Annotated in this window: 55 protein-coding genes and 3 tRNA genes (1 of these 58 running past the window's edge); 26 read left to right on the top strand and 32 right to left on the bottom strand. The window is 55.5% G+C overall.

Annotated features, from left to right (window positions below):
* A protein-coding gene (gene ulaA / locus CW267_RS13935) for a PTS ascorbate transporter subunit IIC (protein ID WP_012543107.1) crosses the window boundary here: on the bottom strand, positions 1–74 show its beginning. Its footprint begins 1,327 nt before the window's first position; the window shows 74 of its 1,401 coding nt (coding positions 1–74); the start codon lies at positions 72–74; its stop codon lies off the left edge, out of view.
* Positions 75–440: 366 nt separating this feature from the next.
* Here ulaA and ulaG point away from each other — a divergent pair, with 366 nt between their 5' ends.
* The gene (ulaG, locus tag CW267_RS13930; RefSeq protein ID WP_008807182.1) at positions 441–1,505 is read left to right on the top strand and encodes an L-ascorbate 6-phosphate lactonase; all 1,065 of its coding nucleotides are present in this window, start codon (positions 441–443) and stop codon (positions 1,503–1,505) included.
* 107 nt (positions 1,506–1,612) lie between these two features.
* A complete protein-coding gene (ulaR, locus tag CW267_RS13925; RefSeq protein WP_008807183.1) occupies positions 1,613–2,368 on the top strand; it encodes an HTH-type transcriptional regulator UlaR in 756 nt (251 codons plus the stop codon).
* Here the strand turns inward: ulaR and yjfP are convergent.
* Entirely contained in the window at positions 2,365–3,081 is a 717-nt protein-coding gene (gene yjfP / locus CW267_RS13920; RefSeq protein WP_023296924.1) for an esterase, read from the bottom strand. The genes ulaR and yjfP overlap by 4 nt on opposite strands.
* A 209-nt stretch (positions 3,082–3,290) precedes the next feature.
* Here yjfP and bsmA point away from each other — a divergent pair, with 209 nt between their 5' ends.
* The gene (gene bsmA, locus CW267_RS13915; protein ID WP_008807185.1) at positions 3,291–3,599 is read left to right on the top strand and encodes a biofilm peroxide resistance protein BsmA; all 309 of its coding nucleotides are present in this window, start codon (positions 3,291–3,293) and stop codon (positions 3,597–3,599) included.
* Between the two features lie 137 nt (positions 3,600–3,736).
* Positions 3,737–4,012, top strand: a complete 276-nt coding sequence (gene yjfN / locus CW267_RS13910) for a DUF1471 family protease activator YjfN (RefSeq protein ID WP_008807186.1) — start codon at positions 3,737–3,739, stop codon at positions 4,010–4,012.
* On the opposite strand, the gene CW267_RS13905 is transcribed toward yjfN, so the two are convergent.
* The 6 genes from CW267_RS13905 to CW267_RS13880 form a co-directional block, all read right to left on the bottom strand.
* Positions 4,003–5,640, bottom strand: a complete 1,638-nt coding sequence (locus CW267_RS13905; RefSeq protein WP_100781639.1) for an isovaleryl-CoA dehydrogenase — start codon at positions 5,638–5,640, stop codon at positions 4,003–4,005. The two genes, yjfN and CW267_RS13905, sit on opposite strands and share 10 nt — an antisense overlap.
* Positions 5,641–5,765: 125 nt before the next feature.
* Positions 5,766–6,497 (bottom strand): 23S rRNA (guanosine(2251)-2'-O)-methyltransferase RlmB, encoded by a 732-nt coding sequence (gene rlmB, locus CW267_RS13900; protein WP_008807188.1) that lies wholly within the window; start codon positions 6,495–6,497, stop codon positions 5,766–5,768.
* Positions 6,498–6,579: 82 nt separating this feature from the next.
* Positions 6,580–9,018 (bottom strand): ribonuclease R, encoded by a 2,439-nt coding sequence (gene rnr, locus CW267_RS13895; RefSeq protein ID WP_008807189.1) that lies wholly within the window; start codon positions 9,016–9,018, stop codon positions 6,580–6,582.
* A 36-nt stretch (positions 9,019–9,054) separates the two neighbouring features.
* The gene (gene nsrR / locus CW267_RS13890; RefSeq protein WP_002885667.1) at positions 9,055–9,480 is read right to left on the bottom strand and encodes a nitric oxide-sensing transcriptional repressor NsrR; all 426 of its coding nucleotides are present in this window, start codon (positions 9,478–9,480) and stop codon (positions 9,055–9,057) included.
* A gap of 150 nt (positions 9,481–9,630) precedes the next feature.
* The gene (locus CW267_RS13885; RefSeq protein ID WP_012543110.1) at positions 9,631–10,929 is read right to left on the bottom strand and encodes an adenylosuccinate synthase; all 1,299 of its coding nucleotides are present in this window, start codon (positions 10,927–10,929) and stop codon (positions 9,631–9,633) included.
* Between the two features lie 102 nt (positions 10,930–11,031).
* On the bottom strand, positions 11,032–11,229 hold the full coding sequence (locus CW267_RS13880) for a DUF2065 domain-containing protein (protein WP_002885664.1): 198 nt from the start codon (positions 11,227–11,229) through the stop codon (positions 11,032–11,034).
* 223 nt (positions 11,230–11,452) lie between these two features.
* Between CW267_RS13880 and CW267_RS13870 the strand changes: the two genes are divergently transcribed.
* Positions 11,453–11,743: a hypothetical protein gene (locus CW267_RS13870; RefSeq protein WP_008807192.1), complete on the top strand. Its 291-nt coding sequence runs from the start codon at positions 11,453–11,455 to the stop codon at positions 11,741–11,743.
* Between the two features lie 82 nt (positions 11,744–11,825).
* Here CW267_RS13870 and hflC read toward each other — a convergent pair whose 3' ends face one another.
* The 9 genes from hflC to nnr form a co-directional block, all read right to left on the bottom strand.
* Positions 11,826–12,830, bottom strand: coding sequence for a protease modulator HflC (gene hflC, locus CW267_RS13865; RefSeq protein WP_002885662.1), 1,005 nt, complete (start codon positions 12,828–12,830; stop codon positions 11,826–11,828).
* A gap of 2 nt (positions 12,831–12,832) precedes the next feature.
* A complete protein-coding gene (gene hflK, locus CW267_RS13860) occupies positions 12,833–14,095 on the bottom strand; it encodes an FtsH protease activity modulator HflK (RefSeq protein ID WP_012543112.1) in 1,263 nt (420 codons plus the stop codon).
* 65 nt (positions 14,096–14,160) lie between these two features.
* Positions 14,161–15,441, bottom strand: a complete 1,281-nt coding sequence (gene hflX / locus CW267_RS13855; protein ID WP_008807194.1) for a ribosome rescue GTPase HflX — start codon at positions 15,439–15,441, stop codon at positions 14,161–14,163.
* A gap of 75 nt (positions 15,442–15,516) precedes the next feature.
* Positions 15,517–15,825: an RNA chaperone Hfq gene (gene hfq, locus CW267_RS13850; RefSeq protein ID WP_002885659.1), complete on the bottom strand. Its 309-nt coding sequence runs from the start codon at positions 15,823–15,825 to the stop codon at positions 15,517–15,519.
* A 92-nt stretch (positions 15,826–15,917) separates the two neighbouring features.
* The gene (gene miaA / locus CW267_RS13845) at positions 15,918–16,868 is read right to left on the bottom strand and encodes a tRNA (adenosine(37)-N6)-dimethylallyltransferase MiaA (RefSeq protein WP_002885652.1); all 951 of its coding nucleotides are present in this window, start codon (positions 16,866–16,868) and stop codon (positions 15,918–15,920) included.
* The gene (gene mutL / locus CW267_RS13840; RefSeq protein WP_008807195.1) at positions 16,861–18,720 is read right to left on the bottom strand and encodes a DNA mismatch repair endonuclease MutL; all 1,860 of its coding nucleotides are present in this window, start codon (positions 18,718–18,720) and stop codon (positions 16,861–16,863) included. Before mutL ends, miaA begins: the two co-directional genes overlap by 8 nt.
* A gap of 10 nt (positions 18,721–18,730) precedes the next feature.
* Positions 18,731–20,086, bottom strand: coding sequence for an N-acetylmuramoyl-L-alanine amidase AmiB (amiB, locus tag CW267_RS13835; RefSeq protein ID WP_008807196.1), 1,356 nt, complete (start codon positions 20,084–20,086; stop codon positions 18,731–18,733).
* A gap of 16 nt (positions 20,087–20,102) precedes the next feature.
* The gene (gene tsaE / locus CW267_RS13830) at positions 20,103–20,564 is read right to left on the bottom strand and encodes a tRNA (adenosine(37)-N6)-threonylcarbamoyltransferase complex ATPase subunit type 1 TsaE (RefSeq protein WP_012543113.1); all 462 of its coding nucleotides are present in this window, start codon (positions 20,562–20,564) and stop codon (positions 20,103–20,105) included.
* Positions 20,557–22,068, bottom strand: a complete 1,512-nt coding sequence (gene nnr, locus CW267_RS13825) for a bifunctional ADP-dependent NAD(P)H-hydrate dehydratase/NAD(P)H-hydrate epimerase (RefSeq protein ID WP_023323501.1) — start codon at positions 22,066–22,068, stop codon at positions 20,557–20,559. Before nnr ends, tsaE begins: the two co-directional genes overlap by 8 nt.
* Before the next feature lie 13 nt (positions 22,069–22,081).
* On the opposite strand from nnr, the gene queG reads away from it, so the two are divergent.
* Entirely contained in the window at positions 22,082–23,221 is a 1,140-nt protein-coding gene (queG, locus tag CW267_RS13820) for a tRNA epoxyqueuosine(34) reductase QueG (RefSeq protein ID WP_008807198.1), read from the top strand.
* A 270-nt stretch (positions 23,222–23,491) separates the two neighbouring features.
* Here the strand turns inward: queG and CW267_RS13815 are convergent.
* From CW267_RS13815 to CW267_RS13805, 3 genes are all read right to left on the bottom strand, one after another.
* Positions 23,492–23,567, bottom strand: a tRNA-Gly gene (locus CW267_RS13815).
* Positions 23,568–23,639: 72 nt separating this feature from the next.
* Positions 23,640–23,715 (bottom strand) — tRNA-Gly (locus tag CW267_RS13810).
* A gap of 68 nt (positions 23,716–23,783) precedes the next feature.
* Positions 23,784–23,859: transfer RNA gene (locus CW267_RS13805), tRNA-Gly, on the bottom strand.
* 294 nt (positions 23,860–24,153) lie between these two features.
* Here CW267_RS13805 and CW267_RS13795 point away from each other — a divergent pair.
* Entirely contained in the window at positions 24,154–24,885 is a 732-nt protein-coding gene (locus tag CW267_RS13795; RefSeq protein WP_032731766.1) for a transporter substrate-binding domain-containing protein, read from the top strand.
* Between the two features lie 40 nt (positions 24,886–24,925).
* Here the strand turns inward: CW267_RS13795 and orn are convergent, their stop codons facing one another.
* On the bottom strand, positions 24,926–25,471 hold the full coding sequence (orn, locus tag CW267_RS13790) for an oligoribonuclease (RefSeq protein WP_004206435.1): 546 nt from the start codon (positions 25,469–25,471) through the stop codon (positions 24,926–24,928).
* A gap of 94 nt (positions 25,472–25,565) precedes the next feature.
* On the opposite strand from orn, the gene rsgA reads away from it, so the two are divergent.
* The 3 genes from rsgA to mscM all read left to right on the top strand — a co-directional run bounded on the left by rsgA (position 25,566) and on the right by mscM (position 31,104).
* Positions 25,566–26,627 carry a small ribosomal subunit biogenesis GTPase RsgA gene (gene rsgA / locus CW267_RS13780; RefSeq protein WP_008807202.1) on the top strand — a complete coding sequence of 354 codons (1,062 nt, stop codon included), beginning with the start codon at positions 25,566–25,568 and terminating at the stop codon, positions 26,625–26,627.
* A 160-nt stretch (positions 26,628–26,787) separates the two neighbouring features.
* Complete coding sequence (gene asd, locus CW267_RS13775; protein WP_012969117.1) at positions 26,788–27,750, top strand: archaetidylserine decarboxylase; 963 nt, start codon at positions 26,788–26,790, stop codon at positions 27,748–27,750.
* A gap of 24 nt (positions 27,751–27,774) precedes the next feature.
* A complete protein-coding gene (gene mscM, locus CW267_RS13770; RefSeq protein WP_022064597.1) occupies positions 27,775–31,104 on the top strand; it encodes a miniconductance mechanosensitive channel MscM in 3,330 nt (1,109 codons plus the stop codon).
* A 37-nt stretch (positions 31,105–31,141) separates the two neighbouring features.
* On the opposite strand, the gene yjeM is transcribed toward mscM, so the two are convergent.
* Both yjeM and epmA read right to left on the bottom strand, forming a co-directional pair.
* Complete coding sequence (gene yjeM / locus CW267_RS13765) at positions 31,142–32,644, bottom strand: glutamate/gamma-aminobutyrate family transporter YjeM (RefSeq protein WP_064166252.1); 1,503 nt, start codon at positions 32,642–32,644, stop codon at positions 31,142–31,144.
* A gap of 188 nt (positions 32,645–32,832) precedes the next feature.
* A complete protein-coding gene (gene epmA, locus CW267_RS13760) occupies positions 32,833–33,810 on the bottom strand; it encodes an elongation factor P--(R)-beta-lysine ligase (protein WP_008807206.1) in 978 nt (325 codons plus the stop codon).
* A gap of 275 nt (positions 33,811–34,085) precedes the next feature.
* Here epmA and frdA point away from each other — a divergent pair, with 275 nt between their 5' ends.
* From frdA to CW267_RS13735, 5 genes are all read left to right on the top strand, one after another.
* Positions 34,086–35,876: a fumarate reductase (quinol) flavoprotein subunit gene (gene frdA / locus CW267_RS13755; RefSeq protein WP_094918171.1), complete on the top strand. Its 1,791-nt coding sequence runs from the start codon at positions 34,086–34,088 to the stop codon at positions 35,874–35,876.
* The gene (locus tag CW267_RS13750; RefSeq protein WP_049139942.1) at positions 35,869–36,603 is read left to right on the top strand and encodes a succinate dehydrogenase/fumarate reductase iron-sulfur subunit; all 735 of its coding nucleotides are present in this window, start codon (positions 35,869–35,871) and stop codon (positions 36,601–36,603) included. Before frdA ends, CW267_RS13750 begins: the two co-directional genes overlap by 8 nt.
* A 10-nt stretch (positions 36,604–36,613) precedes the next feature.
* Positions 36,614–37,009: a fumarate reductase subunit FrdC gene (gene frdC / locus CW267_RS13745; protein WP_002885530.1), complete on the top strand. Its 396-nt coding sequence runs from the start codon at positions 36,614–36,616 to the stop codon at positions 37,007–37,009.
* Between the two features lie 10 nt (positions 37,010–37,019).
* On the top strand, positions 37,020–37,379 hold the full coding sequence (gene frdD, locus CW267_RS13740) for a fumarate reductase subunit FrdD (protein WP_002885526.1): 360 nt from the start codon (positions 37,020–37,022) through the stop codon (positions 37,377–37,379).
* A gap of 113 nt (positions 37,380–37,492) precedes the next feature.
* Positions 37,493–38,026 carry a lipocalin family protein gene (locus CW267_RS13735; RefSeq protein ID WP_043875919.1) on the top strand — a complete coding sequence of 178 codons (534 nt, stop codon included), beginning with the start codon at positions 37,493–37,495 and terminating at the stop codon, positions 38,024–38,026.
* On the opposite strand, the gene sugE is transcribed toward CW267_RS13735, so the two are convergent.
* From sugE to efp, 4 genes are all read right to left on the bottom strand, one after another.
* The gene (sugE, locus tag CW267_RS13730) at positions 38,023–38,340 is read right to left on the bottom strand and encodes a quaternary ammonium compound efflux SMR transporter SugE (protein WP_008807209.1); all 318 of its coding nucleotides are present in this window, start codon (positions 38,338–38,340) and stop codon (positions 38,023–38,025) included. The two genes, CW267_RS13735 and sugE, sit on opposite strands and share 4 nt — an antisense overlap.
* A 142-nt stretch (positions 38,341–38,482) precedes the next feature.
* A complete protein-coding gene (gene ecnB, locus CW267_RS13725) occupies positions 38,483–38,629 on the bottom strand; it encodes a lipoprotein toxin entericidin B (protein WP_004206423.1) in 147 nt (48 codons plus the stop codon).
* A 158-nt stretch (positions 38,630–38,787) separates the two neighbouring features.
* On the bottom strand, positions 38,788–38,919 hold the full coding sequence (locus CW267_RS13720) for an entericidin A/B family lipoprotein (RefSeq protein WP_002885511.1): 132 nt from the start codon (positions 38,917–38,919) through the stop codon (positions 38,788–38,790).
* Positions 38,920–38,992: 73 nt separating this feature from the next.
* The gene (efp, locus tag CW267_RS13715) at positions 38,993–39,559 is read right to left on the bottom strand and encodes an elongation factor P (RefSeq protein WP_002885506.1); all 567 of its coding nucleotides are present in this window, start codon (positions 39,557–39,559) and stop codon (positions 38,993–38,995) included.
* Positions 39,560–39,600: 41 nt separating this feature from the next.
* On the opposite strand from efp, the gene epmB reads away from it, so the two are divergent.
* Positions 39,601–40,629, top strand: coding sequence for an EF-P beta-lysylation protein EpmB (epmB, locus tag CW267_RS13710; protein ID WP_040088040.1), 1,029 nt, complete (start codon positions 39,601–39,603; stop codon positions 40,627–40,629).
* Positions 40,630–40,761: 132 nt separating this feature from the next.
* On the opposite strand, the gene CW267_RS13705 is transcribed toward epmB, so the two are convergent.
* Positions 40,762–41,406 (bottom strand): winged helix-turn-helix domain-containing protein, encoded by a 645-nt coding sequence (locus CW267_RS13705; protein WP_100781631.1) that lies wholly within the window; start codon positions 41,404–41,406, stop codon positions 40,762–40,764.
* A 477-nt stretch (positions 41,407–41,883) separates the two neighbouring features.
* Between CW267_RS13705 and CW267_RS13700 the strand changes: the two genes are divergently transcribed.
* The 8 genes from CW267_RS13700 to yjeJ all read left to right on the top strand — a co-directional run bounded on the left by CW267_RS13700 (position 41,884) and on the right by yjeJ (position 51,888).
* Positions 41,884–42,447, top strand: a complete 564-nt coding sequence (locus CW267_RS13700; RefSeq protein ID WP_032734054.1) for a fimbrial protein — start codon at positions 41,884–41,886, stop codon at positions 42,445–42,447.
* Between the two features lie 58 nt (positions 42,448–42,505).
* Entirely contained in the window at positions 42,506–43,192 is a 687-nt protein-coding gene (locus CW267_RS13695) for a molecular chaperone (protein ID WP_100781630.1), read from the top strand.
* Positions 43,193–43,227: 35 nt separating this feature from the next.
* Complete coding sequence (locus CW267_RS13690; RefSeq protein WP_100781629.1) at positions 43,228–45,771, top strand: fimbria/pilus outer membrane usher protein; 2,544 nt, start codon at positions 43,228–43,230, stop codon at positions 45,769–45,771.
* A 22-nt stretch (positions 45,772–45,793) separates the two neighbouring features.
* Positions 45,794–46,825, top strand: a complete 1,032-nt coding sequence (locus tag CW267_RS13685) for a fimbrial protein (protein ID WP_100781628.1) — start codon at positions 45,794–45,796, stop codon at positions 46,823–46,825.
* Positions 46,826–47,137: 312 nt separating this feature from the next.
* Complete coding sequence (locus CW267_RS13680; RefSeq protein ID WP_017900068.1) at positions 47,138–47,503, top strand: hypothetical protein; 366 nt, start codon at positions 47,138–47,140, stop codon at positions 47,501–47,503.
* A gap of 102 nt (positions 47,504–47,605) precedes the next feature.
* Positions 47,606–48,895, top strand: coding sequence for an HlyD family secretion protein (locus tag CW267_RS13675; protein ID WP_065802834.1), 1,290 nt, complete (start codon positions 47,606–47,608; stop codon positions 48,893–48,895).
* A complete protein-coding gene (locus tag CW267_RS13670) occupies positions 48,888–51,011 on the top strand; it encodes a peptidase domain-containing ABC transporter (protein WP_100781627.1) in 2,124 nt (707 codons plus the stop codon). The genes CW267_RS13675 and CW267_RS13670 overlap by 8 nt, the downstream gene beginning before the upstream one ends.
* Before the next feature lie 13 nt (positions 51,012–51,024).
* Complete coding sequence (yjeJ, locus tag CW267_RS13665) at positions 51,025–51,888, top strand: YjeJ family protein (RefSeq protein WP_100781626.1); 864 nt, start codon at positions 51,025–51,027, stop codon at positions 51,886–51,888.
* Positions 51,889–51,942: 54 nt separating this feature from the next.
* Here yjeJ and CW267_RS13660 read toward each other — a convergent pair whose 3' ends face one another.
* The 3 genes from CW267_RS13660 to CW267_RS13650 all read right to left on the bottom strand — a co-directional run bounded on the left by CW267_RS13660 (position 51,943) and on the right by CW267_RS13650 (position 54,534).
* Positions 51,943–52,296, bottom strand: coding sequence for a DUF4156 domain-containing protein (locus CW267_RS13660; RefSeq protein WP_004152419.1), 354 nt, complete (start codon positions 52,294–52,296; stop codon positions 51,943–51,945).
* 260 nt (positions 52,297–52,556) lie between these two features.
* A complete protein-coding gene (groL, locus tag CW267_RS13655) occupies positions 52,557–54,203 on the bottom strand; it encodes a chaperonin GroEL (RefSeq protein ID WP_008807218.1) in 1,647 nt (548 codons plus the stop codon).
* 37 nt (positions 54,204–54,240) lie between these two features.
* Complete coding sequence (locus tag CW267_RS13650) at positions 54,241–54,534, bottom strand: co-chaperone GroES (protein ID WP_003855929.1); 294 nt, start codon at positions 54,532–54,534, stop codon at positions 54,241–54,243.
* Between the two features lie 232 nt (positions 54,535–54,766).
* Between CW267_RS13650 and yjeH the strand changes: the two genes are divergently transcribed.
* Positions 54,767–56,017 carry an L-methionine/branched-chain amino acid transporter gene (yjeH, locus tag CW267_RS13645; RefSeq protein WP_012543132.1) on the top strand — a complete coding sequence of 417 codons (1,251 nt, stop codon included), beginning with the start codon at positions 54,767–54,769 and terminating at the stop codon, positions 56,015–56,017.
* 51 nt (positions 56,018–56,068) lie between these two features.
* On the opposite strand, the gene CW267_RS13640 is transcribed toward yjeH, so the two are convergent.
* Positions 56,069–56,545 carry an FxsA family protein gene (locus CW267_RS13640; protein ID WP_012543133.1) on the bottom strand — a complete coding sequence of 159 codons (477 nt, stop codon included), beginning with the start codon at positions 56,543–56,545 and terminating at the stop codon, positions 56,069–56,071.
* Between the two features lie 337 nt (positions 56,546–56,882).
* Here CW267_RS13640 and CW267_RS13630 point away from each other — a divergent pair.
* A partial coding sequence (locus CW267_RS13630; RefSeq protein ID WP_264755081.1) for a lyase family protein occupies positions 56,883–57,137 on the top strand: 255 nt, incomplete at its 3' end.

The raw sequence follows: 57,137 nt of genomic DNA, 5'->3' as shown, positions 1-57,137 counted from the left end.
ATACCCAGCAGCAGCGGAGCATTGGTCATGACCTGATTAAAGAAGACGGTAAAGATGTTGTAGAGGATCTCCATAACACACTCCAGAAGAGGAAGGCTTTGAACGCGCATGTCGCTCAGCAGTTGTCGTCGCCCTCACTCTAATAATCAAAAATAATCACAACAAGATTGAATTTGATTAAATGTGACGTACGCCGCAATAATCCTCACTTTCACTCTGGTCATTACCAATTATGTACGTAGACACACAAATAAACATTTTTAAATCATATAGATAAAACAACATCTAACGTCAATTTGAGCGGATGGAGCCCGGAAATTATGCGCGACGCCTCGCAAAAATGCAGGAAAACGAGATTGCAATCTTGAAAACACAGTGACAACATAAATCAAAACCAATCAAATACTGATCACTTTTGAAAATGCATGAGGAAGACCGCGATGAGTAAAGTCCAAACCATCACCCGAGAATCATGGATCCTGAACACTTTTCCGGAATGGGGTAGCTGGCTGAATGAAGAGATTGAACAAGAGCAGGTTGCGCCAGGCACCTTCGCCATGTGGTGGCTGGGCTGTACCGGCATCTGGTTAAAATCCGAGGGTGGGGCTAACGTCTGCGTCGATTTCTGGTGCGGCACCGGTAAACAGAGCCACGGCAATCCGCTGATGAAAACCGGCCATCAAATGCAGCGGATGGCGGGGGTGAAGAAACTGCAGCCGAACCTGCGCACCACGCCGTTCGTGCTCGATCCGTTCGCCATTCGCCAGATTGACGCCGTACTGGCGACCCATGATCATAACGATCATATTGACGTCAACGTCGCCGCCGCCGTGATGCAGAACTGCCCGGCCGATGTGCCCTTTATTGGGCCGAAAACCTGTGTCGACCTGTGGATCGGCTGGGGCGTACCGAAAGCGCGCTGTATCGTCATGAAGCCCGGTGATGTGGTGAAGATCAAAGACATTGAGATCCACGCGCTCGACGCGTTCGATCGCACAGCGCTGATCACCCTCCCGGCAGATCAAAAAGCCGCCGGCGTGCTGCCGGACGGCATGGACCAGCGCGCAGTCAACTATCTGTTTAAAACGCCGGGCGGCAATCTCTACCACAGCGGCGATTCCCACTACTCCAACTACTACGCGAAGCACGGCAACGAGCATCAAATTGACGTCGCCCTCGGCTCGTATGGCGAGAACCCGCGCGGCATCACCGACAAAATGACCAGCGCCGATATCCTGCGTATGGCGGAGTCGCTCAACGCTAAAGTGGTGATCCCGTTCCACCATGATATCTGGTCAAACTTTCAGGCCGATCCGCAGGAGATCCGCGTCCTGTGGGAGATGAAAAAGGATCGTCTGAAGTACGGCTTCAAGCCGTTTATCTGGCAGGTCGGCGGCAAATTTACCTGGCCGCTGGATAAAGACAATTTCGAATATCACTACCCGCGCGGCTTCGATGACTGCTTTACCATTGAGCCGGACCTGCCGTTCAAATCCTTCCTGTAAGCCGCCTCCGGCAGGCACTGCCTGCCGGAAATACCCCGTCTCAGGGTTAGTATTTTCACATGATTTCAAATATCATCTTTGCCGTTCACTTTTAATCGGATTCGCTCATGACGGAAGCGCAAAGGCACCAAATTCTGCTGGATCTGCTCGCCCAAACGGGGTTTGTTACCGTAGAGCAGGTGATGTCGCGGCTCGGGATCTCACCCGCAACCGCCCGACGTGATATCAACAAGCTGGATGAAAGCGGCAAACTGAAAAAGGTTCGCAATGGCGCGGAAGCCATTAGTGAGCAGCGCCCCCGCTGGACGCCGATGAATATCCATCAGGCGCAAAACCTGGATGAAAAAGTGCGTATCGCACGCGCCGCTTCGCAGCTGATCGCGCCGGGGGAAAGTATCGTCATTAACTGCGGCTCCACCGCCTTTCTGCTGGGGCGGGAATTGTGCGGTAAACCGGTGCAGATCATCACCAACTATCTGCCGCTGGCTAATTACCTGATCGACCAGGAGCACGACAGCGTGATTATCATGGGTGGACAGTACAACCGTAGCCACGCCATCACGCTCAGCCCCCACGGTAGCGAAAACAGCCTGTATGCCGGACACTGGATGTTCACCAGCGGCAAAGGACTCACCGCCGAAGGGCTCTACAAAACCGATATGCTGACCGCCATGGCCGAGCAGAAAATGCTCAACGTGGTCGGCAAACTGGCGGTGCTGGTCGACAGCAGCAAGGTCGGCGAGCGCGCCGGGATGTTATTCAGCCAGGCCGGGCAAATTGACGTGGTGATCACCGGGAAACAGGCTGATGCCGCAATCCTCAAACAGCTTGAGGATCAGGGCGTCAGCGTGATCCGCGTTTAAAGATGCTGGCGGAAAAAGGCGACCGTCGCGGCCAGCGCCTCTGGCGTAATGCGATGGCGGACGCCCTTTTGCCAGACGCAGGTCAGCCTGGCGGTAAGATCGCCTTGCCGCAGCGCCTGCTCAAGACGGAAGGTCTCTTCCGGCGGCACCACATCGTCAGCGTCCCCATGCCAGAGCAACAGCGGCCGCCGGGCAAGGGACGCCAGCTGATGGCTGACATCCCATTCGCGGAGACTGTCAGCATCAAAGCCAGGCGAGGGAAACAGGGTTTGCGACAGCGAACGAAAATAGCCCGACCCCATCAGACAAGCGACGCTGTTCAGTTCGGGATGGTGCGTCATGATGCCCAGCGCCGTCATCCCTCCCATCGAGGCGCCAGCCACCGCCAGCCGCTCTCCCTCCAGCCATCCCTCGGCGATAATCGCCTCGCGCAACGCGGGAAACTCCCTGAAATTCTGCTGCAGGATCGGCCAGAAGCGCTGCATCCGCCCGGCCTCGTCGCCCTGATAACGCGCCCCATGCTCCGGCGCATCCGGCATGATCACCCGGAAGCCCGCCTCGGCCAACGCCACCGCAAAGTAGCTGTAGACCAGCTTCGAGGAGGTAAAGCCATGATAAAAAACGATACAGGGTAAGGGTTTATTCAGACTCTCCTGCGGGCAGGCATGCAAAATTTCACCGCCGCCGAGGTTGCGCATTTCTAGTGCAATCATTTATCGTCTCCCTTCTCTATCGTGGTAAGGCGTCATGGGAAAATTCATTCACCGGGCAACCCAGTTTGCTACGATTCATAATGTTGAGAACCCGGTTACGCTTTCACAACATTTTCATTCGAAAATCGCGTCAGAGATAACAGTTCGGGAACATTCCCCGGCAATCCTGTTAAGGCTACCACTACACTATCACTATCAGGAAACGAGATATGGTTATGCGCAGGTTTTCACCGTGGTTACTGGCTATCGTCCTCAGCGGGTGTAGTGCCCTGCAGGGAACGCCGGAAGCCCCGCCGCCCGCCACCGACCATCCGCAGGAGATCCAGCGTAACCAGACGGCTGGCCTGCAGAAAATGGCCACGGTGAGTGTGCTGATGTACGGTTCGCCGATGGATGTCGAAGCGGCGCTGAAGGCCAAAGCAGAAGCGGCCAAAGCCGATTACTACGTCATCATCATGATCGATGACACCATGGTACCCGGCCAGTGGTATTCGCAGGCGATCCTCTATCGTCGATGACGAGGCGGCGTCTTTAAATCTGCTTTACACAGCTTTGCGTCCATTCACGTTCTCCTGTGCATAATAACGTTCGGCCAGCCACCTGGCAGGACGTTAGCAACGGACTGCCCTTGGGACTACGTGAAATGGAGCTGACGATGAAACGATCTTTTACCCTACCCAGCCTGCTGTTTACCGCTGCGACGGCCAATACGTCCGCGCAGTCAGCCGAATTCGCCAGCGCGGATTGCGTCACTGGCCTGAATGAAATCGGTCTGATCTCCGTCACTAATCTTTCCGGCAGCCAACAGGATGTGGAGCACGCCATTGCCCGCAAAGCGGACGAGCAAGGCGCCTCCTGGTATCGCATTATTCAGATGTACGAAGAACAACAGCCGGACAGCTGGCGCGTTCAGGCCATTCTCTACGCCTGAGGCGCCTGGCGCCCGCGCCCCATGGCCCGCAGCAGCAGGTCGTCGAGGGTCGGCGCATCAAGACGCATGCCGCCGCGGGTGTCGAGCATCATCCGACACCAGGCTTCAGCCAGCGGCGGCGAAGCGTGGCGCAGCATCTGCGCCCCCGCGCCAAGACGATAGACCAGCCGGGCAATCTCTCTCCCCTGCTCTTCGGCGGGCCGTCTCAGCAGCTGCTGCAGTTGACGCCACGCGCGGTCGAGATGGCGATTCTGTCCTTTCACCTCCGCGCACTCTGCCGCCAGCAGCTCCATCGCCGCCGGCTGCTTGCTGAGCACCCGCATGACATCGAGACACATAATGTTGCCGGAACCTTCCCAGATGCTGTTGACCGGCATCTCACGGTAGAGGCGCGGGAGTTCGCTCTCCTCGCAATAGCCGATGCCGCCGAGCACTTCCATCGCCTCGGCGACAAACGGGATGCCGGCCTTACAGATGGCAAACTTGGCAGCCGGCGTAAACAGGCGCGCCCAGGCGCTTTCCCGGGCATCCTCCCGACGGTCCCAGGCGCGAGCCAGGCGAAACAGAAACGCGGTTTGCCCCTCCAGACGCAGCGCCATTTGCCCCAGCAGCTGGCGCATCATCGGCTGATCGACCAGGTTTTTGCCAAACGCCTGACGCTGTAGCGCGTGATACAGCGCCACCGAGAAGGCGCGACGCATCAGGGCATGGCTGCCCAGCGCGCAGTCAAAGCGGGTCAGGCCGCCCATCCTGAGGATCTGCCGCACGCCGTCGCCCTCTTCGCCCACCAGCCAGCCGCAGGCATCATAAAACTCCACTTCACTGCTGGCGTTGGAGCGGTTGCCGAGCTTCTCTTTTAAGCGTTCAAGACGCACGCCGTTGCGCTGCCCGTCGGGCAGCAGACGCGGCACAAAGAAGCACGACAGTCCCGCGGGGGCCTGGGCCAGCACCAGGTGGGCATCGCTCTGCGGCACTGAGAAGAACCACTTGTGTCCCACCAGCCGGTAAAACCCTTCCGCCGTTTTCTCCGCGCGGGTGGTATTGCTCAGCACATCGGAGCCCCCTTGCTTCTCGGTCATCCCCATGCCGATCAGCAGGCCGCGCTTCTGGCCGCCAGGCGCGAGGTGGGGATCGTAACGGTCGCTCAGCAGCGGCGACAGCCAGTCGCGAAAGGGCGCGGGCAGGGCGTGCTGCAGCAGGGGCGTCGCGGCGAAGGTCATGGTAATCGGGCACAACGTCCCGGCCTCCACCTGGGCATGAAGCAGAAAGCGGGCGGCACGCGCCACAAACGCGCTTTCGCGGGCATCCTCCTGCCAGGCGAGGTTATGCACCCGGTTCGCGCACAGCCCCTGCATCAGCAGGTGCCAGGCGGGATGGAAGCGTACGTCGTCCAGCCGGGCGCCAGTGGCGTCATAGCGCAGCAGCTCCGGAGGGTTACTGTTGGCCAGGCGTCCCAGCTCCAGCGATTCGGCGGTCCCCAGCTGCTGGCCAATGCTGGCGAGCAGATCGCCATCCCAGCCGGCGCCTTCGCGGACCACCGCTTCACGCAAGGCGGTATCGGACAGGAAAAGATTGCTGTTATTCAGCGGAGTCGGTTGATTAAAAATGGTGTGCGTTTGCCAGTGCATCGTGTCTCCCTCCATCAATGGCGATAGCCATAAGTATGGTTTTCCAGGGGGATTCTCGCCCGCGAAAGCGGTCACAAAAAAGCCATCCCGGAGGATGGCTTTTTTGGAATCGTCGACGGTTCAGCTTAGCTGCGCTGGCGTACCGCTTCAAACAGGCAGATGCCGGTGGCCACCGAGACGTTCAGCGAGGAGACGCTACCCGCCATCGGGATGCTGATCAGCTCATCGCAGTGCTCGCGGGTCAGACGACGCATACCTTCACCTTCAGCGCCCATCACCAGCGCCATCGGGCCGGTCATTTTGCTCTGGAACAGCGTATGGTCGGCTTCTCCAGCGGTCCCGACGATCCAGACGTTCGCTTCCTGCAGCAGACGCATGGTACGCGCCAGGTTGGTCACGCGGATCAGCGGGACGTTCTCCGCCGCGCCGCAGGCCACTTTCTTCGCCGTCGCATTCAGCTGAGCGGAACGATCTTTTGGCACGATCACCGCATGCACACCAGCGGCATCAGCGCTACGCAGGCAGGCGCCGAGGTTGTGCGGATCGGTTACGCCGTCGAGGATCAGCAGGAACGGCTGATCGTGCTGCGCCAGCAGATCCGGCAGATCGTTCTCCTGATACTGACGTCCTGGCTTCACGCGGGCAATGATCCCCTGATGCACCGCGCCTTCGCTCTTCTCATCGAGGAACTGGCGGTTGGCCACCTGAATCACCACGCCCTGCGCTTCCAGGGCATGGATCAGCGGCAGCAGGCGCTTATCCTCACGGCCTTTCAGAATATAAACTTCCTGAAAACGCTCAGGTGCGCGTTCCAGCAGTGCCTGCACCGCATGGATGCCGTAAATCATTTCACTCATTGATGTACTCGTTTTAGGTTCTGTTATCCGTCCCCTTCACCCCGTTCTGCGCCAGCAGACTTCTGGAGTGAAGGGACGTCAATCACTCGGCGATTTTCTTCTTTGCCGCGCGCTTGGCTTTGGTCGCGGCGGCGATTTTCTGTGTTTTCGCCGACGGTTTTTTCGCTTTCTTCTCGCCTTTGGGCTTCGCTTTAGCCTGGTCTTTTTCTTTGCGGAACGCGCTATCCGGCTCGAAGTTCACCTGTTTACCCACCTGGCGGCGACGGCCACCCGGTTTGCCAGAGGTGCTCTTTTTCGCTTTCTCACGGGCGGTTTTGCCAACATTACGCGGCGCACGCTCGCTGGAAATCAGGCTGAAATCAATCTTACGCTCATCCATGTTGACGGCTTCCACGCGGACTTCCACGCGGTCGCCCAGACGATAAGTCTGGCCGCCGGACTCGCCGATCAGCCGCTGGCCAACTTGGTCAAAACGGTAATAGTCGTTATCCAGGGAGGAGACATGCACCAGACCATCGATAAACAGATCGTTCAGGCGGACAAAGAAGCCAAAGCCGGTCACGCTGGCGATGACACCGGAGAAGGTGTTGCCCACCTGATCCTGCATGAAGTCGCACTTCAGCCAGTCGGACACTTCACGCGTCGCTTCGTCGGCGCGGCGCTCGGTCATCGAACAGTGCTGGCCCAGCTGGAGCATCTCTTCCATGCTGTAGTGCCAGCCGCCGGTCTCGGTGCTATTCCCTTTATGTCCCTGCTCTTTTGCCAGCAGATACTTGATGGCGCGGTGTAGCGACAGATCCGGGTAGCGGCGAATCGGCGAGGTGAAGTGGGCGTATGACTGCAGCGCCAGGCCAAAGTGGCCACGGTTTTCCGGATCGTAGACCGCCTGCTTCATGGAGCGCAGGAGCATCGTTTGCAGCATTTCGGCATCCGGACGATCGGCAATGGAGGTCAACAGTTCGGCGTAATCGCGCGGCTCCGGCTTGTTGCCGCCCGGCAGCTCCAGTCCCAGCTCAGCCAGCACGGTACGGAACGAGGTAATCGCTTCGGTGCTTGGCTTATCGTGGATACGGAACAGTGCCGGCTCCTGCGCTTTCTCAACGAAACGCGCGGCGGAGATGTTCGCCAGGATCATACACTCTTCAATCAGCTTATGCGCATCGTTACGCTGAGTCTGTTCGATACGCTCAATACGGCGTTCGGCATTGAAGATGAATTTAGCTTCTTCACTTTCAAATGAGATACCGCCGCGCTCTTCGCGGGCGCTCTCCAGCACTTTGTAGAGGTTATGCAGCTCTTCAATATGCTTCACCAGCGGCGCGTAGTGTTCGCGCAGCTCCTGATCGCCCTGCAGCATATGCCACACTTTGGTGTAGGTCAGGCGAGCATGTGAACTCATCACCGCTTCATAGAACTTAAAGCCGGTCAGGCGGCCTTTTGACGAAATCGTCATCTCGCACACCATACACAGGCGATCGACCTGCGGGTTCAGCGAGCACAGGCCGTTCGACAGCACTTCCGGCAGCATCGGTACCACCTGCGACGGGAAGTAGACCGACGTCCCGCGGCTACGCGCTTCGCCGTCCAGCGGCGTACCAGGGCGCACATAGTAGCTCACGTCGGCGATAGCCACCCACAGACGCCAGCCGCCGCCGCGTTTCTTCTCGCAGTACACCGCGTCATCGAAGTCGCGGGCATCTTCGCCATCAATAGTGACCAGCGGCAGAGAGCGCAGATCGACGCGTCCGGCTTTCGCCTCTTCCGGCACCTGCTCTTTGAGGCCGGAAACTTGTTTTTCCACCGCCGGCGGCCAGACGTAAGGAATTTCATGGGTACGCAGCGCCATATCGACGGCCATGCCGGTGCCCATGTTGTCGCCCAGCACTTCGACGATTTTCCCGACCGCTTTGGTGCGGCGGGTTGGGCGCTGGGTCAGTTCGACCACCACCACGTAGCCCATCCGCGCGCCCATAATATCTTCAGGCGGGATCAGGATATCGAAGCTCAGGCGACTGTCGTCCGGGACGACGAAGCCGACACCAGCGTCGGTGAAGTAGCGGCCAACAATCTGGCTGGTTTTCGGTACCAGCACACGAACGATGCGCGCCTCGCGGCGGCCCTTACGGTCCGCACCCAGCGGCTGGGCCAGCACCTGGTCACCGTGAATACAGGTTTTCATCTGCTCTGACGACAGATACAGATCGTCCTTGCGCCCTTCAACGCGCAGGAATCCATAGCCATCACGGTGGCCAATAACGGTACCTTTGAGGAGATCAAGACGCTCCGGCAGCGCATAGCACTGGCGGCGTGTGAAGACCAGCTGACCGTCGCGCTCCATCGCGCGCAGGCGGCGGCGCAGCGCTTCTATTTGTTCTTCGCCCTCAATATTCAACTCGATGGCCAGCTCATCGCGGCTGGCAGGCTTTTCCCGTTTGGTTAAATGTTCGAGGATAAATTCCCGGCTCGGGATGGGATTCGCGTACTTCTCAGCTTCGCGTTCCTGGAATGGATCTTGTGACATATCGGTTCCTCCGTTGTCATCTCCGGCAGAGTGGCGTCACTCCACCAGTAATAATTTATAAAGCGGTTGATTCTTCTCAACCAAATCAGCCAGCGTATAGTTATCCAGCTCCTTGAGAAAACTCTGCGCGGCTTCAGCTAGCGCCTGTTTCAGACGACAGGCTGGTGTAATGTGGCAAAATTCGCTGCTGCAGTTGACCAGCGATAAGGGTTCAAGGTCGCGCACCACGTCGCCCACGCGGATCTGCCCTGCTGGTTTACCGAGGCGAATGCCCCCATTCTTCCCCCGCACGGCAGTCACGTAGCCCATGCGGCTTAACTGATTGATTATTTTAACCATATGATTACGGGAGACGCCATAGACCTCGGTCACTTCCGAGATGCTGGTCATGCGTCCTTCCGGCAGCGACGCCATATAAATCAGCGCGCGTAATCCGTAATCGGTGAAACTCGTTAACTGCACATAAACCTCAGGGAAAAGAAAACAGGGTATGTCGAGCGACATCATTATTATTGATGATAAACCAGCCAGCGCTCAGGCCGCTAATTTATTTGAAATGGGGCGGGCGAACAGCAAAAACAAGGGCGCCCGAACGGCGCCCCTTGAGAGTGATTACGCGTCGAACGGGTCGCGCAGAATCATGGTCTCGGTACGGTCTGGACCAGTAGAAATGATATCCACCGGCACGCCGGTCAGCTCTTCAATACGCTGAATGTAGTTCAGCGCTGCCTGCGGCAGACCGCTGCGCTCTTTCACGCCGAAGGTGGTTTCGGACCAGCCCGGCATGGTTTCGTAGATAGGCTCGATACCTTCCCAGTTGTCGGCAGCCAGCGGAGTGGTGGTCACTTCACGGCCGTCCGGCATACGGTAGCCGACGCAGATTTTCACTTCTTTCAGGCCGTCCAGGACGTCCAGTTTAGTCAGGCAGAAGCCGGACAGCGAGTTAATCTGCACCGCGCGGCGTACTGCAACCGCGTCCAGCCAGCCGGTACGACGACGACGACCGGTGGTGGCGCCGAATTCGTTACCCTGCTTGCAGAGGAACTCGCCAGTTTCATCAAACAGCTCGGTCGGGAACGGACCCGCGCCTACGCGAGTCGAGTAAGCTTTGATGATACCCAGTACGTAATCCACATAACGCGGACCCAGGCCAGAACCGGTCGCCACGCCACCCGCGGTGGTGTTGGAGGAAGTTACGTACGGATAGGTACCGTGGTCGATATCCAGCAGGGTACCCTGCGCGCCTTCGAACATCACGAAGTCGCCGCGCTTACGCGCCTGATCCAGCAGATCGGAAACATCAACGACCATGCCGGTGAGGATGTCGGCAATCGCCATGACATCGTCCAGCACTTTCTGGTAGTCAACCGCTTCTGCTTTGTAGAAGTTCACCAACTGGAAGTTGTGATATTCCATCACTTCTTTCAGTTTGTCAGCGAAGGTGGCTTTATCAAACAGGTCGCCAACGCGCAGACCGCGACGAGCAACTTTATCTTCGTAAGCCGGGCCGATACCGCGACCGGTCGTACCGATAGCTTTCGCACCGCGTGCTTTCTCACGTGCGACGTCCAGCGCCACGTGATAGTCGAGGATAAGCGGGCAGGCTTCGGACAGCAGCAGACGCTCACGAACAGGGATACCACGGTCTTCCAGACCTTTCATCTCTTTCATCAGCGCAGCCGGAGACAGCACAACACCGTTACCGATGATGCTGGTTACATTCTCACGGAGAATACCTGATGGAATAAGATGGAGGACGGTTTTTTCACCGTTGATTACGAGAGTATGGCCTGCGTTATGGCCACCCTGGTAGCGCACAACATATTTAGCCCGTTCTGTCAGGAGATCGACGATCTTCCCTTTACCTTCGTCACCCCATTGGGTGCCCAGTACGACGACGTTGTTACCCATTTTTCAAAATCACCGTTTGCTTAAAAATGGATTCTACCATCGCTTTTTCAGAGTTACAGCACTTTTTGCATCCAAAATAAGGCAAATCCGACCACTTTTTGATCAGCCAATCGATTTCCTCAACATGTAGTAGATCACAATCCCTGCAACCACAAGTCCGCCGCCAAAGCGGCGCAATAAATTATCCGGTAACTGGCTCAGGCTGGCGACCATTTTGCGCCAGGCGCGAGGATAGAGCAGCGGGCCGAGCCCTTCGAGTACTAAAACCAGCGCCAGCGCCAGCCAAATGGTGGAGTTCATTATCAACCCTAATTGAAAAGTATTATCGTCGCCCTCGCGGGCGTCATCGGCCAGCATGGTGAATTCATTCACTCATTTCACATTGTCCCGTATTTCATCTTCATTATGAACTGGCAAGGTGAAACAAAATTCACAACTAATTGTATTGCTGCATATTTTTTAAATTGTAACTATGCCGTCGCGTACTACAACCCGGTACGTCTACATAATCAGGAAGATTATCATGAGAGAATTAACCGCGTTTGAAATCGAAAATGTGAGCGGCGCAGGCTGGTTACAGGATGGCCTGGCTTCCTTAGGCAGCAAGGTCGGCGCCGCCGCATGGACGATGGGTACCGATGCCCTGAGCATCAACCTGCCGCTGATTGGCACCCTCAATCTGGCCGACCTGGCGCCAGACCTGGGCAAAACCCTGGGCGAAAGCGTTGGGTCGACTATCGGTGGCACCATCGAAAGTGCGCTGGCGAGCCTGCCGGTGATCGGTGGCCTGCTGAACAAACTGCTCGGCAACTAATTCACGCCCCCGCAGTATGAAAAAAGGCGCCTGAAACAGGCGCCTTTTCGCGTTAGCACTTCAGGCTTACACCCTCTGCGGCTTATTTACGCGCCGAATCCGGTGAACGCATATAGCGGAAGAAATCGCTGTCCGGGCTCAGGACCATCACATCCTGGTTGCTCTGGAAGCTCTTCTCATAGGCGCGCAGGCTACGGATAAAGGAGTAGAAGCCTGGATCCTGGCTGAACGCGTCGGCAAACAGTTTTGCCGATTCCGCATCACCTTCACCACGCAGGATACGACCCTGGCGCTCGGCTTCCGCCAGCGTCTTGGTGACTTCGTAGTCTGCGGTCGCGCGCAGTTTCTCAGCTTCTTCCTGACCCTGTGAACGGTGGCGACGAGCAACCGCTTCACGCTCCGCGCGCATACGGTTATAAATCGCTTCCGACACTTCTGCCGGCAGGTTGATCTGTTTGATACGCACGTCGACAACTTCGATACCCAGCGCCGCCATACTGTTCGGGTTGATCACCTGCACTTTGCCGTTGGTTTCCGCTTCCACCCGCTCAGCGGCTTTGGCGATAGCGTCATCAGCCGCCGGGGTGCTGACCTCGTCTTCCGTGCCAGCAGAACCCGAGTTAAGCGCATCGCGCACTTCCAGCGTCAGGCGGCCACGGGAGTCGGTGACGATGTCTTTCACATCCAGACGACCAATTTCAGAACGCAGACGGTCAGAGAATTTACGCTTCAGCAGCACCTCGGCCTGGGAGACGTCGCCGCCGCCGGTTGCCAGGTAGTAACGGCTGAAGTCACTGATGCGCCACTTGATATAGGAGTCGACGATCAGGTCTTTTTTCTCTTTGGTCACAAAACGGTCAGCCTGGTTGTCCATGGTCTGGATACGCGCATCCAGCATCTTCACCGATTCGATAAACGGGATCTTGAAGTGCAGGCCCGGCGCATACACCAGCGGCTTGTTTTCGTCGTCGCGCAGAACTTTACCGAAACGCAGCGTAATCCCGCGCTCGCCTTCCTTTACGACAAAGACTGACATGTAGAGCACTACCAGCACGATGACAATGATCGCGATAACAGATTTACGCATCGTTATTCCCCCTGACGCTGGTAGTCGTTACGCTGCGCGTTAGCGCGGCGTTGGTCCATAATGCTACCCCCGGTTGAGCTCGAGGTTGATGAGGTGCTGGCGCTGCCTGTGCTGGATGCAGGTGGCAGACGCAGCAGATCGCTGGCGTCACTGCTATCGCTCTTTGCTGCCGGCGCAGCGGCGCCTTTCAGCATCTGGTCAAGCGGCAGAACCATCAGATTGCCGTTTTTGCTGTCATTGACCAGCACTTTGCGGGTGTGGCTCAGCACTTTTTCCATGGTTTCGATATACAGACGCTCGCGGGTAATTTCCGGCGCGGCTTTGTATTCCGGCAGGAGCTTAGCAAAGCGAGCCACTTCACCCTGGGCTTCCAGGACGGTCTGGGTCTTGTAGGCACGCGCCTCTTCAAGGATACGCTGCGCCTGGCCATTCGCCCGCGGCTGTACTTCGTTGGTATAAGCTTCCGCTTCACGGATGTACTGCTGCTCGTTCTCACGCGCGGCAATGGCATCGTCAAACGCCGCCTTCACCTCTTCCGGCGGACGTGCCGTCTGGAAGTTGACGTCAAGCAGGGTGATCCCCATGTTGTACGGGCGGATAGTCTCTTCCAGCTCGCGCTGGGTATCGCTACGGATCACAGTACGACCTTCGGTCAGAATGCGATCCATAGTGTATTTGCCGATCACGCCGCGCAGCGCGCTGTCAGTCGCCTGACGCAGACTGTCATCCGCGCTGGTAACGCTAAACAGATAGCGTTCCGGATCGGTGACGCGGTACTGCACGTTCATCTCAACGCGCACGACGTTTTCGTCAGAGGTCAGCATGACGCCGGAAGCGGCCAGTTCACGTACCGACTCCACGTTCACCGCCTGAACGTTATCGATAAAGGTCGGTTTCCAGTTCAGGCCTGGCTCAACCAGATGGCTGAACTTACCAAAACGGGTCACGACGCCGCGTTCGGCTTCTTTAATGGTATAAAAACCGCTGGCCGCCCAGATAATCACTGCCGCCGCGGCAACGATGCCGACAATACGCCCGCCCATCGGTCCGCGAGGGGTCTGCGCGTTATTACCACCGCCCAGTCCGCCCTTGCCGCCGCCGAGCCCGCCAAGTTTTTTACTTAACTTGCGGAAGATATCATCCAGATCCGGCGGCCCCTGCTCGCGACCACCTTTGTTGCCATTTCCCTCAGAGTTGCCGCCAGGTTTGCTGCTCCCCCACGGGTCGCGGTCCTGTCCGTTATTACCGGGCTGATTCCACGCCATGTATATGCTCCATATTTGTTTTTGATATCCCCACAGGGGTCAATATCTTCAGGCAAGCTGCAAGGTTAAACCACATAGTCAACAAGCGTTGGCTCTTGCTTGCAGAGGCGCCGCCAGTCAACGATCGGCATGCGCACCTGCAGACTCACGCTGCCGTCATCCTCCATCCACTCTTTTTCTATCGCCTGAAGCTGATAGAAACGGCTTCTCAGTCGCCCTTCTTTCGGCGGTAAGCGCAGCGTATGCTGGGCCACTTCACCGGAAAGACGTTCCGTTAATGCCTGAAAAAGCAGTGGTACGCCAACCCCGGTCTGGGCTGAAAGCCAGACCCGAATCGGTTTATTTTCATCGTCGCGATCGATGCGCGGTTCAAAATCGTCAAGCATGTCGATTTTGTTCATCACCATCAGCGCGGGGATCTCATCGGCTTCAATCTCAGCGAGAACCGTATTTACCGCATCAATGTTTTCCTGCACACGGACATCCGCCGCGTCAATCACATGCAGCAGCAGCGTCGCCTGACGCGTCTCCTGCAACGTCGCTTTAAACGCGGCTACCAGATCGTGCGGCAGATGGCGAATAAAGCCGACGGTATCGGCCAGCACCGTTTCGCCGACGTCAGGGACGTCAATGCGGCGCAGCGTCGGGTCCAGGGTGGCGAACAGCTGGTTCGCGGCATAGACCTCGGCAGCGGTGATCTGGTTAAAGAGCGTTGATTTTCCGGCGTTGGTGTAGCCCACCAGCGACACGGTTGGAATATCGGCTTTCGCGCGCGACCGCCGCCCCTGCTCACGCTGTTTCTCAACTTTTTCCAGTCGCGACAGGATCTGCATGATGCGGTTACGCAATAAACGACGGTCGGTTTCGAGCTGGGTTTCACCCGGGCCACGCAAACCAATCCCGCCTTTCTGTCTTTCAAGGTGGGTCCAGCCGCGGACGAGGCGGGTTGCCATATGGCGCAACTGCGCCAGCTCAACCTGCAGTTTCCCTTCATGGGTGCGCGCGCGCTGGGCGAAAATATCTAAAATAAGACCGGTGCGATCGATAACCCGGCATTCGCACAGACGTTCCAGGTTGCGTTCTTGCGCCGGACTCAGGGCATGATCGAAGAGCACGACCGACGCGCCGGTCGCTTTAACGGCTTCCGCAATTTCGACTGCCTTACCTTCACCAACAAAATACTTCGGGTGCGGTGCTTTACGGCTACCGGTAATCACCTGCATTGCTTCGACACCGGCGGAAGAGGCCAGAGTTTCAAACTCCTGGAGATCTTCCATATCTTTGTCTTGCGAAAAATAGATGTGTACCAGTACCGCCTGCTCACCGGCGTCATAACGGTCAAACAAGCGTAAACCCCTTATAAAATACCAGCGGGGAACACAGAAAACCTGGCTCCCCGGCGTGGAAAAACAGCACTGGCCTTATTCGGCGTCGTCGCTGTCTTGTTGCGGCGCAGAAGAGCCCTGCGCGCTACCACCGTGGTGATAGTTACTGGAACCGCCGCCAGCATTATTGCTGTGGTGAGACACCGGGCGAGACGGGACAACAGTAGAAATTGCGTGCTTATAGACCATCTGGCTGACCGTGTTCTTCAACAGGATCACGAACTGATCGAAAGACTCAATTTGCCCTTGCAGCTTGATACCATTCACCAAATAAATAGAAACCGGAACGCGTTCCCGACGCAAAGCGTTCAGGAACGGATCTTGTAAAGATTGCCCCTTAGCCATTCTCTCTTTTCCTTATATGTATGCTTGTTTTGTACTCAGAACCTTACGATTCTTAAAAAAAATTACGCACGATACCGTTCAATTGTACACGTTCAGTTCTGGCTCGCACCAACAACCTGTAATACTTTGTTGAGCGCTTGTTCAGGTTGTTCACTGTCTAACCAGTGCACACCTTCCCAACCGCGCAGCCAGGTGACCTGACGTTTGGCTAACTGTCTCGTGGCGCAAACACCTCGATAAACCATCTCATCATAAGGGATCTCGCCATTGAGGTATGACCACATCTGGCGGTATCCAACACAACGGATGGAAGGCATATCCGTATGCAAATCTCCGCGGGCAAAAAGCGCCCGTACTTCTGCTTCAAAACCTGAAGCTAACATCTGATGAAAACGCTGTTCTATGCGTTGATGGAGCAGTTCACGGCTCGCCGGGGCGATGGCGAACTGATGCACCTGATATGGCAGAGCGTCTCCTGACGTTTGCGTCAGTTCCGTTAAAGTTTTACCCGAAATGAAAAAAACTTCCAGTGCCCGGGAAAGCCTTTGCGGATCATTTGGATGAATACGCGCAGCAGCCACGGGATCAATTTCCTGTAATTGCTGATGTAACGCGTTCCACCCCTGCTCTGCGGCCTGCTGCTCAATCCGCGCTCTGACCTCTGGGTCAGCCGACGGTAAGGGCGACAATCCTTCCAGCAACGCTTTGAAATACAACATCGTTCCGCCGACTAACAGCGGAATACGCCCGGCGGCGACAATATCGGCCATCGCCGCCAGCGCGTCGCGGCGAAAATCAGCCGCGGAATAGGCTTCTGCGGGATCCAAAATATCCAGCAGCCGGTGCGGCGCAGCGCTAAGCTCCGCGGCATCCGGTTTGGCAGTGCCAATATCCATTCCCCGATAAATGAGGGCGGAATCAACACTAATCAACTCTACTGGCAAAACTTTACGTAAGGCTATCGCCAGCGCGGTTTTACCTGAGGCCGTCGGGCCCATTAAAAAAATTGCCTTGGGCAGGCTCGCCTCGGTTACATCATTCATCTTTCAGGGCATTCATCGCCGAATGGAGATCTACAGGTTGTAACAGGCCACCCGGCGGCGTTTTCACCAGCTGCGGGCAAAGACGTTCGACGTCCGCCAGCAGCGCAATCGCCTGCGCCATATTCCATGACGCCTGTTCGCTCGTCAGATTACGCGCCATCCATTGGGCGATGTTGCCGACGTCGAATGCGTTTTGCTGCGCCAGGTAGCCTATCAGTTCAGGAATCAAGATTTGTAAATTTTGTTGTCTTAAGGGTAAAGGGACCGCGCGCACCGTCACGTGCAGGGCATCGGTATGAAGCTCGATCCCCAACTGCGTCAGCGCCGACTGCGCAGCGGCCAGCGCCCGCTTCTCCCCTTCCGTGACTTTTAACCGCAACGGGATCAGCAGCGGCTGGGCACATACCGCTTCCGTACCCGGCGTCAACTGCGCCTGGCGCAGCCAGCGCTCGGCAACGGTCAACGACAGCAGCGCCAGACTGCCCTCGCGCTCCAGCAGCGCGCAATCGCCGCCGACAATCGTCAGCACTCTGCCAAAACTCTGACTGTGACCAGCCAGTTCCGCCGGGGCGGCGGACGGCTGCGCGGGTCGCGGAGCGGCGGGCGTGTCGAGCAACTGACGATAAAGCGCGCCCTGCTGCTTCTGGTAACCGGGCTGCGCATGCGGCCAGCTCGCGCCGCCAGAACTGCCGCCGGAGGCAGCCGGCTCACGCGACGATGTGATGCTGAATCGGGTTGCCGCTTCACGCGCTTCCGACGGCCGAGCAAACTGGTTGCCGCCTGCGGCGATGCGATTCTCCGGCATCTGGCGCGGCGTCGGCGGGTCGTCTTTTTCCGCCAGCGGCGCATCAAGCTGCTGCTGCAGCACGCTCAGTACGCCCTGGTAGATAAAGTCATGCACCAGGCGAGACTGATGGAAACGCACCTCATGCTTGGCCGGATGGACGTTCACATCCACCTGATGGGGATCGATCTCCAGATACAGCACAAACGCCGGCTGCTGATCGGCGCCCAGCTTGTCTTCACAGGCCTGGCGGATAGCATGATTGATCAGCCGGTCGCGCATCATCCGGCCGTTGACGTAACAGTACTGAATTTCCGCCAGCGCCGGGGTGGTATGGAGCGGATCGGCAACCCAGCCGCGCAGGGTCAGATCGCCATGCTGCCACTCGATCGCCAGCGCATGTTCGAGAAAAGCGGCGCCGCAAATGGTTCCCAGCCGCCGCTCCCGCTGGCCATCCTGCGCCACTGCCCGATACTGTCGTATCACCTTACCGTTATGGTTGAGGTTAATGGTGACGTCGAAGCGCGCCAGCGCAATGCGGCGCACCACCTCGTCAATGTGGCCGAACTCGGTTTTTTCGGTGCGCATAAATTTGCGCCGCGCCGGCGTGTTGTAGAACAGATCGAGGACTTCCAGGGTGGTGCCAACCGGGTGCGCCGCCGGCTTCACCGTTACCGCCTGATCGCGGCCTTCGGCATAAGCCTGCCAGGCTTCCTGCTGCTCCGCCGTGCGCGAAGTCAGCGTTAAGCGCGCCACCGAACTGATACTGGCCAGCGCTTCGCCGCGAAAGCCGAGGCTGATAATCGCCTCCAGATCGTCAAGCGAGGCGATCTTACTGGTCGCATGACGAGCCAGGGCCAACGCCAGCTCGTCTTTTTTGATGCCGCTGCCGTTATCGCGGATGCGAATGAGCTTCGCGCCGCCGCGTTCTATATCAATGTCAATCCGCGTAGCGCCAGCATCAAGACTGTTCTCAACCAGCTCTTTTACCACCGACGCGGGCCGCTCCACCACTTCGCCGGCGGCAATCTGGTTGGCGAGCTGCGGCGGCAGAACCTGAATCGGCATCCCCTGCTCCTTAGTTAATCAACATCCCGCCTGGCGCTGCGGCGCTGGCGGTCTGCGCCGCCTCGCCGCGAGGCGCCGACTGCAGCGGATGCTGCATAAAGTAGTTGCGCAGGCCGTTATAAATCGCCTCCGCAATCTGCTCCTGGTAATCATCGCTCCCCAGCAGCCGCTCTTCACCGTTGTTACTGATAAAGCCCGTTTCCACAAGGATCGACGGGATATCCGGCGAGCGCAATACACCGAGGCTGGCATGCTCCGGGCGGCGTTTGTGCAGGTTGCCAATGCGCTGCAGCTGGCTCAGCACGTTGGTCGCCACATCGTAGCCGACGCGCTGGGAATGACCGAACTGCAGATCCAGCACCGCCTGGCTCAGGTAGGGGTCGGCCTGGCTGTTCGCCAGCACGTCGCCTGCCCCGCCGAGCAGTTCAGACTGCTTCTCATGCTGCTCGAGCCAACCGGCCATTTCGCTGTTGGCGCGACGGTTCGAGAGCACCCACACCGAGGCGCCGGTCGCATCGCGGTTTGGCGCGGCATCAGCATGGATAGAGACGAGGAAGTTGGCGTTTTGCTTACGCGCCACGTCAGAGCGGCCCATCACCGAAATAAAGTAATCTCCGTCGCGGGTCAGCACCGGCTTAAACTGCGGATCGGCGTTCAGTAACGCCCGCAGCTTGCGCGCGATAGCGATAGTGACGTTCTTCTCTTTGGTGCCATTCGGACCAATTGCGCCAGGATCCTGACCGCCGTGTCCGGCATCGATGGCGATAATCACCTTATCATCCGCCGACACCGTACGGGCCGCCGGGCGAGTCACGGTCTGATTGTTGGTCATCGCCGGCTGGGAGGAGGTCATCGCCGTCTGCCGTTCATGACCCGACGAGCTGAACGGGTTACGCCCTGACGTCGCCGTCCGGGAAGGCATCACCGGCGGCGGGTCAGCCCGTTTCACCACCACAGGCGGCGGTGGCGGTGGCGGCGGTGCGTCGGCGTTGATGGTAAAGACCACCGTGTAATTCGCCCCGTTCTGCTGCTTCACCGCTCGCGTTTTACCATCTTCCGTCAGATCCACCAGCAGACGCAGCGTCTGCGTATCCTGCGGCGTACCGGCGCGAATACTCTTCACCAGGTTGCTGCCGCTAAACTGCAGCGGTAGTCCCTGCAATACGCCGGTCTGCTTGATATCCAGCGCGACCAGACGTTTACCCTGTGGGGTAAAGGAGTACTCCGGCTCACCGACAAAGCTTAGGGTAATACGGGCCTGCTGGTCTCCGTTAGAGACCTGGATATCGGATAAACTCGCCGCAGTGGCGTGAAGACTCGACAGCATTAGCGCAGCGGCAAGCCAGGTGGTTATGCGATACTTCATCCCGTCATCCTTCAGGCTAAATGGCTAAACGCGCCAGTAAAGACTCACCCCGTGAGGAGATCGCGGTAATACGCGCCTCACGCCCTTGTGCCTGGTAATCAAGGTGAATTTCAACATCCGGGTCAGGCAGGACACCTGCGCCTTGCTGCGGCCATTCCACCAGGCAGATGGCATCGTCGGCAAAATAATCACGGATCCCCATAAATTCGAGTTCCTCAGGATCCGCCAGTCGGTAGAGATCGAAGTGATATACCATCAGATTCTCGAGGGTATACGGCTCCACCAGGGTATAGGTTGGGCTTTTGACATTGCCGCGGTGACCGAGCGCCTGCAAAAAGCCGCGGCTGAAGGTCGTTTTCCCCGCGCCTAAATCACCATACAGATAAATCACGGTGGCGCCGGTACAGGCCTGCGCGATGCGGTCGCCAAGGGCCAGCGTGGCCTGCTCATCGGGTAAAGGAATCACTCGGTTAATCATGGTCTACGTCAATCACATCCGGGTTAACAACACGCCTGAGCGTGGAAAAGAGATCGGTCGCCAGCATACCGCGGGTGCCCTCGCGAGCGGCCACCCGGTCGGCGGCATCGCCATGAGCGACGCACCCGGCACAGGCTGCATCATACGGCGTCAGGTGCTGTCCTAACAATGCGGCAATAATGCCGGTAAGCACATCGCCCATCCCGCCGCTGGCCATCCCGGCATTGCCGGCATCGATAATGCCCATCGCCCCGCTTTCACTGGCCACCACCGTGCCTGCGCCTTTCAGCACAACCACGCCACCATACCGTTTTACCAGACGCTGCGCAGAAAGTAAGCGATCGCTTTCAATTTCTGCCACGCTAACGTTCAGCAGACGGGCCGCTTCGCCGGGGTGCGGCGTTAACACGCGATTGTGACGTTTATCGGGATTGAATGCCAGCAGGTTCAGCGCGTCAGCGTCCCAGACCATCGGTTTGTTAAAACTTTCCACCGTGCGCAGGGCGCTGCGCCCCCATTCGCGCTGCCCCAGACCCGGGCCAATCGCCACTACATCAGCCCATTCCAGCGCGGCTTTCAGGGTCTGCGGCGTCAGTTCATCTACCATTAATTCCGGCCGCACGGTGACAATGGGTGCCACGTTCTCCGGGTGAGTAAGCACTCGCACCAGCCCTGCACCGCTGCGTAGGGCCGCTTCACCGCACATACGGATAGCGCCTGCTGTGCCGCGATCGCCGCCGACAATCACCAGCTTGCCGTGATCGCCCTTATGGGAGGTGGCCCGCCGCGGCGGCAGCCAGTCGGCGAGGTGGGCGGCGCAAAACCGCGTCAGGGGAGTACTTTGCCCGGCGAGCCAGCGCTCGAGCCCAAGGGCATGATGATGGAGATGCCCGACGACATCCCGCGCCTTGCCGGTCAGCAGCCCGGGTTTGAGGGCGATAAAGGTCAGGGTGTGGTCGGCCTGAACCACTGCACCTGGGGTCGCGCCGGTCTGCGCATTCAGGCCGGAAGGGATATCCAGCGCCACCACCGGCGCCGGGTGGTGGTTCGCCTGGTGGATGAGCGCCGCGACGGGATCGCGCGGCGCACTGCGCAGACCGGTGCCGAGCAGGCCATCAATAATCAGTGAGATATCGTCGGGCCACGGGATAGTCGCCGCATGGATCACGCCGCCGGCGTTAAGCCACGCCTCCCGCGCCGCCTGCGCCTCTTCCGGCAGCGGGCTGTCACTCTCTACCGCCAGCAGCGTCACCCGCCGCCCCGCGGCCTGTGCCAGACGCGCGACAACATATCCGTCGCCGCCGTTGTTGCCATGTCCGCAGAGGATCAGCCAGTGCGCGCTGGCGGGATAAGCGCGGCTGGCCAGCTGAAAGGCCGCCTCGCCCGCGCGCTGCATCAGTTCGAACAGCGTCAGCCCCAGGCTGTCCGCCGCCTCTCGTTCGGCCAGGCGCAGCGCCTCCGCAGGCCAAATGTTGTATGGTATACTGTCAGGGTTTTTCGTCATTGTATGGTCCATCATGTCACAGCCCCTCGATCTCGTTCAGTTAGCGCAACAAATCAAACAGTGGGGCACAGAGCTCGGGTTCCAGCAGGTGGGTATCGCCGATACCGACCTCAGCGCTAGTGAACCCAAACTGCAGGCATGGCTGGATAAACAATACCACGGCGAAATGGAGTGGATGGCCCGTCACGGTATGATGCGCGCCCGTCCCCACGAACTGCTGCCCGGTACGTTACGCGTTATCAGCGTGCGGATGAACTATCTGCCCGCCAACGCCGCCTTTGCCCGCACCCTGAAAGATCCCGCACTGGGTTACGTCAGCCGTTATGCCCTCGGGCGTGATTATCATAAGCTGCTACGTAATCGCCTGAAAAAACTGGGGGAGAAGATTCAGGAACAGTGTGCTTCGCTCAATTTTAGACCTTTTGTCGATTCCGCGCCTATCCTGGAGCGGCCAATCGCAGAAAAAGCGGGCCTTGGCTGGACAGGTAAGCACTCACTTATCTTAAGCCGCGACGCGGGATCATTCTTTTTCCTCGGCGAACTGCTGATCGATCTGCCTCTACCGGTCGACAGCCCGGTTGCGGAGGAGTGCGGACGCTGCGTCGCCTGCATGACCATCTGCCCCACCGGCGCCATCGTTGAGCCCTACACCGTCGACGCCCGGCGCTGCATCTCCTATCTCACCATTGAACTGGAAGGCTCTATCCCGGAGGAGTTCCGTCCGCTTATCGGCAACCGTATTTACGGTTGTGATGATTGTCAGTTGATCTGTCCGTGGAACCGTTTCTCACAGCTCACCGATGAAGAGGATTTCAGTCCACGCAAAGCGTTGCATGCGCCACCGCTGGTGGAGCTGTTCGCCTGGAGCGAAGCGTGGTTTCTGAAGGTAACCGAAGGGTCGGCGATTCGTCGCATTGGCCACCTGCGCTGGCTGCGCAATATCGCCGTCGCGCTGGGCAATGCGCCCTGGGATGAAGCCCATCTTCGCGCGCTGGAGAGTCGCCGGGGTGAGCACCCGCTTCTCGACGAGCACATCGAATGGGCTATCGCTGAGCAAATAAACAAGCGGAACGCCGACGCCGTCGAAGTACAACTGCCGAAAAAATTACGACTGGTCAGGGTGGTAGAGAAAGGCTTGCCGCGCGACGCCTGATTCATTCACAGGCTGTGAATAAAATCTAAAACACATTGCGTTTCAAGGCGCAGACCGAGGTCAAGTGATCGGATTAACATTTCGAAATGAAATTTAATTTTTAAATTTCAATGGCATATAAAGATACTATTTACAAAGCGAAGCATTTACGCCGTCAAAGACGGAACGACAACCTGTGGATAACTCTGTTCACAGTATTTCTGGATATCAAATGAAAATCATCCCCGGCGCTGGATTGCACTGTGGATAAATAAGAGATGGAAGAAAATTTGGAGCGGGAAACGAGACTCGAACTCGCGACCCCGACCTTGGCAAGGTCGTGCTCTACCAACTGAGCTATTCCCGCTTAATCATCGTCATTCAAGCTACCGTGTAGCAACCTGAATACTGCGACTGGTGTGGTATGTCTTTCAAATTTTGGAGCGGGAAACGAGACTCGAACTCGCGACCCCGACCTTGGCAAGGTCGTGCTCTACCAACTGAGCTATTCCCGCTTAATCTTCGGCTTTCGCCTCGCATCTGCGAGTTGAAACCCTGTGATCAGGATGGTGCTTTCAAATTTTGGAGCGGGAAACGAGACTCGAACTCGCGACCCCGACCTTGGCAAGGTCGTGCTCTACCAACTGAGCTATTCCCGCGTTACTGCTTTTTTTGCCATATTTTGATGGCGTCGTAATTTGCATTTCTGCGTCGTTACGGGAGGCGCATTATACGAGAATTCGATGCCCCTGCAACCCCCTGACGATCACTTTTTTGCGTTTTTTGTTTAAATGGACATTTTCTCGCCACCTACGCCGCTGAATTGTATAAATAAGCGTCATAACGGGCAAAATTGCTTTTTCCGCCCGGCTGAATGACGCAAAATCGCTCGCATCATAGTGCGGTGGCGCGACGTATAACGTGGCCACCACGACGCCAAACAGGGAATTAGCATGAGAAAAGTCCTCACCGTCCTGCTGCTGAGCACGCTGGCCATCGGAACCGCGTCAGCCGAGACGCTCCATTTTGGCACTACCACGGCCAATCCGCCGTTTGTCACCGCCAACGGCAAAAATCAGCCCGTCGGCTTCGATATCGATCTCGCTCACGCCCTGTGCCAGCAGATGCAGGCGCAGTGCCAGTTTACGGCGCAGCGTTTCGATACCCTGATCCCGGCATTGCGCTTTAAGAAGTTTGATGCGGTGATTGCCGGTATGGAAGTGATCCCAATGCGCGAGAAGCAGGTCGCCTTTAGCCGCCCCTATCGCCAGGCCCTCTCCGGGGTGGTGATCGTCAATAAAGATGTCGCCCATACCTTTGCCGATCTGAAAGCCAAAAAAATCGGCGTGGTGAAAGGCACGCTGCACCAGCACTATCTGCGCAATAAGCAGAAGGCCGTGCAGGCGATCCCTTACGACGACGTCGCCAGCGCTTTAGCCGCGCTGAAAGCCGGCGAAATAACCGGCGTCATGAGCGACTTCGCCACCCTTGACGCCTGGCAACAAGAGAACCCTGACTACGCCATCATGGATGAGCGGGCCACCGACCCGGCTTATTACGGTAAGCAGTATGCGATTGCGGTGCGCAAAGACGATCCGGAGTTGCTGAATGCCATCAACGATGCCCTGACCGCGGTCATGGCGACGCCTGACTTCCAGCAGATGCAGCAAAAGTGGTTTAAATAATCAGAAAGATGTACCGGGCCGCACCAGGCCCGGTATTGGTTTACAGCTTAATGAAATGCTCGCGATAGTAGGCCAGCTCGGCAACCGACTCGCGGATATCGTCCATCGCCTGATGGGTGCCCTGCTTTTTAAAGCCGTCGAGAATTTCCGGCTTCCAGCGGCGAGCCAGCTCTTTCAGCGTGCTGACGTCCAGATAGCGGTAGTGGAAATAGGCTTCCAGTTGCGGCATGTACTTAAACAGGAAGCGACGATCCTGGCCGATGCTGTTGCCGCAGATCGGCGACTTGCCCGCCGGCACCCACTGCTTAAGAAACTCAATGGTCGCCAGTTCGGCATCGTGCTCGCTGACGGCGCTGGCCTTCACGCGATCCACCAGTCCGCTGCCGGTATGCGTCCGCACATTCCACTCGTCCATTAATGCCAGCTGAGCATCCGACTGATGCACGGCGATGGTCGGCCCTTCAGCCAAAATGTTCAGGTTGGCATCGGTCACCAGGGTGGCGATTTCGATAATGCGATCGCGCTCCGGATCCAGCCCTGTCATCTCAAGATCGATCCAAATGAGGTTGTTTTCATTTGCACTCATGCTATTTTCCACCCTTCTTGCGTGACTATATTCATCTAAAATAGCGTGTATCATAGAGGTTTTGCCCCATCAGGGCGACCAGGAGCCAGTTCGATTGAGTAAAAATAAACTCTCCAAAGGCCAGCAGCGCCGCGTCAACGCCAACCACCAGCGCCGCCTGAAAACCACTGCGGAGAAGGCCGACTACGATGACAACCTGTTTGGCGAAACGTCGGAAGGCATTGTCATCAGTCGCTTTGGTATGCATGCCGACGTCGAATCCGCTGACGGTAGCGTCCATCGCTGCAACATTCGCCGGACAATCCGTTCGCTGGTCACCGGCGACCGCGTGGTCTGGCGGCCGGGTAAAGACGCCGCCGACGGCGTAAACGTCAAAGGGATCGTCGAAGCGGTGCACGAGCGCGCCTCCGTCCTGACGCGTCCGGATTTTTACGACGGCGTGAAGCCTATCGCCGCCAATATCGATCAGATCGTGGTGGTTTCCGCGATCCTGCCTGAACTGTCGCTGAATATTATCGATCGCTATCTGGTGGCCTGCGAGGCGCAGGATATCGAGCCGTTAATCGTTCTGAATAAAATCGATCTGCTGGATGACGATGGCCTGCGCTTCGTCAATGAGCAAATGGACATCTACCGCAATATCGGCTACCGCGTGCTCATGGTCTCCAGCCGGACTCAGGACGGCCTCAAGCCGCTGGAAGCGGCCCTGACCGACCGCATCAGCATTTTCGCCGGGCAGTCCGGGGTCGGTAAATCGAGCCTGCTGAACGCCCTGCTGGGGCTGAATGAGGATCAAATCCTCACCAATGATGTCTCGGACGTTTCCGGCTTAGGCCAGCACACCACCACCGCGGCGCGCCTCTACCACTTCCCGCACGGCGGCGATGTGATTGATTCGCCGGGCGTTCGTGAATTCGGCCTCTGGCATCTGGAAGCGGAACAAATCACCCATGGCTTTGTCGAATTCCATGATTATTTAGGCCATTGCAAATACCGCGACTGTAAACACGATAACGATCCTGGCTGTGCGCTTCGCGAAGCGGTAGAGAACGGCAAGATCGCCGAAAGCCGTTTTGAGAACTACCACCGCATCCTCGAAAGCATGGAGCAGGTACAGGTAAAAACGCGTAAAAACTTTTCCTCGTCCGATGACTGATCATTAAGCTGAGCATCACGTCAGGCTCTGCCAGGACGCGGTCAAACTGCGACTAACGCGGATGCCATTTGGCGAGGTTTACGTATAGAATCGTCCCCTTTTTTCAGGACCCCGCCCGCGGGCGGGGTCAGGAACGACATATCATGGCCTGGAGGCTACTTTGTTAAACGATCTTAAACTTTCACTGCAATACATTCTGCCTAAACTGTGGCTCACCCGCCTCGCAGGCTGGGGTGCGAGCAAACGCGCAGGTTGGTTGACGAAACTGGTCATCGATCTGTTCGTGAAATACTACAAGGTCGATATGAAAGAGGCGCAGAAGCCGGATACCGCGGCTTATCGCACCTTCAACGATTTCTTTGTGCGTCCGCTGCGCGACGACGTTCGCCCGCTGAATACCGATCCCAACGTGCTGGTGATGCCGGCAGACGGCGTGATCAGCCAGCTTGGCGCCATTGAAGACGATAAAATCCTGCAGGCCAAAGGTCATGACTACAGCCTGGAAGCCCTGCTGGCCGGCAACTATCAAATGGCCGACCTGTTCCGTAACGGAAGCTTCGCCACCACCTATCTGTCGCCGCGCGACTATCACCGCGTGCACATGCCGTGCAACGGCATCCTGCGCGAAATGATCTACGTTCCTGGCGACCTGTTCTCGGTTAACCATCTGACGGCGCAGAATGTGCCTAACCTGTTCGCCCGTAACGAGCGCGTCATCTGCCTGTTTGATACTGAGTTTGGCCCAATGGCGCAAATTCTGGTGGGCGCGACTATCGTCGGCAGCATCGAAACCGTGTGGTCCGGCACCGTGACCCCGCCGCGCGAAGGCATTATTAAACGCTGGACCTGGCCCGCGGGTGACAGCGAAGGCTCCGTCGCCCTGCTGAAAGGCCAGGAGATGGGCCGCTTCAAACTGGGTTCCACCGTGATCAACCTGTTTGCCCCGGGCCAGGTGAAGCTGGTCGACTCGCTGCAAAGCCTGTCCGTGACTAAAATCGGCCAACCGCTGGCGACCGCCGTGGAAGCCAGCACCGCTGCTGAACCCGCGCCGTTACCGGAAGAAGAGATCCGCGCCGAACACCGCGCCAGCCCGCTGGTTGACGATACACAAGACCAAGGTTAATTCTTCAGCAAAAAGGGTTATGCCGTGCGCCTGATATACACTTTCCTGTTGGCCTTGAGCCTCAGTTTCGGGGCGTACGCTGCGACAGCCCCGGATGCTAAACAGATAACCCAGGAACTGGAACAGGCGAAGGCGGCAAAGCCCGCCCAGCCTGAAACCGTTGAAGTTCTGCAGTCCGCGCTGAACGCGCTTGAGGAGCAAAAATCGTCCCTCGAGCGCGCCCGTCAGTATCAGGACGTTATCGATAATTTCCCCAAACTGTTTCAAAGCCTGCGCTCCCAGCTCAACAATCTGAGCGAAGAACCGCGCCAGGTGCCAACCGGCCTGACCGCCGATGCGCTGAACCAGGAGATCCTGCAGGTCAGCAGCCAGCTGCTGGAATCGAGCCGCCAGGCGCAGCAGGAGCAGGATCGCGCGCGTGAAATCGCCGACTCCCTGAACCAGCTGCCGCAACAGCAAACCGATGCCCGTCGTCAGCTCAATGAGGTTGAGCGCCGCATCGGCACGCAAACCGGCAACAATGCTCTCGCCCAGGCGCAGAATCTTGCCCTGCAGGCGGAATCGGCGCGCCTGAAGGCGCTGGTGGATGAACTCGACCTCGCCCAGCTTTCCGCCAACAACCGCCAGGAGCTGTCGCGCGCCCGTTCCGAGCTGGCGCAAAAGCAGAGCGAACAACTGGATGCCTATCTGCAGGCGCTGCGCAATTTACAGAACAGCCAGCGCCAGCGGGAGGCGGAAAAGGCGCTGGAGAGCACCGAACTGCTGGCGGAGAACAGTGAAAACCTGCCGCCGGACATCACCGCGCAGTTCAAGGTCAACCGGGAGCTCTCCCAGGCGCTGAACCAGCAGGCGCAGCGCATGGATCTGGTGGCCTCCCAGCAGCGGCAGGCGACGAATCAAACGCTGCAGGTGCGCCAGGCGTTAAACACCCTGCGCGAGCAATCGCAGTGGCTGGGCTCTTCCAACCTGCTGGGTGAAGCCTTACGCGCCCAGGTGGCGCGACTGCCGGAACGCCCTCGCCCACAGCAGCTGGATACGGAAATGGCACAGTTGCGCGTGCAGCGTCTGCGCTTTGAAGATTTACTCAGTAAGCAACCACAGCTGCGGCAGATCCGTCAGGCCGACGGCCAACCGCTGACCAGCGAGCAGAACAAGATCCTGCAGGCGCAGCTGCGCACGCAGAACGAGCTGCTGAACTCGCTGCTGCGCGGCGGCGATACTCTGATGCTGGAGCTCACTAAGCTGAAGGTCGCCAACGGCCAGCTGGAAGACGCGCTGAAAGAGATCAACGAAGCGACCCACCGCTATCTGTTCTGGACTTCGGACGTCAGCCCCATCGGCTTCTCCTGGCCGCTGGAGATTGTCCAGGATCTACGGCGTCTGATCTCCCTGGATACCATCAGCGAGCTGGGCAAAGCCAGCGCGATGATGCTCACCAGCAAAGAGACCTTGCTGCCGCTGTTTGCCGCCCTGCTGCTGGTTGGCTTTAGCATCAGCTCCCGACGCCATTTCACCCGCTTCCTTGAGCGCTCCAGCGCCCGGGTGGGGAAAGTCACCCAGGATCACTTCTGGCTGACGCTGCGCACGGTCTTCTGGTCGATACTGGTGGCCTCGCCGCTGCCGGTGCTGTGGATGACGCTCGGCTATGGCCTGCAGTCCGCCTGGCCCTTCCCGCTGGCGGTGGCGATAGGCGATGGGGTCACGGCGACCGTGCCTTTGCTGTGGGTGGTGATGATCTGCGCCACCTTCGCCCGGCCAAACGGGCTGTTTATCGCCCACTTCGGCTGGCCGCGTAACCGCGTGGCGAAAGCGATGCGCTACTACCTGATGAGCATCGGGCTGATTGTGCCGCTGATTATGGCGCTGATCATGTTTGATAATCTTAACGACCGCGAGTTCTCCGCTTCGCTGGGCCGCCTGTGCTTCCTGTTGATCTGCGGCGCGCTGGCGGTGGTTACCCTGAGCCTTAAGCACGCCGGTATTCCGCTCTATCTGGATAAAGAGGGGAATGGCGACAATATGGTGAACCGCCTGCTGTGGAACCTGATGCTTGGCGCCCCGCTGGTGGCCATGCTGGCGGCCGCCGTCGGCTACCTCGCCACCGCTCAGGCGCTGCTTGCGCGTCTGGAAACCTCGGTCGCCATCTGGTTCCTGCTGCTGGTGGTCTATCACATCATCCGCCGCTGGATGCTGATCCAGCGCCGCCGGCTGGCCTTCGACCGGGCCCGCCACCGTCGCGCGGAAATTCTCGCCCAGCGCGCCCGCGGCGAAGATGAGCCCGTTCACGTCAGCAGTCCGGAGGGGTCGGTGGAGACGGAGGTCAGCGAGGTCGATCTCGATGCCATCAGTACCCAGTCGCTGCGGCTTGTGCGTTCCCTGCTGATGCTGATCGCGCTGCTGTCGGTCATCGTGCTGTGGTCGGAAATTCATTCGGCGTTTGGCTTCCTTGAGAATATCTCGCTGTGGGACGTGACCTCGACGGTACAAGGGGTGGAAAGCCTTGAGCCGATCACGCTTGGCGCGGTGTTGATTGCCATTCTGGTGCTGATCATCACCACTCAGCTGGTGCGCAACCTGCCCGCGCTGCTGGAACTGGCGATCCTCCAGCATCTCGATTTAACGCCCGGCACCGGCTACGCCATCACCACCATCACCAAATATCTGCTGATGCTCGTCGGCGGGCTGGTGGGCTTCTCGATGATCGGTATTGAGTGGTCGAAGCTGCAGTGGCTGGTCGCCGCGCTGGGTGTGGGTCTCGGGTTTGGCCTGCAGGAGATCTTCGCCAACTTTATCTCCGGCCTGATTATCCTGTTTGAGAAGCCGATCCGCATCGGCGATACAGTCACCATTCGCGACCTGACGGGCAGCGTCACCCGCATTAATACCCGTGCGACCACCATCAGTGACTGGGACCGGAAAGAGATTATCGTGCCGAACAAGGCGTTCATCACCGAACAGTTTATCAACTGGTCGCTGTCAGACTCAGTCACCCGCGTGGTGCTGACGGTGCCGGCACCCGTGGATGCCGATACCGACGAGGTCACGAAAATTCTCATTGCCGCGGCGCATCGCTGCTCGCTGGTCATCGATACCCCGGCGCCGGAAGCGTTTCTCGTCGACCTGCAGCAGGGGATCCAGATTTTCGAGCTGCGTATTTTTGCCGCGGAGATGGGGCATCGCATGCCGCTGCGCCATGAGATGCATCAGCTGATCCTGGCGGGCTTCCGCGAACATGGCATTGATATGCCGTTCCCTCCGTTCCAGATGCGTTTGGAAAGTATCGACGGCAGGCAAAGCAGTAAAACCATGACCTCGGCCGGAAAAACCAGCCGCCGTACGGCTGGTAGCCTGTAAACCATCCCCTGCCCGGCTGCACCGCCGGGCAGGTTCTTTAACTCTCCATCACCAGCGCTCCGGACGCCATGCGCCGACGGTAGCTTTCGTAGATCCCCAGCGCCAGCAGTGAGAAGAAGATCGGTCCACCGACCATCCACAGGGTACTGTTCCAGTCCCCGCTGTCGATGACGGGTTGGATAATGGTGAAGATATTGGCGAAAGTCACCACCAGCAACACCACGCCGGTCGCCAGCAGCGTCGACGAACGGTTTTTGAAAATCACGAACGGTCGGTCAAGATGCGTTTTCGCCTTGAAGAACGGGAAGGCGATGGTCAGGAATAGATAGGGCAAGGTCATGGAGACATTGGCCATCAGCGTCAGCTTGTTATAAAACGCGGAAGCGCTATCCCCACCGAACGATACCAGTACGATAAACACCCCGACCAGCAGACACTGCAGCCACATCGCCGCGGCGGGCATGCCGTTGACGTTGAGACGGGTCATCACCGACGGCCAGAGCGCTTTTGGCGTGCCCTGGATAATCGCTTTCAGGGGAGAATAGCTGAGGGTGAAGAACGCGCCGGTGTAAGCGAGAAACATCGACAGGCCGGTAATACGGGCGAACCAGACTCCGGTCAGGGCCGCCGACTCTGGCGTCAGGTGCAGAGCCTGGCCGAGCGTCGTCCCAAGGCTGGTCATCAGCACATAGGTGATGTTGCCGAGGTTGGTCGAACGCGCGCCAAGCACCTGCTGCCAGTTGGCGCTCACGCCCCACAGCACAATCGCCAGCGAGTAACCGACCGAGATAACGATCGCCGCGATGATAATACCTTTGGCAAAGTTCTTTTCCGGCTTATCAGTCTTATCCACTAAGCCGCCGACCACCTCAATTCCGCCATAGGCAAAGATGGCAAATACCACAAACGACAGCATCGCCATGCCCGACTGATACCCGGGATTAGGTGAAAGGGTGAAGTTTAACGGTTGGGCGAAATGGCCGCCGTTGAGCAGGAGGATCGCCCCACTCACCAGCAGTAGCACCAGGTTAAGCCCCATCACCGCGATGCCGCCGACGGCGGTGATTTTGGCGATTTTATTGATCCCTTTGACGGCAATAAAGGTCACGACACCCATCCAGCAGGCTGCCAGAATGCCCACCGTCTGCGTCGGGGTCAGGCTAGCCAGCGCCCAGGTCTGGGTTTTGTCCGCGCCAAACAAAAAGGTGGATAACGGCACCCAAATTTTAGCCGCCGTACTCACCATCCACACCACGTACGACGCAAACCACATAAAGGTGCCGATGAAAGCAAAGCGCGGCCCGACGCTGTGGTTCATCCAGGAATAGATCCCGCCCTCTTCGCGACGATAAGCCGAGCCCATCTCCGCCATCATCAGCGCGAACGGAATAAAGAAAAAGAGGGCGGAAAAAAGATAAAACGGCATCGCACTGTAGCCCATCAGATAAAACGCCGACGGGCTGTTGGCAAAGCCAAACACCGAAGTGAAGATCATCAGAATCAGCCCAATCAGGCTCATCTTCTTGAATTGTTGATGCATAAATCTATCCAAACGTGGGCATCACCCAACAGGCAACGCCTGGCCTCAAAAAATGAGCGCGGATAGTAGCAAAAGCACGGGAGGAGATTGTGGGTATTCGGGCTAAAGCCGGGATAGCGTGAGGGAGGATCGGTCAGGGCGGGTCTGTCACCTCCCCCGCTCTCAGGCGGCAGGAGGTGACAGCGCCATCAGGCGCGGTCGACCGTAAAGGCGATCACCTCACCGATGCTTTCGGCACCCAGCGCCAGCATCACCACACGGTCAACGCCCAGCGCCACGCCGGAGCAGTCCGGCAGGCCCGCCTCCAGCGCCGCCAGCAGGTTGTTATCGATAGGCTGCTGCGGAAGGCCGCGCGCGGCGCGTTTGCGGTTGTCCTGCTCGAATCGCAGACGCTGTTCGCGGGCATCGGTCAGCTCGTGGAAACCATTCGCCAGCTCAATACCTTTGTAGTAAACCTCGAAGCGCTCAGCGACCCGATGATCTTCCGGGCTGATCTGCGCTAACGAGGCCTGGGTGGCCGGGAAATGATAGATAAACGTCGGCCGATCTTTACCGATGTGCGGCTCCACGCCCATGGTGAACAACAGTTGCAGCAGCGTGTCGCGATCTTCTTCAGTATCGGCGATATTGCTTAAATCCAGCTTCGCCGCGACTTCACGCAACTGCGTTTTATCAGCAGAGAGCGGATCAATATCCAGATGACGCTGGAACGCCTGCTGATAGGAGAGGCTTTCCGCTGGCTGACACTCCAGAACCTGCTGCAGCAGGTCGTCCACCTCGTTGATCAGGCGATACATGTCATAGCACGGACGATACCACTCCAGCATGGTGAATTCCGGGTTGTGATGCCGGCCCATCTCTTCATTACGAAAGCTGCGACACAACTGGAAAACCGGACCGCAGCCCGCCGCCAGCAGGCGCTTCATATGGTATTCCGGACTGGTCATCAGGTACAGATTGAGTCCCTGTGAATGGCCCGGGCCGACGAAACGGGTTTCGAACGGGAACAAATGAATATCCGTTACCGTCGCCTGACTCATGCAAGGCGTCTCCACCTCCAGCACGCCGCGATCGGTAAAGAAACGGCGGATTTCCGCCATCACCGCCGCGCGTTTCAACAGATTGGGAATGGGTGCGCTCGGCTGCCAGGTTGCCGTCTCGCTCATGGTACTTTCTCCGATTGCAAATTAAGGGCACGAAGTCTACTCGCAACCGGCGAGTGAAACAAATTTTGTGCAATCCCCGGCAGATTACATGCCATTAATCTATCGTTAACCTGAATGCATAAATATCACTGATAAATAACCGCACATATCGATAAAAAAATCGAACACGTCAATTTTCCTTACTGACCCTACGGCTATACTCCTGTACCTATAAAGGAGCAGTGATACTTTTTCGCCAGCCCGGCGGCGAAATACACTAAAACTGGAGGAATGTCGTGCAAACTTTTCAAGCCGATCTCGCCGTAATTGGTGCTGGCGGAGCAGGCCTACGCGCCGCTATCGCCGCCGCCCAGGCCAACCCCAATGCCAAAATCGCCCTGATTTCTAAAGTCTATCCGATGCGCAGCCATACGGTCGCTGCAGAAGGGGGGTCCGCAGCCGTTGCCCAGGATCACGATAGCTTTGAGTATCATTTTCACGACACCGTCGCCGGAGGCGACTGGCTGTGCGAGCAGGATGTCGTCGACTATTTCGTTCATCACTGCCCAACGGAAATGACCCAGCTGGAACAGTGGGGATGCCCGTGGAGCCGCCGCCCCGACGGCAGCGTCAACGTCCGGCGCTTCGGTGGGATGAAAATCGAACGCACCTGGTTTGCCGCCGATAAAACCGGCTTCCACATGCTGCATACTCTCTTCCAGACCTCCCTTCAGTTTCCCCAAATTCAGCGCTTTGATGAACATTTCGTCCTTGACCTGCTGGTCGATGACGGGCAGGCCCGCGGCCTGGTAGCGATGAATATGATGGAAGGCACCCTGGTGCAGATCCGCGCTAACGCGGTCGTGCTGGCTACCGGCGGCGCCGGGCGCGTCTATCGTTACAACACCAACGGCGGCATCGTTACTGGTGATGGTATGGGTATGGCGCTGGGCCATGGCGTGCCGCTGCGCGATATGGAATTTGTTCAGTATCACCCGACCGGCCTGCCGGGCTCCGGGATCCTGATGACCGAAGGCTGCCGCGGTGAAGGCGGGATTCTGGTCAACAAAAACGGCTATCGCTACCTGCAGGATTACGGCATGGGCCCGGAGACCCCGCTCGGCGAACCGAAGAACAAATATATGGAGCTGGGTCCACGCGACAAAGTGTCCCAGGCCTTCTGGCACGAATGGCGGAAAGGGAACACCATCCCGACGCCGCGCGGCGACGTGGTCTACCTCGATCTCCGCCACCTCGGCGAGAAAAAACTGCTGGAGCGTCTGCCCTTTATCTGTGAACTGGCGAAAGCCTACGTCGGCGTCGACCCGGTGAAAGAGCCGATCCCGGTGCGCCCGACCGCGCACTACACCATGGGCGGTATCGAAACCGATCAGCAGTGCGAAACCCGGATCAAAGGGCTGTTTGCCGTGGGCGAATGCTCGTCCGTCGGTCTGCACGGCGCCAACCGTCTGGGTTCCAACTCGCTGGCCGAGCTGGTGGTCTTCGGCCGCCTGGCCGGGGAACAGGCTATGCAGCGCGCCGCACAGACGACTGAGGCAAATAGTGCCGCACTGGATGCACAGGCCGCCGATGTAGAGCAACGGCTGAAAAATCTCGTTAACCAGGAAGGTAACGAAAACTGGGCGAAAATCCGCGACGAAATGGGGCTGTCGATGGAGGAAGGCTGCGGCATCTACCGTACGCCGGAGCTGATGCAGAAAACTATCGATAAGCTGGCTGAGCTGCAGGAGCGCTTCAAGCGCGTGCGCATTACCGACAACTCCAGCGTGTTCAACACCGACCTGCTGTACACCATTGAACTGGGACACGGCCTGAACGTTGCCGAATGTATGGCGCACTCGGCCATCGCCCGAAAAGAATCGCGCGGTGCGCACCAGCGTCTGGATGAGGGCTGTACCGAGCGCGACGACGTCAACTTCCTCAAGCACACCCTCGCCTTCCGCGAGGCCGATGGCACCACCCGTCTGGAATATGACGACGTGAAGATCACCACGCTGCCACCGGCAAAACGTGTTTATGGCGCCGAAGCGGAAGCGGCCGAGAAGAAGGAGACCACCCATGGCTGAGCTGAAAACCCTGAAAGTCGAAGTGGTGCGCTACAACCCGGAGGTCGACACCGCACCGCATAGCGCGTTCTATGACGTGCCCTATGATGAGCAAACCTCGCTGCTGGACGCGCTGGGTTACATTAAAGACAACCTGGCGCCGGACCTGAGCTACCGCTGGTCCTGTCGGATGGCGATCTGCGGCTCCTGCGGCATGATGGTCAACAAGGTGCCGAAGCTGGCCTGCAAAACCTTCCTGCGTGATTACACCAAAGGCATCAAAGTTGAGGCGCTGGCCAACTTCCCGATCGAACGCGATCTGGTGGTGGATATGACCCACTTTATCGAAAGTCTGGAGGCCATTAAGCCGTATATCATCGGCAATAACCGCACGCCGGACCAGGGGCCAAACAAGCAGACGCCAGCCCAGATGGCCAAATACCATCAGTTCTCCGGCTGCATCAACTGCGGGCTGTGCTATGCCGCCTGCCCGCAGTTCGGCCTGAATCCGGAATTTATCGGCCCGGCGGCGATCACCCTCGCCCACCGCTACAACGAAGACAGCCGCGACCACGGCAAAAAGGAACGTATGGCGCAGCTTAACGGCCAGAACGGCGTCTGGACCTGTACTTTCGTGGGCTACTGCTCGGAAGTGTGTCCGAAGCACGTCGACCCGGCGGCCGCGATCCAGCAGGGCAAGGTGGAAAGCTCGAAAGACTTTCTTATCGCCACCCTGAAACCACGCTAAGGAGTGCATTATGACGACGAAACGCAAACCCTACGTGCGGCCAATGACCTCCACCTGGTGGAAAAAGCTGCCGTTTTATCGCTTCTACATGGTGCGGGAAGGGACAGCGGTACCGACAGTATGGTTTAGCATTGTGCTGATTTACGGGCTGTTTGCCCTCAAGCACGGCGCCGAAAGCTGGGCGGGATATATCGGATTCCTGCAAAACCCGGTGGTGGTGATCCTCAATCTGATTACCCTGGCGGCGGCGCTGCTGCACACCAAAACCTGGTTTGAGCTGGCGCCGAAAGCCGCCAACGTCATCATCAAAGGCGAAAAAATGGGGCCAGAGCCGGTCATTAAAGGGCTCTGGGTGGTAACGGCGGTGGTCACTGTGGTGATCCTGTTTGTGGCCCTGTTCTGGTAAGGAGGCTGAGATGATTAATCCCAATCCGAAACGTTCCGATGAACCCGTATTCTGGGGGCTGTTTGGCGCAGGCGGCATGTGGGGCGCGATCGTCGCGCCGGTGATGGTGCTGCTGGTCGGCATCTTGCTGCCGCTGGGGCTCGCCCCGGCAGACGCCTTCAGCTATGAGCGCGTGCTGGCTTTTGCCCAAAGCTTTATCGGCCGCGCATTCATCTTTCTGATGATTGTTCTGCCGCTGTGGTGCGGTCTACACCGTATTCACCACGCCATGCACGACCTGAAAATCCATGTACCCAACGGTAAGTGGGTCTTCTACGGCCTGGCGGCAATCCTCAGCGTCATCACCCTCGTTGGCGTACTGTTTATCTGATCCTGCAAGAGCCCGGTCGCATTTCTGCTACCGGGCTCGCTTCATGTAAAAATCTTGCCGCCTTTTCCCTGCTGGACTCTACACTTAGCTTAAAAGCCAGCAAGGAGCATGCCATGCGTATCCTGCCGATAATCACCGCGATTGCCGTCTCGTTCCTGTCTGTCGCCTGCAGCACGCCCACCCCGCCGCCGGGCGTCACCGTGGTCACTCCCTTCGACGTTCAGCGCTATCTGGGTACCTGGTATGAAATCGCCCGCTTTGACCACCCTTTTGAAAGCGGGCTGGAAAAGGTCACTATCGCCTGGCACCCACGCGATGACGGCGGCCTGGACGTGGTCAATAAAGGCTATAACCCCGACCGCGGTATGTGGCAGAAAACGGACGGAGTGGCGTACTTTACCGGGGAGCCCAGCCGCGCCGCGCTGAAGATCTCCTTCTTCGGCCCTTTCTACGGCAGCTATAACGTCATTGCGCTGGATAAGGAGTATCGTTACGCGCTGGTCTGCGGACCCGATCGCGACTATCTCTGGTTACTGGCGCGGGCACCCACCATCGCTCCGGAGGTCAGGCAGCAGATGCTGGATATTGCTACCCGGCAGGGCTTTGATGTCAGCAAACTGATCTGGGTCAATCAGCGCTACAACTAGTGCGCGCTAATCTTCAGGCCAATGATGCCGACCACGATGCAGGCGAGACTGGCGATACGCATAGCGCTGGCGGATTCACCCAACAGCACAATACCGGTCACGGCGGCGCCCACAGCGCCGATTCCGGTCCAGACGGCGTAAGCAGTTCCCACCGGCAGGGTTTTCATCGCCCACGAAAGCAGCGCCATGCTGACGACCATCGCCACGATGGTGATGACGCTGGGAACCAGCCGGCTAAAGCCATGGGTATATTTCAGGCCGACGGCCCATACCACTTCCAGCAGACCAGCGATAAATAAGACTATCCAGGACATAAGGCTCCTTTGCTGGGGCCGTCCCCGGATGAGAAACGCTTACGGGTCGTCCCGTAAGGTGGATGAAAAGTCGCAGTGAGTATATCCAACAGGATGGGGGAAGTGAAGAACGGTACGGCGTAAAACCGTACCGTCGACGGCGTTATTGCTGAGCTTTGGTTGCCGCACCAGAGATTGCGCTGCCGCCTTCTGAAATATCCTGACCCACTCCGCGCGTAGTGTTACAAGCAGTCAGTGCTGAAGAGAGGACCAAAACCGTAAAGAACGCTGCAATCGTTTTTTTCACCATAATGTCATCCTTAGTGTCAGTTTTGTTTTCATGCCCTATAAGCATAGACAAACCGTCCACAGATGAAGGGATCTTTGCGATTTTTAAGAGAAAAGGAATATTCGTGGAGGAAGCTGGTGCGCCAGGAGGCAACCGCCACTAGCAAAACGGAAGGAAATTTAGCTCACGGCGTGAGAGATGGCGTGGCCCAGGCCCTGAATATCTTCACCCACTCCGCGGGCGGTGTTGCAGCCAGCCAGTAACGCGCTGCTCAGAAACAGTAACACCAGAAGTTTTACGCTGCGCTTCATGTCTCGTGTTCGTCGTACCTGTGCGTAAAGAGCGGCGCAGCACGGAGGCTGCGCCAGTCAACATGGCGCGAAATTATTTCACGCGGGATACGTATTCGCCAGAGCGAGTATCCACTTTGATCACTTCGCCAATCTGGACGAACAGCGGAACTTTAACCACGGCGCCAGTAGACAGGGTCGCTGGTTTACCGCCGGTACCCGCGGTGTCGCCTTTCAGACCTGGATCGGTTTCAATGATTTCCAGCTCAACGAAGTTCGGCGGGGTGACCGCGATCGGCTGGCCGTTCCACAGGGTCACGATGCACTCAGCCTGATCCAGCAGCCATTTAGCGTTGTCACCGATCGCTTTCGCGTCAGCAGACAGCTGTTCGAAAGTTTCGTTGTTCATGAAGTGCCAGAACTCACCGTCGTTGTACAGGTAAGTCAGGTTCATATCGACAACGTCCGCGCCTTCTGCCGAATCGGTAGATTTGAAGGTTTTCTCAACACGGGTGCCAGTCAGCAGGCGGCGCAGTTTAACGCGCGCAAACGCCTGGCCTTTACCTGGTTTAACGAATTCGCTGGCTTCTACCGCATAAGGTTCGCCATCTAACATGATTTTAAGACCAGCACGAAAATCGTTGCTATAGTAAGTCGCCATAAGGCCCTCTGAAATTGTTTAACTGGTAGCTAAGCCACAAAATGGCGCATATTGTAACCCTAAATACCCCATCCAGAGAAGATTGGATAACGCAACTTGCCAATGTTGTGACCAGTCCTGATGAACTGCTGCGTCTTTTAAATGTAGACGCTGATGAAAAACTGCTGGCCGGACGCGAGGCCAGACGCCTGTTCCCGCTGCGCGTCCCGCGCGCGTTTATCGCCCGCATGGAGAAAGGCAACCCTAACGATCCGCTGCTTCGTCAGGTACTTACCGCCGAGGAAGAGTTTATCGTCGCCCCCGGATACTCCACCGATCCGCTGGAAGAACAGCACAGCGTGGTGCCCGGCTTGTTGCACAAATATCACAACCGGGCACTGCTACTGGTGAAAGGCGGTTGTGCGGTAAATTGTCGTTACTGCTTCCGCCGCCACTTCCCATACGCCGAAAATCAGGGCACCAGGCGCAACTGGCAGACGGCAATGGACTACATCGCAGCGCATCCGCAGCTTGATGAAATCATCTTCTCCGGCGGCGACCCGCTGATGGCAAAGGACCATGAGCTTGACTGGCTGATGACCCAGTTGGAAGCTATTCCGCACGTTAAGCGCCTGCGTATTCACAGCCGCTTGCCGATTGTAATCCCGGCGCGCATTACCGAGACGCTGGCCAGCCGCTTCCAGCGTTCGTCGCTGCAGGTAATCCTGGTTAACCACGTCAACCACGCCAATGAAATTGACGGTGAGTTTCGCGCGGCGATGGCCATGCTGCGCCAGGCGGGCGTCACGTTGCTCAACCAGAGCGTGCTGCTGCGCGGGGTGAACGACAACGCGCAAACCCTGGCCGACCTCAGCAATGCGCTGTTTGACGCCGGGGTAATGCCCTACTACCTGCACGTGCTGGATCGGGTGCAAGGGGCGGCGCACTTCATGGTTAGCGATGATGAAGCCCGTGAAATCATGCGTGAACTATTGACCCTCATCTCCGGCTACATGGTGCCGAAGCTGGCGCGCGAGATCGGCGGGGAACCCAGCAAGACGCCGCTGGATTTAGGGCTGAAGCAGCGATAAACGTCAGATTCACTTGTCTGCCAGGACGCTCTGGCAGACAAACCATGTGAAGCCATTTCTTGCCAGAGGATTAGGTAAACAGCTATCAGCTGTCAGCTATCGCATTACGTGATAACCCCCTATTGCGACAAGCTAACGGTGAAGCACCACCAGCACCACGATATTAATCACAATCATCACTACAATCAGCGCGATTAACCAGGTGGGCATTTTAAAAGTTACCTGTAATCGTTCCGATTGTTTTCCTGGTATCTCCACTTTATTCTCTATCAACTCATTGCCCTGAATCGCTAAGCTTTCTGTTAATGAAATAACTACGTGATCGTCAGAATGACCTTTGCTCTCGGCAGTAACGTCGGCAACCTTATTATTTTGATAATGCGTTAATGTCGCCCGATTCATATTCTCGCACTCTTCATCAGAGAGAGGGATGATCAGGGTATCTGGCGCGACGCTAAACCCTTTTTGCCTGACGGTGATAATGATATCCGCCGACAGCCCCGCTTTGAGCAATGATTTTCGCAGCAAAGAGATATTTTGATAGAACGTATTTTGTGACACCACCACTCCCCGGGTTTCCCAAACAGCAGCCAGAAATTCATCCCGCGAAATCACTTTTCCGCTATTTTGCAAAAGTAAAAGTAAGCATCTGGCGGTAGGTGCATTCAGGGTGACGCACTCTCCGTCACCTGAAAGCGGCCGCAGCTCATTCATATTTGCATTAAAGATAACTTCATGATTAATCATACACCCATTAAATAACGCAGCGTTATCCATATCCCTGCCCCACGAAAAACCATTATCCATAATAAATTCTAATTAGTTCAGCCAACATGGTCTATGAAAATTATCATTTCAAAAAGGAACGAGTTTAGTTCACATTGACCGGCGCCACACAGAATACAGGAGATAAATCAATATGCGACAGTTATCTTGTTTAGCCCCGCATTTTCAGATTAAATTCACCTCAAATAATGGCAGCATCTCAATCTACTATAAAAGCATTAAATTCAGAGGCATTTCATAAAGAATTCACAAGCATTTTTTGCACCATGCTTTTAAATTACTCCCGCTTTCCCATGGTTCGCTATGGCAAGCGATATGGTAGCGTTGTTCAACAGGATGATTAGTCTCAGCACTATATAAAGGAATGCTGGCGCTTATTTTCAATATCAATGCGAATGCATACTCCATTCCCTTGATAACTGTTATCGACTCTACACAGGACTAAGTATCTATATATGGATTAATTAAATGAAAAAGACAATCGTAGCTGTAATGGTCGCTGCATCTGCAGTGCTGAGTGCTCAGGCAATGGCAACTAACACTGCTCAGGTAACTGTACTGGGTGAAGTCTCTGATGCAGCTAACTCTTGCGTCGTGACTCCGACTGGTACCCTGAACAACGGTATCGTTCAGCTGATCACTGTGACCACCACTGAAGCAAATGCTGAAGCCGCTGGTAAACTGTTCAAAACTCAGGACTTCGGTTTTGACGTGAAAGACTGCGCCCAGGGCAGCACTAACCCGGTTACTGGCGTGACCGTAAATGTTAGTGGCACTACCAGCAGCGATGCAACCATTCTGGACAACACCGCTGCTAACGGTGCGGCGGGTATCGGTATTGGTATCCAGCGCGTCAGCGATTCCCATCGCGTAGCCTTCGACGGTTCTGACACCATGACCGAAAGCTACTCTGCAACCAACGGTACTCAGCTGAAGTACACCACTGGTTATGTAAGAACCAACGCTGCGACCACAGTAACCGAAGGTCCGGTTAAAGGTGTTGCGACCTTTACTATCGATTACACCATCTAATTTTTCCCCAAAGGGTCCCGCTTCACGGCGGGCCCTTTTTTGCATTCAGAGAAAAGCCATGTTCAGGACCTTATTAACTCTCACCGCATCCTGTGCATTACTCCTCAGCAGTATTGCCCATGCCGGTATTGTCGTTGAATCCACCCGCTATCTGTATAAAGAAGGCGCGCGCGAAATCACCGCGCAAATAGAAAATAAAGATGATATTCCCTATCTGATTAAATCCTGGGTTGAAGCGCCGGCAGGAAAAGCACCCTCTTTTATGGCCACGCCGCCGCTGTTCCGCCTTGAAGGGAAACAACAGAATACGGTTCGTCTGTTTTCTAACGGAAACGTTAATGCGCCGACCGACCGGGAATCCATGTACTATTTTAACGTCATGGCGATTCCTCCGGCTGATGATGCCAAAGCGAATAACAACACCATTCAACTGGCGGTCCGCCACCGCATGCGTCTGGTCTATCGCCCTAAAGCACTTTTCGACCTCTCCCCTAATACGGAAGCGAAAAAGCTCGAATGGCGCAAATCTGGCACAAAGCTAACGATCAAAAATCCAACGCCATTTTTCTTCTATTTCCATAGCATCCAGATTGGTGGCAAAGAAGTGAAGCCGGAAGTTAAGTCAGTCGCCCCAATGACGACCAAAGAAGTGACGTTAAAAGAAAATATCAATGCCTCAAGCATTACCTGGAAAGTTGTCAATGATTATGGCGGAGCAGGGTCGCTCTACTCCTCATCGCTGTAATAAGAATTTTATTTTATCATTATAGGGATGTGTCTATGCCAAATAAGAATAATGGATTATTCAAACTGTCTACCGTCTTTATTGCAATGCTTCCGGCATTGCTTTCTGGTTTGAATAATAAAGCGCAAGCACGTGACTTTTTCGATCCCTCATTCATTAGCTCATTGAATGGTAGCGATCCATCAACCACTCCTGACTTATCCGTATTTCAGACCCAGAACGCACAGGCGCCGGGGGATTATCGGGTCGATATCATGTTTAATGGCCGCTACCTGGATACCAGGACGATAAAGTTTGTCGCTAACAATCACGCCAGCAGCGATAGCCGCGAACCCGCTCTGGTTCCCTGTCTGAGTCTAAAAGCACTGGAGGAATATGGCGTAAGGATAAAAGCCTTTCCAGAGTTAACCGAGGATCAAAACGGCTGCACAAACTTGTCTGTCATCCCGGACACCAAAGCGGATTTTGACTTCACCGCCCAGCGCTTAAATATCTCTATTCCGCAGGCGGCCTTATCCACCACCGCGCAGGGATATATTCCACCGGATCAGTTTGATGATGGCATCAACGCCCTGCTGGTGAACTATCAGTTCAGCGGCTCAAACGACATGCAGGAAAATGATGAATACTACAGCCTGAACCTGCAGTCTGGCCTCAACGTTGGCCCATGGCGTATCCGCAACCTCAGCACCTGGAATAAAAACAATAGCGGTGCCGGGGACTGGGATTCCGCCTATCTCTATATGCAGCGCAGCATTCGTCCGATCAACAGTAACCTGGTGATGGGCGAGAGCTCATCGCTCTCGACCATCTTCGACAGCGTGCCGTTTACCGGGATACAACTGGCTACCGATACGTCGATGCTGCCGGAAAGTATGCGCGGCTATGCGCCGATTATTCGCGGTATCGCCAAAACCAATGCCCGCGTAACGATTAAGCAGAACGGTTATCAGGTATACCAAACCTACGTGGCGCCTGGGGCATTTGAAATCACCGATATGTACCCAAGCGGCGGTAGCGGTGACCTTTACGTCAGCGTGGAAGAGTCCGACGGATCCAAGCAAGAATTTGTTGTGCCGTTCGCCACCCTGCCGGTCATGGTGCGTGAAAATCAACTGGAGTATGAGATTACTTCCGGTAAATATCGTCCTTACGATGGTGGAGTCGATGAAACGCCATTTACTCAGGCTACCGCGACCTACGGCGTCTCCAGCAGCCTGACAGTATATGGCGGCATGCAGGCGGCCTCGCGCTACCAGGCGCTATCGACAGGTCTCGGCTATAACCTCGGCGAGCTTGGCGCTGCTTCAGCAGACGTCACCCAGGCCTGGTCGAAAATGAAAGACGATGAAAAGACCTCCGGGCAGTCCTGGCGGGTACGTTACGGGAAAAACATCGTCGAAACCGGCACTAACGTCACCATCGCGGGCTACCGCTATTCCACCCGCGGGTTTAATACCCTCTCCGAGGTGCTGGATAGCTACTCTAAGGACGGCAACTATAGTCCGCGTTCGCTGCGTAACCGTACCAACCTGACGGTTAACCAAAGTCTGGGTAAAGGCCTGGGGAGTCTGTCCGTTAGCGGGTTAATTGAAGATTACTGGGATGATAAGCGCACCAACAAGTCGATCAGCGTGGGCTATAACGGCGGCTTCCGTAATGTGAACTACTATCTGGGCTATAGCTATAACCGTTACACCTGGAGCGGGGATAGCTCCGGTAAAGACGCCCAGGACGATCAGCGCATCACCCTGACGGTGACCCTGCCGCTGAGCAACTGGCTGCCGGGTACCTACACCAGCTATCAGTTAACCAACAGCAATCCGGGATCAACCGATCAGTCGGTATCTATAGGGGGGGTCGGGCTGGATAACGACAGCCTCGAGTGGAGCCTGCAGCAAGGGTACAGCAACCGGGAATACTACAGCGGCGATATGCGCGCAACCTATAACGGTGCCCGCGGCAGCGTTAATGCTGGCTATAGCTATGACAATAACAGCCAACGTATTGACTACGGCGCCAACGGCAGCATTCTTGCTCATGCCGATGGCATCACGCTTGGCCAGGACATCACCGACGCCGCCGTACTGGTTAAAGCACCAGGGCTGGATAACGTCAGACTGGCAAACGATAACACCATCTCCACCGACTATCGCGGTTACGCTATCGTCCCGTACGTTACGCCTTATCGTCGCACCGATATCACACTGGACAGCACCACCCTTGGTGAAGATATGGAACTGCCAGAAACCACGAAGAGCGTTGTTCCGACGCGAGGCGCCATCGTGCGTGCAAGTTATGACGGCAATATCGGCCAGCGGGCCTTTGTGCATCTGAAAACCGCCAATGGTCAGGACGTACCTTACGGCGCAATGGTCCTGCTCGCCGGAAATAGTAAATCGCAGCCAAGTATCGTCAGCGACGCCGGGATGGTCTATATGTCCGGGTTGCAGCAGACCGGGATCCTTAACGTCCAGTGGGGCAAAAGCGCCGCGCAGCAGTGCAATGCTTCATTTACTTTACCGGCCAGGGAAGGCAAAGCGACTGGCATCAGTCAAATCGAAGCGGTTTGCCGTTAGTCATTCATAGGGGAATATATTGATGAAAAGTATAATTATACTAATAACGTTATTAATGATTGGCGGCGAAGCTGCTGCTAAATGTACATATGACAATAATACCAAGCGTCAAACTTTAACACTGAATAATATCAAAATTCCAACGGACACCTCTATTCCGGTAGGTACTGTATTGTATACCCATAAGTTTGGTACTGGCCAATATAAAACGTTTACCTGTGATAAAAACGATGATCAATATATAATTGATATCGATACAGCTGTTGTTTCAGGTGTCACCGGCATTCAGGGTGGTCCCGTATATGAAACAGGAATTGATGGTATTGGGTTTCAAGTCTCCGACATATTGCGTAGTAAAAATGGTTCTCTGGTCCCTGCCGAGGCTGGTTCAACTCCAGTGCCAATAGCAAAATCATCCGAGAATAACTACCAATTTGTTACTGTATGGCTTATCAAAACCAAAACCGTGATTGATACCAGCACCAAGTCCAGCTCGAACCCCTCCGTTTCCTTTTCGGTAGGTAATTTAAAAGCCAACCCAGTCGCGAATGATAGACTTTTATATGATATCATATCCATCGCGATTAAAAATATAACTTATCGTACTACATCTTGTAACATCACTACACCACGGTCGCAGGTGACTCTGAATCGTATTGACAAAGGACAACTCATGTCACTGGCTCGCGGTGCAACAACTCCAGCGCAGAAAACCATTGAAATGGATATTAGTTGCCCGAATGATTCTGTAGGTAATACCGTCACCTACTGGTTTAATCCAGTAGGTGGGATAAGCGCCTCGGGGGATGGAATCGTGGACAATATGCTTACCGGTAGTGACGCTGCTAACAAAGTTGGAATTATATTCAAGCTGTCGAACAGTCCTGTAGTTTTCTATGACACTGACAGTTATAATTATAAAATAAACACCACTAACGACCTCAATAAAACCATTAATCTGACCGCTGATTATTATCGACAAAGTGATAGCAGCAGCGATGTAACAATGGGTCTAGTTAAAGGGATGATGGAGGTTGTGATTCAGGAAGATTAATTCACTCTCATTTCATGGGGATGATTAACTCCCCATGAAAAGTTCAAACCGAGCCCAACAAAAAAAACAAAAACAGCTTTATGCCCCCCAAAGAACCCCCAAGGAAACCCTACATGATCTTGCCACTTTATTTTTTGAGAAAAAAACACATGAAACAATATGAAATGGATTCTAAATCAAATGTTTCACATACAATTCATGATTATTGTATTGAACCTCGTAAAACATTCCCCTATATTTTTGCACCGGGCGATTAGTTCTCCCGGAACATTTAACATCTAATATTTATTTAAATTTAAGGGAATAAAAGTAATGAAACAATTAACCGTTTTTGAAATGGAAGAAATCTCGGGTGGCTACTCTTGGGATTTTTCATCTCTCGGTTCTGCACTCACCTCAATTGTATCAAATGGAGCTGAGCTCACTCTCAGCGCTTTATTAGGTGGCGCCGTTTATGCTATGACAGGGTCCGTCATTGGTGGCGCCCATGGCGGCAATGGCGGTGGTTCCTTAGGTTTTGGTACTCTCGGTATGATGGTCGGGGGGGTTTGGGGACTGTTAGCGGGTGCGATCGGTGGTGCGATTACCGCCGCCATGCTAGGGTGGGACAAAACTGTGGAACTGACCACGGGATTGCTGGAAGGTTGGAATAACGGTACCTTCACACCTTGGGCTTAATAGGTCTCCCGAAGTAATTGATTTATAGTTAATCTGTTCATATTCGAAATGTTAACAAAGGTCTGATTATTCAGACCTTTTTTAAAATAAAAAGCGGTACACATGTCAAAAAACCTCTATCGCAAGGAAGCGGTCGAATACAAAAGGCATCACTGGAAAGGGAAAGCGTTATTACTCGCTGGCTTACCTTCCTGGTTAGTTCTTTCGTTATCGGCACTATTTCTCACTGCGCTTGTTTGCGCATTGATTTTCTGCAAATTCACCCAACGAGTTGATGTAAAGGGTGAAGTCATTACCCTTCCTCACTCTATTAACGTGTTTGCGCCTCAACAAGGATTTATTGTTAAGCAATTCGTCAAAATCGGTGATGTAGTTAAAAAAAACCAACCACTCTACGAAATTGATGTTTCCCGCAGCACCACCAGTGGTAATGTCAGCGCAGCACAAATAGAAGTCATCAATGAAAAGATTGCCAACTCTGATAATATCATCAAAAAGCTGGAAGATAATAAAAATCAGACATTAAGCGCGCTAAATGCGCAGTTAAAAACCACCACCGACTCCCTGAAAGAGACCAACCGTATGCTGGTCAATACTCAGGCTGGCCTGAAAAAAATGCACGATAATCTTTCCAGTTATGATAAATATCTTAACAATGGCCTGATAACGAAAGACCAATATAATTATCAGCACTCTTTGTATTTCCAGCAGCAGAGTGCCTACCAATCATTGGTTAGCCAAAAAATGCAACTGGAATCGCAAATCACTCAACTTAATAGTGATCGAATCACTAAAGCGGCTGATTTTGACAACCAAATTTCCAGTCAGTATAACCAATCCAATGATTATAAAAACCAGCTGGTCGAATCCAATGCTAACGGTAATATTATTGTCAAGTCTACCAGTGATGGCAGAATTGAGTCGCTTTCAGCTACACAAGGGCAGACGGTTGATAATGGCAGTAGTCTGGCCCAGATCAAGCCGACCGGTAATGTTGAATATTATCTCGTCCTATGGTTACCAAACAATACGATACCCTATTTAAGAACGGGGGATACCATCAATATTCGCTATGATGCATTTCCCTCAGATAAGTTTGGTCAATTCCCAGGCGAGATAGTATCCATATCTTCTATGCCTGCATCACGACAAGAAATGTCTGAATACACAAACGTCAATAACGCTGTCAACCAACAGCAAGAACTGGCGCTATACAAAGCAATTGTCAAAATTAAAGATAAACAGTTCGAATATGACGGTAAAAAGTTAAGTTTGTCTAATGGGCTCAAAGCTCAGGCCGTTGTATTCCTTGAAGAACGCCCTCTCTATATGTGGATGTTTACCCCAGTTTATAAGATTACTCAAAGCGTGAGCGGCCCGATCAATGACTAACGAACTTTTTGAAAAGATCATCGCAAAAATTAACTTTTCTCTCCTGAAGAAAACGCCTGTTATATTACAGTCGGAAGCCGCTGAGTGTGGGATCGCCTGTCTGGCCATGGTTTGCGGCCACTATGGCCTGGATATCGATCTGTTTAATTTCCGTCAGCGCTTTGGCAGTCCTTCGCAGGGCGTCACGCTGATGTCCTTGAGCAAAACGGCGGAACATGCTGGTTTAAAAAGCCGGGCGCTGTCGTTGGATCTGGATGAGATCCGCCAGCTTAAACTCCCCTGTGTCCTGCACTGGGGGATGAACCACTATGTGGTATTGACCAAAGTACGTAAATCCAGCTTTGTGGTGCACGACCCAGCGCTAGGCAAGCGCATCATTGGTAATCAGGAGATGTCCAATTATTTTACCGGTATCGCCCTGGAACTCTGGCCCGATCAAAACTTTCAGCAGGAAAAAGCTAAGTCCCGCCTACGCCTGTTGGATTTGATGCGTAATATTGTCGGATTAAAGTCAGCGCTACTGAAAATTTTTGCCTTCTCAGTGGTCGTTGAAGCGATTGGTTTACTGCTGCCGATAGGTACCCAGTTGGTTACCGACCATGTAATTATGGCGCACGACCAAAGTCTGCTGTCAGTCATCTGTATCGGTCTGGTCTTTTTTACGCTGTTTCGCACTTTCATCAGTATGCTGCGTGCCTGGACCTCATTGACGCTGAATACGCTAACAAATATTCAGTGGAAAACCACCCTTTTCGATCATATGACCAGCCTGCCGCTATCGTTTTTCGAAAAGCGTCATCTTGGGGATATTCAGTCACGTTTCTCCTCCCTGGATACCATTCGCTCAACGTTTACTAACAGCATCGTCAGCGGCATTATTGACTCGATCATGACTATTGGCCTGCTGATCATGCTGACGCTGTACGGAGGCTGGCTAACATGGGTGGTCGTTGGCTTTACCCTATGCTATGCGATTATGCGTCTGGCAACTTATCATTTCTATCGTCGCGTGGCGGAAGAGCAGGTTATTAAGGGGGCGCGGTCCAGCTCGCACTTTATGGAGTCTCTGTACGGTATCTCGACCATCAAAGCGCTAAATCTCAAAGAGCGGCGCTCCCAGCACTGGCTCAATATTAATATTGAAGCCTGCAACGCCGGTATTAAACAAACCCGTTTCGATATGATGTTTGGAGGAGTGAACACCTTTATTACCACTATCGATCAGGTCGCAGTCCTCTGGCTGGGCGCCATCATGGTTATTGATAATAATATGACCCTCGGTATGTTTATGGCATTTAATGCCTACCGTGGTCAATTCTCACAGCGCGCCTCCAGCCTGGTCGATTTGTGTATGCAGCTGCGAATGCTCTCTTTACATAACGAACGTCTGTCAGAGATTGTTTTTAGTGAGCCGGAAAAAGAGCTCCCCGCGCGGGAAGTATTTTCCCCTGATTCAGGCGCCAAACTGGAGGTCAAAAACCTCTGTTATCAATATGATCCGTTTTCTCAGCCAATCTTCTCAAATTTAAATATTACGGTTGAGCCAGGAGAATCCGTGGCCCTGATCGGTCCTTCAGGCGTTGGTAAAACCACGCTGTTAAAAGTAATGTGCGGTTTGCTTTCACCAACCAGTGGCGATGTTTTAGCCGATAATCTTGATATCACTAAAATTGGTCTCAATAATTATCGACTTGGCACCGCCTGCGTACTGCAGGAGGATCGCCTTTTCTCCGGGTCGCTTATCGACAATATCAGCGGCTTTGAAGATAACGCCGATATTGATTTTGTCATGGAGTGTGCCAAACGCTGCAACATCCATGACGAGATTATAAAGATGCCGATGGGTTATGAAACCATCGTCGGCGAACTAGGCCTGGGGATCTCCGGCGGACAAAAACAGCGTATTCTAATTGCCCGAGCGCTGTATCGTAAACCAAGCATTCTGTTTATGGATGAGGCCACCAGCCACCTCGACTTACGGAATGAATCTGTTATCAATCAGTCAATCTCGGCGTTAAGCATTACCCGGATTATCGTTGCCCACCGGCCATCCACGATTGCCTCTGCCGATCGCGTTATCGATCTGTCGCAGACAAAGACTCTCGCGCCAGCATAAAAAGGAGAAAACTATGCAAGGAACGTTTATTGGATTTAATACCGCAGGTATTACCTTTGAAGACCGATTTCTGGCGCTGCTGTTAAAAATAAAGCAGCCGAATGGTCTCTGTCAGCAATATTATCTGCAAGCGCCCATACTACTCGATCTTCTTCTCATACTTCAAAATCGTCTGCTTGTGACGTATAAGCGATTACACGAACAAGGGGAAACCTATAAAGAAGAGCTTATCGCTTATAATGAGTCGCTGATCGCTAACATCCCTGCCGTAGAGATGGCGGAGATTCAGCAGCCGAATCCTGAGCGGCGTATTATGTCGATTACTCTTAAACCAGGCGAGACTGAATCGACTCTCATTCTGGTTCTCCAGAATGAGCAAATCTGCACATTATGTATTGAAGACAGGCAGGTAGAGGCATTACTCGCAGGTATTCAACAAGCGTTGAAAACAGTGAATGACCAAGCAGTTATACAATACTTAAGTTCAAATATGGATTTTTTAATGTGCTACACCGTGGACTTAACCACCCAGCCAAATATTGATTATCAACAGCATCCTCAGGAAGAGTGGAAGCTGAACCTGTTTTCCCATTATCTGGGTGCGCTGTACTGCTGCGAGACGGAGGAAGGGAAGAAAATTGTCTCCGGTGCGGTAGTCAAAACCAGCGTACCGCATCTGTCTGAACTGGAAAACAACGTGGTAATGCAGCTTATCGAGAAAAGCCCCAAGCTCAAGGCGATGCACGCGGAGCTGGCGCCATGCCAGATCTTCAGTACCATTATCCCTTCCCAGCCGGGAAGAATGCTCAGTCTGGAAGAGTGCCTGCGTCCTCTGCACGCCTTCTATCTGGAGAAGAAAGCGGAGCTTAGCGTCTGATCCTCATCTAGCGACCACGCCTCTCTCCGCACTCGCAGAGAGAGGCGTCACGCATCAGTTCGGGCACTTATAAACCTGGCCGTTCATTTCGCTGTCGGTAGGTACAAAGCTCGACAGCAGGTTCTGCGTCGGGCTGCTGACGCCGTAAATCACGTTTCCGCCCATCGCTGCCGCCTGGTTGCGCAGGGCGTTTGCCGCACCGCGCATGGAACCACCCTCATCGCCATTCTGGCCGGAGAGCCAGTTGCTCTGTTTACCCGTCGCGGTCCCTAACAGCTGACACTCTGCGCCCGGCTTCTCCTGCACGAAGCGCACATTCTGGCCGGCAGAGGTTAATTCATTGCTGGAACTGCAACCTGCCAACAGTAAGGCTGCGCCGACAATCCCTGCTAAATATTTTACCTGCATGTTATTCCCCATGATCGATGAGCTGGACGCACTGGCCCGGATGTAAATCTATCATCCTTCAAACTGCGTCGGCATGAGCCGCGTTCATTCCCTCCCCGGTCGCGCTTGTCAGTTCACGCCCGAAACGGAGGTGCTTGCCGCTCTGATGCAGCTTAAATGATTTTTATGTATAAGCCTTATACTAAAAAGCGCGCCAAAAGAAAAACCCCCAGCCATTGCTGGCCAGGGGTTTCTGCTTTTTTATGCCGTAGAGCGCACGATTACATCATGCCGCCCATACCGCCCATGCCGCCCATACCGCCAGCAGCACCTAAGTCAGGCGCGTCGCCTTTCGGCAGGTCGGTCACCATGCACTCGGTGGTGATCATCAGACCAGCCACGGATGCCGCGTACTGCAGAGCAGAACGGGTCACTTTGGTTGGGTCCAGGATACCGAAGTCGATCATGTTGCCGTATTCTTCAGTTGCTGCGTTGTAACCGTAGTTACCGTCGCCAGCTTTCACGTTGTTAGCAACAACAGACGGCTCTTCACCGGCGTTGGACACGATCTGACGCAGCGGTGCTTCCATTGCGCGCAGCGCAACTTTGATACCGACGTTCTGATCTTCGTTCTGACCGGTCAGGCCAGCGAGTTTCGCCGCAACGCGAACCAGCGCTACGCCGCCGCCAGCCACCACGCCTTCTTCAACCGCAGCACGGGTGGCGTGCAGGGCGTCGTCGACGCGTGCTTTTTTCTCTTTCATTTCAACTTCGGTAGCCGCACCGACTTTGATTACTGCCACGCCGCCAGCCAGTTTAGCGACACGTTCCTGCAGTTTTTCACGGTCGTAATCGGAGGTCGCTTCTTCGATCTGCTTACGGATCTGAGCTACACGGCCCTGGATTGCAGACTCTTCGCCAACGCCATCGATGATGGTGGTGGTGTCTTTGTTGATAACCACGCGTTTCGCCTGGCCCAGATCTTCCAGAGTCGCTTTTTCCAGCTCCATACCGATCTCTTCAGAGATAACGGTACCGCCAGTCAGGGTAGCGATATCCTGCAGCATGGCTTTACGACGGTCGCCGAAGCCCGGTGCTTTCACCGCAGCCACTTTAACGATGCCGCGCATGGTGTTAACCACCAGGGTCGCCAGCGCTTCGCCTTCAACGTCTTCAGCGATGATAACCAGCGGTTTGCCCGCTTTCGCTACGGCTTCCAGAACCGGCAGCATTTCGCGGATGTTGGAGATTTTTTTGTCAGCCAGCAGGATGAACGGGCTTTCCAGCTCAACAGCACCGGTGTCCGGCTTGTTGATGAAGTACGGGGACAGGTAGCCGCGGTCGAACTGCATACCTTCAACTACGTCCAGTTCGTCTTCCAGACCGGTACCGTCTTCAACGGTGATCACGCCTTCTTTACCGACTTTATCCATCGCTTCCGCGATCAGTTTACCGACGGTTTCGTCGGAGTTAGCGGAGATGGTACCAACCTGAGCGATAGCTTTAGAGTCAGAGCACGGTACGGACAGCGCTTTCAGTTCTTCAACGGCGGCAATGACAGCTTTGTCAATACCACGTTTCAGATCCATCGGGTTCATGCCTGCTGCAACAGCTTTCAGGCCTTCGTTCACGATAGCCTGAGCCAGTACGGTTGCGGTGGTGGTACCATCGCCTGCCGCGTCGTTCGCTTTAGAGGCAACTTCTTTCACCATCTGCGCACCCATGTTTTCGAACTTGTCTTCCAGTTCGATTTCACGAGCAACGGAAACGCCATCTTTAGTGATGGTCGGCGCGCCGAAGGATTTGTCCAGCACCACGTTGCGGCCTTTCGGGCCCAGGGTCACTTTAACTGCATCTGCCAGTACGTTTACGCCGCGCAGCATTTTTACACGAGCGTCGTTACCGAATTTTACGTCTTTTGCTGCCATTTCTTTTATTCCTCAAATTCGTTCAGGGTCGTGCGAATTACGCTTCAACAATTGCCAGGATGTCGCTTTCGGACATGATCAGCACTTCTTCGTTGTCGATCTTCTCAGACTTCACGCCGTAGCCATCGTTGAAAATCACGATGTCACCAACTTTAACGTCCAGCGGCTGCACAGTTCCGTTTTCCAGAATGCGGCCTTTACCGACAGCGATGATTTCGCCACGAGTTGATTTAGCTGCCGCAGAACCGGTCAGAACGATGCCGCCTGCAGATTTGGTTTCAACTTCTTTACGTTTGACGATCACACGATCATGTAACGGACGAATACTCATTGATAGCTCTCCTTCGAGAAAGTCATTATCAGTTATGGGTGACGCCGGGCCGAACGCGGTTTACCGGCTAGTGCAGAGAGAGATGGGGGTGGCCATTTCCCGCTTCAAGGGCAAAATCAAAAAAAATTTTTACCTTTGCGCTAGCGCGCAAAAAGCAGCGCTATCGGCCAATGCGTCATAAGGAAAAGCGATTGTGATACTCTCTTTTTTTTCACTGGCGCAGGATGGAATCATGAGTGGTTTAAAACAGGAGTTGGGACTGGGACAGGGAGTCGGATTACTTTCCACCTCATTGCTGGGTACTGGCGTCTTCGCCGTCCCGGCGCTGGCGGCGCTGGTCGCTGGCGATAACAGTCTGTGGGCATGGCCGCTGCTCATTCTCCTTGTTTTCCCGATTGCCATCGTCTTTGCCCTACTGGGCCGCCATTTTCCCAGCGCGGGCGGCGTGGCCCACTTTGTCGATATGGCATTTGGCCCACGTCTGGCCAGCGTCACCGGCTGGCTGTTTTTATCCGTTATCCCGGTCGGACTCCCCGCCGCGCTGCACATCGCCACCGGCTTCGGCCAGGCGCTGTTCGGCTGGCATGATGCGCAGCTACTGTTGGCGGAGCTGGGCACCCTGGCCATCGTCTGGTGGATCGGTTCGCGTGGCGCCAGCTCCAGCGCCAACCTGCAGACGCTGGTTGCCGTGCTGATTGTGGCGCTGATCGTCGCCGTCTGGTGGCGTGGCGGGATAAGCCCGGCGCAGATCCCCTTCCCCGCCCTGACGGAGATCGACCATGGTCAGCTCTTCTCCGCGCTATCGGTCATGTTCTGGTGCTTTGTCGGTCTGGAAGCTTTTGCTCACCTGGCCTCGGAGTTTAAACATCCCGAGCGTGACTTCCCCAGGGCGCTGATGATAGGCCTGCTGCTTGCCGGTTCGGTCTACTGGGCCTGTACCGTGCTGGTGCTGCACTTCCACGCCTTTGGCGAGGAGATGGCGGCGGCGGCGTCACTACCGAACATCGTGGTCCGTCTGTTCGGTGTCGAAGCGCTGTGGGTGGCCTGCGTCATCGGCTATCTCGCCTGTTTCGCCAGCCTCAACATCTATATTCAAAGCTTCGCCCGCCTGGTCTGGTCGCAGGCGCAGCATAAGCCCGAAAGCTACCTCGCCCGCCTGTCGCCACGGCAGATCCCGCGCAATGCCCTCAACGCCGTGCTGGGCTCCTGCGTGGTCAGCACCCTGTGTATCTATTTGCTCGATATCAACCTGGACGCGCTGATCGTCTATGCCAACGGCATTTTCATCATGATCTATCTGCTGTGCATGCTGGCCGGCTGTCGTTTGCTGCGCGGGCGCTATCGGCTATTGGCGGTGGTGGGCAGTATTCTCTGTCTGCTGCTGCTGGCGATGGTCGGCTGGAAGAGTCTGTACGCGCTGGTGATGCTGGCGGGGCTGTGGCTGTTTTTACCCAGGCGCAAGCTGGCGACAGGTAGCGTGTAAGCCAGGAAAGAAACCGGCCCGGTCGCATTTGCTGACCGGGCCGGGCGTGTATTAATCGCGGGGATCGTCCTTATGGTCCAGACGATCGCGCTGCTCATCCTTACGCTGGAATTCCCCTTCGAAGGTCTCACCGCCGCCAGTTCCGGCGCTAAAGCCGCCGCCCGGCATCCGGCTGAAGCGCAGATGCGGCATCAGCTTCATCGTCAGGTGCTTCTGCACCGGCGGCAGTAACAGCAGCAGGCCAAGGAAGTCGGTAAAGAACCCCGGGAGCAACAGCAGCAGACCGGCAATAATCAGTGAAACGCTCTTGATCATCTCCGCCGCCGGGCTCTCGCCTGCGGCCATCTTCTGCTGCATCAGCAGGAAATTTTTGAAGCCCTGGTTACGCACCAGCGACATCCCTACCACCGAGCTAAAGATCACCAGGATTAGGGTCATAAAGACGCCCAGCACGTGCGCGACCTGGATAAAGATCGATATCTCAATGTAAACGTAAAGAAAAAAGGCAATAAACGGAATCCAACGCACCGGCGTCTCCTTCATCAACGGGCGCTGAGCTCAGCCCCCGTAATCATCAATTTGCTGATCGCATCCCTCTAAGATGGGGATGCTGCGCGGCTTTTCAATCAGCGGAAATGCTTATTTTTTCCAGCAATAGGAAAGCGGTGACCCATTTCACAGATTAATAAATCTTCTCACACCCGCGATGTAATAAGTGATCAAGCTTACTGATATTCGCTATCATCAGCATATGATCTTGGGCACCAGGCCGGTTAAGGAAATAATCGTCGGCCAGAAAATATACTGAATCCTGGATATTCTGTGTATTTGGTGAATTCATTGGCAGCTTGAAAAGAAGGTTCACATGTTAAACAACATTCGTATCGAAGAAGATCTGTTGGGCACCAGGGAAGTTCCCGCGGACGCTTACTACGGCGTTCATACTCTGCGAGCGATTGAAAACTTCTACATTAGCAACAGCAAAATCAGCGACATACCAGAATTCGTGCGCGGCATGGTGATGGTGAAGAAAGCCGCCGCGCTGGCGAACAAGGAGCTGCAGACCATTCCCAAAAGCGCGGCAAATGCGATTATCGCCGCCTGTGACGAAGTCCTCAAT

This window comes from Klebsiella sp. X1-16S-Nf21 (genome assembly GCF_002837615.1).
GTDB classification, from domain to species: Bacteria; Pseudomonadota; Gammaproteobacteria; order Enterobacterales; family Enterobacteriaceae; genus Klebsiella; species Klebsiella variicola.
The sequence above is the reverse complement of the archived record's forward strand: the minus strand, read 5'-3'. Positions and strand labels throughout refer to the sequence as shown.

Excerpts from the sequence above, each read along its gene's own strand:
- ulaG (WP_008807182.1), top strand. The coding sequence starts at position 441 with ATGAGTAAAGTCCAAACCATCACCCGAGAATCATGGATCCTGAACACT.
- ulaR (WP_008807183.1), top strand. The coding sequence starts at position 1,613 with ATGACGGAAGCGCAAAGGCACCAAATTCTGCTGGATCTGCTCGCCCAA.
- yjfP (WP_023296924.1), bottom strand. The coding sequence starts at position 3,081 with ATGATTGCACTAGAAATGCGCAACCTCGGCGGCGGTGAAATTTTGCAT.
- bsmA (WP_008807185.1), top strand. The coding sequence starts at position 3,291 with ATGGTTATGCGCAGGTTTTCACCGTGGTTACTGGCTATCGTCCTCAGC.
- yjfN (WP_008807186.1), top strand. The coding sequence starts at position 3,737 with ATGAAACGATCTTTTACCCTACCCAGCCTGCTGTTTACCGCTGCGACG.
- CW267_RS13905 (WP_100781639.1), bottom strand. The coding sequence starts at position 5,640 with ATGCACTGGCAAACGCACACCATTTTTAATCAACCGACTCCGCTGAAT.
- rlmB (WP_008807188.1), bottom strand. The coding sequence starts at position 6,497 with ATGAGTGAAATGATTTACGGCATCCATGCGGTGCAGGCACTGCTGGAA.
- rnr (WP_008807189.1), bottom strand. The coding sequence starts at position 9,018 with ATGTCACAAGATCCATTCCAGGAACGCGAAGCTGAGAAGTACGCGAAT.
- CW267_RS13885 (WP_012543110.1), bottom strand. The coding sequence starts at position 10,929 with ATGGGTAACAACGTCGTCGTACTGGGCACCCAATGGGGTGACGAAGGT.
- CW267_RS13880 (WP_002885664.1), bottom strand. The coding sequence starts at position 11,229 with ATGAACTCCACCATTTGGCTGGCGCTGGCGCTGGTTTTAGTACTCGAA.
- CW267_RS13870 (WP_008807192.1), top strand. The coding sequence starts at position 11,453 with ATGAGAGAATTAACCGCGTTTGAAATCGAAAATGTGAGCGGCGCAGGC.
- hflC (WP_002885662.1), bottom strand. The coding sequence starts at position 12,830 with ATGCGTAAATCTGTTATCGCGATCATTGTCATCGTGCTGGTAGTGCTC.
- hflK (WP_012543112.1), bottom strand. The coding sequence starts at position 14,095 with ATGGCGTGGAATCAGCCCGGTAATAACGGACAGGACCGCGACCCGTGG.
- hfq (WP_002885659.1), bottom strand. The coding sequence starts at position 15,825 with ATGGCTAAGGGGCAATCTTTACAAGATCCGTTCCTGAACGCTTTGCGT.
- miaA (WP_002885652.1), bottom strand. The coding sequence starts at position 16,868 with ATGAATGATGTAACCGAGGCGAGCCTGCCCAAGGCAATTTTTTTAATG.
- mutL (WP_008807195.1), bottom strand. The coding sequence starts at position 18,720 with ATGCCGATTCAGGTTCTGCCGCCGCAGCTCGCCAACCAGATTGCCGCC.
- amiB (WP_008807196.1), bottom strand. The coding sequence starts at position 20,086 with ATGAAGTATCGCATAACCACCTGGCTTGCCGCTGCGCTAATGCTGTCG.
- tsaE (WP_012543113.1), bottom strand. The coding sequence starts at position 20,564 with ATGATTAACCGAGTGATTCCTTTACCCGATGAGCAGGCCACGCTGGCC.
- nnr (WP_023323501.1), bottom strand. The coding sequence starts at position 22,068 with ATGACGAAAAACCCTGACAGTATACCATACAACATTTGGCCTGCGGAG.
- queG (WP_008807198.1), top strand. The coding sequence starts at position 22,082 with ATGTCACAGCCCCTCGATCTCGTTCAGTTAGCGCAACAAATCAAACAG.
- CW267_RS13795 (WP_032731766.1), top strand. The coding sequence starts at position 24,154 with ATGAGAAAAGTCCTCACCGTCCTGCTGCTGAGCACGCTGGCCATCGGA.
- orn (WP_004206435.1), bottom strand. The coding sequence starts at position 25,471 with ATGAGTGCAAATGAAAACAACCTCATTTGGATCGATCTTGAGATGACA.
- yjeM (WP_064166252.1), bottom strand. The coding sequence starts at position 32,644 with ATGCATCAACAATTCAAGAAGATGAGCCTGATTGGGCTGATTCTGATG.
- epmA (WP_008807206.1), bottom strand. The coding sequence starts at position 33,810 with ATGAGCGAGACGGCAACCTGGCAGCCGAGCGCACCCATTCCCAATCTG.
- CW267_RS13750 (WP_049139942.1), top strand. The coding sequence starts at position 35,869 with ATGGCTGAGCTGAAAACCCTGAAAGTCGAAGTGGTGCGCTACAACCCG.
- frdC (WP_002885530.1), top strand. The coding sequence starts at position 36,614 with ATGACGACGAAACGCAAACCCTACGTGCGGCCAATGACCTCCACCTGG.
- frdD (WP_002885526.1), top strand. The coding sequence starts at position 37,020 with ATGATTAATCCCAATCCGAAACGTTCCGATGAACCCGTATTCTGGGGG.
- CW267_RS13735 (WP_043875919.1), top strand. The coding sequence starts at position 37,493 with ATGCGTATCCTGCCGATAATCACCGCGATTGCCGTCTCGTTCCTGTCT.
- sugE (WP_008807209.1), bottom strand. The coding sequence starts at position 38,340 with ATGTCCTGGATAGTCTTATTTATCGCTGGTCTGCTGGAAGTGGTATGG.
- ecnB (WP_004206423.1), bottom strand. The coding sequence starts at position 38,629 with ATGGTGAAAAAAACGATTGCAGCGTTCTTTACGGTTTTGGTCCTCTCT.
- CW267_RS13720 (WP_002885511.1), bottom strand. The coding sequence starts at position 38,919 with ATGAAGCGCAGCGTAAAACTTCTGGTGTTACTGTTTCTGAGCAGCGCG.
- efp (WP_002885506.1), bottom strand. The coding sequence starts at position 39,559 with ATGGCGACTTACTATAGCAACGATTTTCGTGCTGGTCTTAAAATCATG.
- epmB (WP_040088040.1), top strand. The coding sequence starts at position 39,601 with ATGGCGCATATTGTAACCCTAAATACCCCATCCAGAGAAGATTGGATA.
- CW267_RS13705 (WP_100781631.1), bottom strand. The coding sequence starts at position 41,406 with ATGGATAACGCTGCGTTATTTAATGGGTGTATGATTAATCATGAAGTT.
- CW267_RS13700 (WP_032734054.1), top strand. The coding sequence starts at position 41,884 with ATGAAAAAGACAATCGTAGCTGTAATGGTCGCTGCATCTGCAGTGCTG.
- CW267_RS13695 (WP_100781630.1), top strand. The coding sequence starts at position 42,506 with ATGTTCAGGACCTTATTAACTCTCACCGCATCCTGTGCATTACTCCTC.
- CW267_RS13690 (WP_100781629.1), top strand. The coding sequence starts at position 43,228 with ATGCCAAATAAGAATAATGGATTATTCAAACTGTCTACCGTCTTTATT.
- CW267_RS13685 (WP_100781628.1), top strand. The coding sequence starts at position 45,794 with ATGAAAAGTATAATTATACTAATAACGTTATTAATGATTGGCGGCGAA.
- CW267_RS13680 (WP_017900068.1), top strand. The coding sequence starts at position 47,138 with ATGAAACAATTAACCGTTTTTGAAATGGAAGAAATCTCGGGTGGCTAC.
- CW267_RS13675 (WP_065802834.1), top strand. The coding sequence starts at position 47,606 with ATGTCAAAAAACCTCTATCGCAAGGAAGCGGTCGAATACAAAAGGCAT.
- CW267_RS13670 (WP_100781627.1), top strand. The coding sequence starts at position 48,888 with ATGACTAACGAACTTTTTGAAAAGATCATCGCAAAAATTAACTTTTCT.
- yjeJ (WP_100781626.1), top strand. The coding sequence starts at position 51,025 with ATGCAAGGAACGTTTATTGGATTTAATACCGCAGGTATTACCTTTGAA.
- CW267_RS13660 (WP_004152419.1), bottom strand. The coding sequence starts at position 52,296 with ATGCAGGTAAAATATTTAGCAGGGATTGTCGGCGCAGCCTTACTGTTG.
- groL (WP_008807218.1), bottom strand. The coding sequence starts at position 54,203 with ATGGCAGCAAAAGACGTAAAATTCGGTAACGACGCTCGTGTAAAAATG.
- CW267_RS13650 (WP_003855929.1), bottom strand. The coding sequence starts at position 54,534 with ATGAGTATTCGTCCGTTACATGATCGTGTGATCGTCAAACGTAAAGAA.
- yjeH (WP_012543132.1), top strand. The coding sequence starts at position 54,767 with ATGAGTGGTTTAAAACAGGAGTTGGGACTGGGACAGGGAGTCGGATTA.